We start from the raw sequence: 57,671 nt of genomic DNA, 5'->3' as shown, positions 1-57,671 counted from the left end.
TCCAGTGCGTAGGGCTATGTCCGATGCGGCCGCCAATTGCGGTGAAGGCCTGCCTGCCGCCAGAATTTAGTAGGCCTGTACCGTCATTTAAAGGGCGCTGAGATAGAAGAACGAGCTGGATTGCCACGGCGCTGCGCGCCTCGCAATGACCGAATCGAAGCGAACGAACGCCTTTGATGGCAGTGCGGCGCGCCCGTCAGTCCACCGCCGGCGCGCCGTCGCCGGCCGGCAGTTGCGCCTGCGGTTCGCTGGGGACGCTTTCCTGGTAGAAGATTTCCCTCGCCAGCTTGCCGCCGCGGCCGGGCATCTCCATGCTGACGATGCCTTCCGGTTGCGGCATGACGCTTTCCGGGACGTTCCTGAGGACGCGCGACATGTAGCCGATCCAGGTCGGTAGCGCCGCGCTGCCGCCGGTTTCGCCGCCGCCGAGATTCTTCGGCTGGTCGAAGCCGATCCACGAGCAGGCGGCGACGGTCTGCTGGTAGCCGCAGAACCAGGCATCGACGTGCTCGTTGGTGGTGCCGGTCTTGCCGGCGAGGTCGTGGCGCTTGAGCGTTGCCGAGGCCTTGGCGGCGGTGCCGTAGATGGTTACGTCGCGCAAGAGGCTGTCCATGACGTAGGCGTTGCGCGCGTCGATCGCCCGCGTCTCCTCGTTGCCGGCAGTGACCGGCTGCGCCCGCGCCAGCACGCGGCCCTTCTCGTCGCGGATTTCGCTGACGATGAAGGGGGTGACGCGATAGCCGCCGTTGGCGAAGACCGAGTAGGCGGCGACCATCTGCCACGGCGTCACCGACCCGGCGCCGAGCGCCATCGTCAGGTAGGGCGGGTGCTTGTCGGCGTCGAAGCCGAAGCGGGTGAGATAGTCCTGCGCGTAATGGACGCCGATCGCGTCGAGCAGGCGGATCGAGACCATGTTCTTCGACTTGGCCAGCCCGGTGCGCATCGTCATCGCGCCTTCGTACTTGCCGTCGTAGTTCTTCGGCTCCCAGAGCTGGCTGCCGGTGACCGACGCCGGGAAGGTGATCGGCAGATCCTCGATCACCGACGCCGGAGTGAAGCCTTTTTCCAGCGACGCCGAGTAGATGAAGGGCTTGAAGCTCGACCCCGGTTGCCGCCACGCCTGCGTGACGTGGTTGAACTTGCTGCGGTTGAAGTCGAAGCCACCGACCAGCGCGCGGATGGCGCCGCTCTGCGGGTCGGCGGCGAGGAAGGCCGATTCGACCTCGGGCATCTGCGCGATCTGCCAGGCGCCGCGGTCGTCCTTCTGCACGCGGATCAGCGCGCCGCGCCTGATCCGCTTGTTCGCCGGCGCCTTGTCGTCGAGCATGCGTGCGGCGAACTTGAGTCCTTCGCCGGACAGCGTGACGATCTCGCCGCCGCGACGGTAGGCACGCACTTCCTTGCTGCCGGCGGCGAGGACGATCGCCGGATGCAGGTCGCCGACGTCGCTCACGTCGGTGAGCAGTTCTTCGAGCGCCTCGTCGTGATCGCCCTTGATCGCTGAGAGGTCGAGGTAGGCCTCGGCGCCGCGATAGCCGTGGCGACGGTCGTAGTCGAAGACGCCGCGGCGGACGGCGGCGTAGGCGGCTTCCTGGTCGGCCTTGAGCAGGGTGGTGTAGACGCGCAGGCCGCGCGTGTAGACGTCATCCGGGAAGCGCTCGGCGGCCATCTGTCGCGCCATCTCGGCGACGTATTCGGCATGCACCGCGAATTCGCTGGCGTCGCGCTTGAGCAGCAGCGTTTGTTCGAGCGCCGCCTCGTGCTGTGCCTTGTCGATGTAGCCGAGTTCGAGCATGCGGCGCAGGACGTACTGCTGCCGCAGGCGCGCGCGCTTCGGATTGACCACCGGGTTGTAGGCCGACGGTGCCTTCGGCAGGCCGGCGAGCATCGCCGCCTCGGCCGTCGTCAGGTTGGCGAGCGGCTTTCCGAAATAGATCTGGGCCGCCGAGGCGAAGCCGTAGGCGCGCTGCCCGAGGTAGATCTGGTTGATGTAAAGCTCGAGGATCTGGTCCTTGGACAGGTTGGCCTCGATCTTGAAGGCGAGCATGATCTCGTAGATCTTGCGCGTGTAGGTCTTTTCGGCCGACAGGAAGAAGTTGCGCGCGACCTGCTGCGTGATCGTCGATGCGCCCTGGCGCTTGCCGCCGCCGATGACGTTGGTGATCGCGGCGCGCACCATGCCGAGCGTGTCGACGCCGCCGTGCTGGTAGAAACGGTCGTCCTCCGCAGCGAGGATGGCGTGCTTCATCACCTCGGGAACGTCGGCGATGCGCACGACGGCGCGGCGCTCTTCGCCGAACTCGCCGATCAGCGCGCCGTCGGCGGTGTAGATGCGCAGCGGCACCTTCGGCTGGTAGTCGGTGAGCACCTCGAGCGAGGGCAGCTTGGGGTAGGCCAGCGAGAGGAAGATCGCCCCGACGGCGAGACCGATGGCGGCGAGACCGACGACGAAGACGAAGGGGTAGAGGATCCAGCGGAGAGCGGGCGACAAGGGAGTTCCAGTGTGGGCAAAGCTGAACCCCGCATTATATGCGTCGCCCGCGGTCCCGGCATGGCGCTTGCGATAGAATGCCGGCGTGAATACCCGCTGCCCCACTCCCCACCCTTCCCCCTCGTCGCCGAACATCTTTCTCGTCGGCCTGATGGGCGCCGGCAAGACCACCGTCGGCCGCTCGCTGGCGCGCCGGCTCGGCTACCGTTTCGTCGATTCCGACCACGAAATCGAGGCGCGCACCGGCGTCTCGATCCCGACCATCTTCGAGATCGAAGGCGAGGCGGGCTTCCGCCGGCGTGAAGCGCTGGTGATTGCCGAGCTCGCTGCCGAGCATGGCCAAGTGATCGCCACCGGCGGTGGCGCCGTGCTGCTGCCGGAGAACCGCGAGGTCCTGCGTGCTTCCGGTTTCGTCGCCTATCTGCGCGTGCCGCCCGCCATCCTCTACGAGCGCACGCGCCACGACCGCAACCGGCCCCTGTTGCAGGTGGCCGATCCGCTGGCACGGCTGGAGGCGCTGCACGCGCAGCGCGACCCGCTCTATCGCGAAGTCGCCGACATCATCGTCGACGGCGGACGCGGCAACGCGCAATCGATCACCTGCTTACTGGCCAAGGAGGCCACCCAGCGATGCAAACTCTGAACGTCGAACTCGGCGATCGCTCGTACCCGATCGTCGTCGGTACAGGCGCCATCGCGCGCGCCGACCTGATCGCGGCGGCGCTACCGCAGCCGCGCGCGGTGATCGTCAGCAACGAGACGGTGGCCCCGCTGCACCTTCAGTCCCTGAAGGCGCCGCTCGCCGCCGCCGGCGTCGACACGCTCGAGGTGATCCTGCCCGACGGCGAGGAATACAAGGACTGGCCGACCCTGAACCGCATCTTCGACGCGCTGCTCGCCCATCGCTGCGAGCGCTCGACGACGCTGATCGCGCTCGGCGGCGGAGTCATCGGCGACATGACCGGCTTTGCCGCCGCCTGCTACCAGCGTGGCGTCCCCTTCATCCAGGTGCCGACGACGCTGCTGGCGCAGGTCGATTCCTCGGTGGGCGGCAAGACCGCGATCAACCACCCGCTCGGCAAGAACATGATCGGCGCCTTCTACCAGCCACAACTGGTGCTCGCCGACACCGACACCCTGGCGACCTTGCCCGACCGCGAGTTCCGCTCGGGGCTCGCCGAGGTGATCAAGTACGGACTGATCCGCGACGCCGAATTCCTCGGCTGGATCGAGCAAAACGTCGACGCGCTGCTCGCCCGCGATCCCGAGGCGCTTGCCCACGCGATCCTGCGTTCCTGCCGCAACAAGGCCGAAGTCGTCGCCGCCGACGAGCGCGAGAGCGGCGAGCGCGCGCTGCTCAACCTCGGCCACACCTTCGGCCACGCGATCGAGACCGGCTGCGGCTACGGCGTCTGGCTGCACGGCGAGGCGGTCGCCGCCGGAACCCTGATGGCCGCAGAACTGTCCCACCGTCTGGGTTGGATCGACGCGGCGACGCTGCAGCGCATCGAAGCGCTGTTCGCCCGCTGCGCCCTGCCGGTGCATGGCCCCGCACTCGGCGTCGAGCGCTACCTGGAACTGATGGCGCACGACAAGAAGGTCCAGGACGGCAAGTTGCGCCTGGTGCTGCTCAAGGCCGCCGGCCGCGCAGTCCTGAGTTCCGCGGTGCCGGCCGGCGACATCGGCGCGGCGATCGAAGCGCGCTGCCGCGCCGACTGAATCAAGGGGACGGTATGCTTGATTCGAAATAATCAAGCATACCGCTCCCTTCATGCAGAGGAGGAACGGGCGATGAGCGAAACGACGATTCCACGCGCGGCGACCGGCGCCAGCGGCCTGGCGCCGTGGGCGGCCAGACCGGAGACGACGCGTGGTCGCCGTCACCCGGAAGCACCGCCCGGCGCCGAGCGCAGCGAATTCCAGCGCGACCGCGACCGCATCGTCCATTCGACCGCTTTCCGTCGCCTCGAATACAAGACGCAGGTCTTCGTCAATCACGAAGGCGACCTCTTCCGCACCCGGCTCACGCACAGCATCGAGGTCGCGCAGATCGCGCGTGGCATCGCGCGCGCGCTCGGCGCCAACGAGGATCTGGCCGAGGCCATCGCGCTGGCGCACGACCTCGGGCACACACCCTTCGGCCACGCTGGCCAGGACGCGCTCGACGAATGCATGCGCGAGTACGGCGGTTTCGAGCACAACCTGCAGAGCCTGCGCACCGTCGACGTCCTTGAGGAGCGCTACGCCGCCTTCGATGGTCTCAACCTGTGTTTCGAGACGCGCGAAGGCATCCTCAAGCACTGCGCGCCGGTCGATGCCGAGAAGCTCGGCGAGGTCGGCAGGCGCTTCATCGTCGGCGCCCAACCGACGCTCGAGGCGCAGATCTGCAACCTTGCCGACGAGATCGCCTACAACAATCACGACGTCGACGACGGCCTGCGCTCCGGGCTGATCGGCATCGAACAGCTCGAACAGGTCGGCCTCTTCGCCACCCACGTCGCCGAGGTGCGCCGCCTTTATCCGGCGCTCGCCGGACGCCGCCTGGTGCACGAGACGGTGCGGCGGATGATCAACACCTTGGTCCGCGACCTGATCGCGACCACTGCCGGGAACCTCGCCCGCGTCGCCCCGCAGAGCGCCGACGAGGTGCGCAGTGCGCCGCCGCTGGTCGCGTTTTCCGCGGCGATCCACGCGCAGCAGCGCGAGATGAAGCATTTCCTGCGCGAAGCGCTGTACCGCCACTACCAGGTCCTGCGCATGACGACCAAGGCGCAGCGCATCATCGGCGAGCTGTTCGCCGCCTTCATCGCCGACCCGCAGCTGTTGCCGCCGCGCTACCGCTCGCCCCCCGACGGTGACCGCCCGCGTGCCGTCGCCGACTACATCGCCGGAATGACCGACCGCTACGCGATCAAGGAGCACCGCCGTCTCTTCGCCGTCGGCGAAAGCTGATTCCTTTACGTTCCGGGCACGCTACGTGCTTGTTCCCTCGCGTGGGGGGCGCTCGGATGCCTGCGCACGGGTTTTTTGCGTCGATTTTGCACCGAATTGGGGCGCCTGTTCTTCGGGCGCACCGATTTGGGGCTCTTGTCAGCGAAAACCCTGCTCAAGGCGTTTGTTGTATGGCCCCGGTGGTTACGGTATATTCATCCGCCATTTATTCTTTCCAAGTCGGTGTTTTCCCGGCTTTTTTGACGTCTGGCGCGCCCATCGGCGGAATGGGGCAAGCGCGCCGCGGCTAGTCTTTTGAGGATTCCAGCGTGAAGGATTCGGTTGCAGCCGGGGCAGAACCCGGCGGGGCTTTGCCCGAGCAGCAGGGGCTGTACGACCCGGCCAATGAGCACGACGCCTGCGGTGTCGGCTTTGTTGCCCACATCAAGGGCGCCAGGAGCCACTCGATCGTCGAACAGGGTCTGCTCATCCTGAAGAATCTCGACCACCGCGGCGCCGTCGGCGCCGACCCCCTGATGGGTGACGGTGCCGGCATCCTGATCCAGATCCCCGACGCGCTCTTCCGCGAGGAGATGGCGGCACAGGGCGTGACGCTGCCGCCGCCGGGCGAGTACGGCATCGGCACCGTCTTCCTGCCGCGCGAATCGGCTTCGCGGCTGGCCTGCCAGGAGGAGATCGAGCGTGCAGTGCGCGCCGAAGGCCAGGTTCTCCTCGGCTGGCGCGATGTTCCGGTCAATCGCGAGATGCCGATGTCGCCGACGGTGAAGGCCAAGGAACCCGTGATCCGCCAGGTCTTCGTCGGCCGCGGTCCCGACGTCTTCGTCACCGATGCGCTCGAGCGCAAGCTCTACGTCATCCGCCGCCGCGCCGGCAACGCGATCAAGTCGCTCAAGCTGAAGCACGGCCAGGAGTTCTACGTTCCGTCGTTCTCGGCGCGCACGGTCAACTACAAGGGCCTCCTGCTCGCTGACCAGGTCGGCGAGTACTACCTCGACCTGCAGGATCCGCGCTGCATCTCGGCACTGGCGCTGGTGCACCAGCGCTTCTCGACCAACACCTTCCCGACCTGGGATCTCGCGCACCCGTTCCGCATGATCGCGCATAACGGCGAGATCAACACCGTGCGCGGCAACGTGAACTGGTTCAAGGCGCGCGAACAGTCGATCTCCTCGCCGATCCTGGGCGAGGACCTGAAGAAGATCTTCCCGCTGCACTATCCCGGCCAGTCCGACTCGGCGTCGTTCGACAACGCGCTCGAACTGCTGGTCATGGGCGGCTACTCGCTGGCGCATGCGATGATGATGCTGATCCCGGAAGCCTGGGAAAAGCACACGCTGATGGACGAGAACCGCCGCGCCTTCTACGAATACCACGCGGCGATGATGGAGCCGTGGGACGGCCCCGCCGCGGTTGCCTTCACCGACGGTCGCCAGATCGGCGCGACGCTCGACCGTAACGGCCTGCGTCCGGCGCGCTATCTCGTCACCAAGGATGACCTCGTCGTCATGGCTTCCGAATCGGGCGTGCTGCCGATTCCCGAAGCCAACATCGTCAAGAAGTGGCGCCTGCAGCCGGGCAAGATGTTCCTGATCGACATGGAGCAGGGCCGCATCATCGACGACAAGGAACTGAAGGACTCGCTGGCCAACGCCAAGCCCTACCGCGAGTGGATCGAGAAGATCCGCATCAAGCTCGACCAGGTGCCGGTGGTCAGCGAACTGCGCGAGGTGTCGAACGTGCCGCTGCTCGACCGCCAGCAGGCCTTCGGCTACACGCAGGAAGACATCAAGTTCATCCTCGAGCCGATGGCCGTCAGCGGCGAGGAAGCCACCGGCTCGATGGGTAACGACTCGGCGCTGCCGGTGCTGTCGCCGCGGCCGAAGGTGCTCTACAACTACTTCAAGCAGCTGTTCGCGCAGGTGACCAACCCGCCGATCGATCCGATCCGCGAGGAGATGGTCATGTCGGTGCTCTCCTTCATCGGTCCGAAGCCGAACCTGCTCGGTGTCAGCGACATCAACCCGCCGATCCGCCTCGAAGTGCAGCAGCCGGTCCTCTCCGCCGAGGACATGGAGAAGATCCGCCGCATCCAGAAGTACACGGCGGGCAAGTTCCGTTCGCACGAACTCGACATCTGCTATCCGGTCGCCTGGGGCAACGAAGGCGTCGAAGCACGGCTGGCCTCGCTCGCCGCCGAAGCCGAGGACGCGGTGCGTTCGGGCGCCAACATCCTGATCGTCTCCGACCGCAAGTTCGACGCGCAGCATGTCGCGATTCCGGCGCTGCTGGCCACCTCGGCGGTGCACCAGCATCTGGTCAGGAAGGGCCTGCGCACCAGCACCGGACTGGTCGTCGAAACCGGTTCGGCGCGCGAGACGCACCACTTCGCGCTGCTCGGCGGCTACGGCGCCGAGGCGGTGCACCCCTACCTCGTGCTGGAAACCCTGCGCGACCTGGCCGGGGACGACGCCGCCAAGGCCGACAAGTACTTCAAGAACTTCATCAAGGCGATCGGCAAGGGCCTGTGCAAGATCATGTCGAAGATGGGGATCTCGACCTACATGTCCTACACCGGCGCGCAGATCTTCGAGGCGATCGGTCTGCAGAAAGCCCTGGTCGACAAGTACTTCACCGGAACGCCGTCGAACGTCGAGGGCATCGGCCTGTTCGAGGTCGCCGAGGAAGCCGTCCGCCTGCACCGCCTGGCCTTCGGCAACGACCCGCTGCTCGCCAACATGCTCGACGCCGGTGGCGAGTACGCCTTCCGCGTCCGCGGCGAGGAACACCTGTGGACGCCCGATGCGATCGCCAAGCTGCAGCACTCGACGCGCTCGGGCAAGTACGAGAACTACAAGGAGTTCGCGAAGATCATCAACGACCAGAGCAAGCGCAACCTGACGCTGCGCGGCCTGTTCGAGCTGAAGCCTGCCGGCGCGCCGATCCCGCTCGATGAAGTCGAGCCGGCCAGCGAGATCGTCAAGCGCTTCGCCACCGGCGCCATGTCGCTCGGCTCGATCTCGACCGAGGCGCACGCGACGCTGGCGATCGCGATGAACCGCATCGGCGGCAAGTCGAACACCGGTGAAGGCGGCGAGGACGCGCGCCGCTTCGCGCAGCTCAAGGGCGGCGAGAAGCTGTCCGAGGTGATCGGCGCCGGACGCATCGAACGCGACTACGAGCTGCAGGCGGGCGACAGCCTGCGCTCGGCGATCAAGCAGGTCGCTTCCGGTCGTTTCGGTGTCACCGCCGAATACCTGGTCAATGCCGACCAGATCCAGATCAAGATGGCGCAGGGCGCGAAGCCCGGCGAGGGCGGCCAGCTGCCGGGGCACAAGGTCTCCGAGTACATCGGCTTCCTGCGCCACTCGGTGCCGGGCGTCGGCCTCATCTCGCCGCCGCCGCACCACGACATCTACTCGATCGAGGACCTGGCGCAGCTGATCCATGACCTGAAGAACGCCAACGAGCGCGCGTCGGTCTCGGTCAAGCTGGTCTCCGAAGTCGGCGTCGGCACCGTCGCCGCCGGCGTCTCCAAGGCCAAGGCCGACCACCTGGTCATCGCCGGCTACGACGGCGGCACCGGCGCCAGCCCGATCTCGTCGATCAAGCACTGCGGCACGCCGTGGGAACTCGGCCTCTCCGAGACGCAGCAGACGCTGGTCCTGAACCGCCTGCGCGGCCGCATCCGCGTGCAGGTCGACGGCCAGCTGCGCACCGGCCGTGACGTCGTCATCGGCGCGCTGCTCGGCGCCGACGAGTTCGGTTTCGCGACCGCACCGCTGGTCGTCGAAGGCTGCATCATGATGCGCAAGTGCCACCTCAACACCTGTCCTGTCGGCGTCGCGACGCAGGATCCGGTGCTGCGCCAGCGCTTCACCGGCCAGCCCGAGCACGTCGTCAACTACTTCTTCTTCGTCGCCGAGGAAGCGCGGGAGCTGATGGCAGAGCTGGGCATCCGCAAGTTCGACGAGCTGATCGGCCGCGCCGACCTGCTCGACATGCGTGCCGGCATCGAGCACTGGAAGGCGCGCGGGCTCGACTTCACGAAGGTCTTCCACCAGCCGGCGGTTCCCGCCGAAGTCGGCCGCCTGCACTGCGAGGTCCAGGATCACGGGCTTGCGCGCGCGCTCGACCACCGCCTGATCGAGCTGGCGGCGCCGGCGCTCGAACGCGGTGAGAAGGTCAGCATCGATCTGCCGATCCGCAACGTGAACCGTACCGTCGGCACCATGCTCTCGGGTGAGGTCGCGCGCCGCTACGGCCACGCCGGGCTGCCCGCCGACACCATCCACGTGCGTCTCTCCGGGACCGCCGGCCAGAGCTTCGGCGCCTTCCTCGCGCGCGGGGTCACCCTCGACCTGATCGGCGAAGGCAACGACTACGTCGGCAAGGGCCTCTCCGGCGGCCGCATCGTCGTTCGTCCGGATCTCAGCTTCACCGGCGCCACTGCCGACAACATCATCGTCGGCAACACCGTCATGTACGGCGCGACCGAGGGCGAGGCCTTCTTCGCCGGCGTCGCCGGCGAGCGCTTCTGCGTGCGCAACTCGGGCGGCACCGCCGTCGTCGAGGGCGTCGGCGACCACGGTTGCGAGTACATGACCGGCGGTACCGTCGTCGTCCTCGGCCAGACCGGACGCAACTTCGCTGCCGGCATGTCGGGCGGCGTCGCCTACGTCTATGACGCGATCGGCGACTTCGACCGTCGCTGCAACACGGCGATGGTCACGCTGGAGCCGGTGCTGCCGGCCGCCGAGCAGTCGGCGGGCGAGCCGCGCCACCGCGGCGAGGCCGACGAGAGCCTGTTGCGCCGCCTGATCGAGGCGCACGCGGCGAATACCGGCAGCGCCCGTGCCAAGGAGATCCTGGCGAACTGGGAAGAAGCGCGTTCCCGCTTCGTCAAGGTCATGCCCAACGAATACCGCCGCGCGCTCCGCGAAGCCGCTGCACAACAGAAGGAGGCCGCATAATGGGCAAGCCGACTGGGTTTCTCGAGTTTCAACGCCTGAGCGAAAGCGCCGAGCCGGTCGCATCCCGGCTCAAGCACTATCGCGAGTTCACGAGCCACCTGTCCGACGCCGACGCGCAGACGCAGGGGGCCCGCTGCATGGACTGCGGCATCCCGTTCTGCAACAACGGCTGCCCGGTGAACAACATCATTCCCGACTGGAACGACCTGGTTTACCGCGGCAACGTCGAGGACGCCTTGCAGGTGCTGCACTCGACCAACAACTTCCCCGACTTCACCGGCCGCATCTGTCCGGCGCCGTGCGAGGCGGCGTGCACGCTCGGCATCAACGCCGATCCGGTCGGCATCAAGTCGATCGAGCACTACATCGTCGACAAGGGCTGGGAGAACGGCTGGATCGTCCCGCAGCCGGCGGCCGTGAAGACCGGCCGTCGTGTCGCCGTCGTCGGCTCGGGCCCGGCCGGACTGGCCGCGGCGCAGCAGCTGGCGCGCGCCGGGCACGACGTGGTCGTGTTCGAGAAGAACAGCCGCGTCGGCGGCCTGTTGCGCTACGGCATCCCCGACTTCAAGTTCGACAAGGCCAACATCGACCGCCGCGTCGCGCAGATGGAAGCCGAGGGCGTCGAGTTCCGCGTCAATGCCCAAGTCGGCGGTGAAGGCGAGAACGCGATCGCTGTCGCCGATCTGGTCGCCGGCTTCGATGCGGTGATCCTCGCCGGCGGTTCCGAGAAGCCGCGCGACCTGCCGGTTCCCGGCCGCGAGCTGGCCGGCGTGCACTTCGCGATGGAGTTCCTGACCCAGCAGAACAAGGTCAATGCCGGCGACGCGGTGCCGGGGCAGATCGTCGCCACCGGCAAGCACGTCGTCGTCATCGGCGGCGGCGACACCGGCTCGGATTGCGTCGGCACCAGCAACCGCCAAGGCGCAAAGTCGGTCGTCCAGCTCGAAGTGCTGCCGCAACCGCCGGTACAGGAAGACAAGGCGCTGAGCTGGCCGTACTGGCCGATCAAGCTGCGCACCTCGACCTCGCACGAGGAAGGTTGCCAGCGCGAGTTCGCCGTCGCCACGCAGGAAATCCTGGGCGAGGGCGGCAAGGTGCGCGCGCTGCGTCTGGCGCGGATCGAGATGCTCAATGGCGTGCCGACGCCGATCGCCGGTAGCGAGTTCGAGATTCCTGCCGACCTCGTGCTGCTGGCGATGGGCTTCGTCTCGCCGGTCAAGGCCGGTCTGCTCGAACAGCTCGGCGTCGAACTCGACGCGCGCGGCGCGGTGCGTGCCTCGACCGAAGGGAAGGGCGCCTACGCGACCAGCGTCGCCAAGGTCTTCGCCGCCGGCGACATGCGCCGCGGCCAGTCGCTCGTCGTCTGGGCGATCCGCGAGGGTCGCCAGTGCGCGCGTGAAGTCGATGCCTTCCTGATGGGCGAGAGCCAGTTGCCGCGCTGACCGCTGCCGGGCCGTCGCCGACGGCGGCCCGCGGGCATGACATGGAAGCGGGGTGCTCCGGCCGGAGCACCCCGCTTCTTCCTTTGCGGTACCTCCTCATGGCATAGTGTCGGCCTTTGCGCTCCCTCGCGTCATTGCCGGGGGCGTTCTTCTCCCGTTTCCTCCCGATCCCCACGCCATGAACATCGTCATCCTCGCTGCCGGGCAGGGCAAGCGCATGCACTCCGCCTTGCCCAAGGTGCTGCAGCCGCTCGCCGGCAAGCCCCTGCTCGCCCACGTCATCGACAGCGCGCGCAGCCTGCAGCCGCAGCGCCTGTGCATCGTCTACGGCCACGGTGGCGACACCGTGCGTTCGGCGCTCGCCGCGCCCGACCTCGCCTGGGCGCTGCAGGAACCGCAGCTCGGCACCGGTCACGCCGTGCAGCAGGCGCTGCCGCATCTGGCCGAAGCCGGGCTGACGCTGGTGCTCTACGGTGACGTGCCGCTGATCCGGCAGGCCACCCTGCGCGGACTGCTGCACGCGGCTCGCGACGGGATGGCGCTGCTCACCGCCGAAGTCAGCGACCCGACCGGCTACGGCCGCATCGTGCGCGACGCGGACGGCCGCGTCCTGCGCATCGTCGAGCAGAAGGACGCGAGCAGCGAGGAGCGTGCGATCCGCGAGATCAACACCGGCATCATGGTCTTGCCGACGGCGCGCCTGGGCGACTGGCTGGCGCGCCTGTCCAACGACAACGCGCAGGGCGAGTACTACCTGACCGACCTCGTCGCGCTCGCCGTCGCCGACGGCCTTGCCGTGCATACCGCGTCGGTCGCCGACGCCTGGGAGACCGCCGGCGTGAACAGCAAGCTGCAGCTCGCCGAGCTCGAGCGCGTCGCGCAGGGCCGCATCGCCCAGGGCCTGCTGGAGCAGGGTGTGCGCCTCGCCGACCCGGCGCGGATCGACGTGCGCGGCGAACTCCAGTGCGGGCGCGACGTGTTCATCGACGTCAATTGCGTGTTCGAAGGCCGGGTTTCGATCGCCGAGGCGGCCGAGATCGGTCCCAACTGCGTGATCAGGAACGCGCGCATCGGCGCCGGGACGCGCATCGCGGCCTTCTCGCACATCGAGGACGCGGTGGTCGGCCCCGATGCGGTGGTCGGACCGTACGCGCGCCTGCGCCCGGGAACCGAGCTCGGCGCCGGCGTCCATGTCGGCAACTTCGTCGAGGTCAAGAACAGCAAGATCGCCGCCGACTCGAAGGCGAACCACCTCGCCTACATCGGCGACGCGGTCGTCGGCAGCCGCGTGAATATCGGCGCCGGCACCATCACCTGCAACTACGACGGTGCCAACAAGCACCTGACCACGATCGAGGACGACGTCTTCATCGGCTCCGACACGCAGCTCGTGGCGCCGGTGACCGTCGGCCGCGGCGCCACGCTCGGTGCCGGAACGACGCTGACGCGCGACGCGCCGCCCGAGTCGCTGACCGTCTCGCGCGCGAAGCAGACCTCGATCGGCGGCTGGAAGCGGCCACAGAAGGTCGCGAAGAAATAGTCAATTGAACCCCAACAAGGCAGTTGGCCACGAAATGCACGAAAAAGGCGAAATCATTCATGGGGTTTTACGCTGAATGGAAACAAGCCGATGGGTTAGACACTGAACGACCACAGCCCTATGTTTTGTTTCGTGGCTTTCGTGTTTTTCGTGGATGAAAAAAGATTTCAAGCTTGAAAGCGAGTTGAATCATGTGTGGCATCGTCGCCGCGGTCGCTGACCGCAACATCGTTTCCGTCCTGCTCGAAGGCCTGCGCAAGCTCGAATACCGCGGCTACGACTCGGCCGGCCTGGCGCTGGTCAATGCACAGGGTCTGCAGCGCCTGCGCTCGGTCGGCCGCGTTGCCGAACTCGCCGCGCAGGTTGAGGCCAGCGCGGCTGCCGGCAACACCGGCATCGCGCACACGCGCTGGGCAACGCACGGCGCACCCTGCGAGCGCAACGCGCACCCGCATGTCTCCGGCGGGCTCGCCGTCGTGCATAACGGCATCATCGAGAACCACGAAGCCCTGCGCGGCGAGCTGCGCGCCGCCGGCTACACGTTCACCTCGGACACCGACACCGAAGTGGTTGCCCACCTGATCGCGCACGAGCTGAAGACCGGCGCCGACTTCTTCGTCGCCGTGCGTGCGGCGATGGCGCGCGTCCAGGGCGCCTACGCACTCGCCGTGCTGCGCGAGTCCGAGCCGGGGCGGATCATCGTCGCGCGCGAAGGCTCGCCGCTGCTGATCGGCCTCTCGGAAGGCGCCAATGGCGCGATCGACGGCTACTTCGCCGGCTCCGACGCCTCGGCCCTGCTGCAGGTGACGCGGCGCATGGTCAGCCTGGAGAACGGCGACTGCGCCGAGATCACGGCCTCCGGCTACCGCATCACGCGCGTCGACGGGACGCCGGTCGAGCGACCGGTGTTCGTCTCGCAGCTCTCGGCCGACGCGATCGAGCTCGGCCAATACCGCCACTACATGCAGAAGGAGATCTTCGAGCAGCCGGTGGCGCTGTCGGCGACGCTGGAGATGCTCGACGGCGCGCGCAGCTTCCAGCCCGGCCTGTTCGGCGCGGACGCTGCGGCCATCTTCGCCGACGTGCGCCAGGTGCTGATCCTCGCCTGCGGCACCAGCTACCACGCCGGCCTGGTCGCCCGCTACTGGCTCGAAGCGATCGCCGGCGTCCCCTGCACGGTCGAGATCGCCAGCGAATACCGCTACCGCGAATCGGTCGCCGACCCGCAGACGCTGGTCGTCACCATCTCGCAGTCGGGTGAGACCGCCGACACGCTCGCCGCGCTGCAGCACGCGCGCAGCCTGGGGATGAAGCACTCGCTGGCGATCTGCAACGCGCCCGAGTCGTCGCTGGTGCGCGAGACCGCACTGCGCTTCATCACCCGTGCCGGCCCCGAGATCGGCGTCGCCTCGACCAAGGCCTTCACCACCCAGCTCGCCGCGCTCTACCTGTTGACGCTGGTCCTCGCCAGCCGCCGCGGTCGCCTCGATGCCGAGCGCGAGGCCGCCGAACTGCAGGCCTTGCGCCATCTTCCCGCCGCCGTGCAGCGCATCCTCGCGCTCGAACCGGCGATCCGCGCCTGGGCCGAGCGCTTCTCCGATAAGCAGCACGCTCTCTTCCTCGGTCGCGGCCGGCACTACCCGATCGCGCTCGAAGGTGCGCTGAAGCTCAAGGAAATCTCCTACATCCACGCCGAGGGCTACCCTGCCGGCGAGCTCAAGCATGGCCCGCTGGCGCTGGTCGACCGGCACATGCCGGTGGTCGCCGTCGCGCCGAACGACGCGCTACTCGAAAAGCTGAAGTCCAACCTGCAGGAAGTGCGCGCCCGTGGCGGCGAACTCTACGTCTTCGCCGACGCCGACAGCGAGATCAGCGAGTCCGAGGGCGTGCACATCCTGCGCCTGCCCGAGCACTACGGCGAGCTGTCACCGCTGCTGCACGTAGTCCCGCTGCAACTGCTCTCCTACCACGTCGCGCTGGTGCGCGGCACCGACGTGGACAAGCCGCGCAACCTCGCGAAGTCGGTGACGGTGGAGTGAGCACGGGGAGGGGATGTCGATCGTCCTGGATCGACTATCCCCAGGGATCGATCACCATGACCGGGGCGGCCACGAAGTCCTTCTGGTTGCGCGTGACCAGCGCCAGCCCATGTTCGACCGCAGTTGCGGCGATGATCGAGTCGAAGGCGGCCATCGGCTTGCCTGCAGCTTCAGCACGCGCGCACATCTCGGCCCAGTAGGCAGCCGTTTCTCCGGTAAAGGGAAGCACCCTGTCGCCGAAGCTGCGCGCAAGATTCTCGACCCAGGTCGACAGTTCGTTCTTGCGCCGGGAGGATGGCAACTTCGCAACACCGCGCCGCAGTTCGGCGAGCGTCATCGCGGCGACGAACAAATCGCCGTCCTCCCGCGCTGCGACCCAGGCCAGCACCTCGCTACTTGGCGCAACTTTCACCAACTCCGACAGGACGCAGGTATCGAGCAGGTACTTCACAGCTCGAGCTCCCGGATCGGTTCCACCGATCGCTTCAGGTCCAGCGCCTCCCCACGCGGCGCACTCAGCAGCACATCCCGCAGCGACAATCCCGACTGCATGCGGCGAAACTCGGGCGCGGCGATGATCACCACCGCCTCGTGACCGCGGCGTGTCACCAACTGCGGACCTTCGGCGAGGGTGCAATCGACCAACTCGCTGAACCGGCTCTTCGCCTCCTGTAATTGCCAAGTATGCATGGAGCCTCCTTCATAAACTGGTCAGTCTGGTCAGTATGCTGTGCGTTTGGGGAAGAGTCAATCGTTCTGGCGGCAGGAGGATCATCTGATTTGCTCCTTGCCGGGCGGCAAGCTGCTGCTGCGCCCGGATCAGTCCACGTTCAACACTCAGGTTCAGCGCGGCGTCACGTTACGCCGCAGCACCACCGGCTTGCCACCAAAGCGGAGCTTCGACATCCAGTGCGCCAGTGCCGAGTCCAGGTGGTCGGCATGGCCAGGGAACCAGGCGACCAGGTGGGCCACCAGATCGCGACACAACTCGGTGTTACCCGCGGCCAGCTCTTCGCGCACCTCGGTCACCGACTTCAGCACGGCTGCGTGTTCGTCGATGTGGCAGCCACGTGGCGGAAAGTCGCTTTCTTCCATCCACTGATTTTCCTGCGCGAAGTGCTGCTGGAGGTGGCGCGCCAGCTCGTCCATCAAGGCGGGCAAGGCGGCATCTTCGGCCGCCTGCAAGCGTCCCACGATGGCCACAAACTCTTCGTGGATCTCATCCATGGGCGCATAGCCCAGCAAGAAGGCATCGCTCCAGGTCATGGCTTTGTCGTGATCGGGGGAGTCAGTGGGCGTCATGCTTGGTAGTGTCCTGAGAAGTGTGCAAAAGCCCGGGCGGGCGTGAACATGGCTGATGCTAAGAGCTTGATCGTGCAAGTCGACCTTGATCCCCGGGGAGGGCGCGACCACGAGGAATGGTAATACGGCGCAGTTGTCGGTGAAAGAACTGCTGTCGGGCTGTCGTGACCTGATGAAGACACAGATGAAAGCGGCGTTGGCAGAGGACATCGAGGCCGAGATGGCGGAATTTCCCGGTGCCGCAGCGAGACGCGTGGCGCTTGCCTTGCTGATCGATATCCCGTCCCCGAAATGAAAATGCCCGGCCAGGCCGGGCATTTTCCTGGCAGCTTGCCGGCAGGCAAGCAACTGCGGGGCGGGATCAGCCCATGTTCAGGCCGCCGTTGACCGAGAAGTCGGCGCCGGTCGAGTAGCCGCCTTCCTTCGACGCGATCCAGGAGACGATCGAGGCGATTTCTTCCGGTTCGCCGAGGCGCTTGACCGGGACCGTGGCGACGATCTTGTCGAGCACTTCGGGGCGGATGGCGCGCACCATCTCGGTGCCGATGTAGCCGGGGCTGACCGTGTTGACCGTGACGCCACGGCTTGCCAGTTCCTGCGCCAGCGCCATGGTGAAGCCGTGCACGCCGGCCTTGGCGGTCGAGTAGTTGACCTGGCCGAACTGGCCCTTCTGCCCGTTGACCGACGAGATGTTGATGATGCGGCCCCAGCCGGCGTCGATCATGTCCTCGATCACCTGCTTGGTGACGTTGAACATCGAGTCGAGGTTGGTCGACAGCACCGCATCCCAGTCGGCCTTGCTCATCTTGCGGAACTGGCCGTCGCGCGTGATGCCGGCGTTATTGACCAGCACGGCGACCGGACCGTGTTCGGCCTTGACCTTGGCAAAGGCCTCGACCGTCGACTCCCAGTCGGAGACGTTGCCGACGCTGGCGTGGAACTCGTAGCCGAGCTCCTTCTGTTCGGCGAGCCACTTGTCGTAGTCGCGCGTCGGTCCGCAGCCCGCGATGACCTTGAAGCCGTCCTTGTACAGGCGCTGGCAGATCGCCGTGCCGATGCCGCCCATGCCGCCCGTGACGTATGCAATCTTCTTGCTCATGAAGCCTCCTCTGGAAAATGCCCTGAATCTTCTTTGTCGTAGGATGATACGCCTTCCGGGCGTGCCGGGATACGCCGAGCACGAGCCGGAGCAGACGATGAAAACGGGGTGCTGCCACCTTGCCGCGACGGTGCCGCGGAAGCACTTCGCTTCCGGCAGCCGGTCGCTTGGAAACTACACTGGTCCCGCGCGCGCAGCCGCAGATGCCGGAGTGGCGCTCGGCACGGCCGACGCGGCTACTGCCGGCGCCGTAGGCGGGGCGCTAGGAAATTCCGACCAGGCGCAGCAGGTTCGCGAAGGATTGCAGGCTCGCCTGCGGGTCGTAGCGCGCGAACAGCCGCTCCTGTCTGGCCACCGATGCTGGCGGCAGCGCATTGAGGATGGCCTCCCGTTCCTGCAGGATGTCTGCGTGCATCCGCTCGCTGACGAAGGCGAAGTGGATGGGCTTGAACAGGCCTTCACCATCGGCAACGTGAAAGCGAGGGTAGGCAGGTAGCAGATTGTCGTTGCGGTGGCTTCTCATGACGAGCGGTCGGTGCGGAAAGCGTAAAACACGATTATAGCGCCGTTTAATGACAAGTGTGTTGCAAGCGGCGCCGTTCGCGACGGCGCTTGCTGCAGGACTGTCGCGCTCCCCAGCCCCGTTGACGACTGCTTGCGCCGATGGTTCCATGGCGTCGCGCCGAGTTGTGCATGCGCGGGCGCGCGTTCGCCTGCGCGCATCAGAACAAGTCGATGGAGCCGGTGATCAACTCGCGCCAGAGCGTTGCCACGGCCGCGAGATGGTGCCGGGCGACTTCGCCGACCTGTGCTTCGATCTCCGGCATCGCCGCACCCTGCGCCAGGCGCAGTTTGAGGTCGACGACGGCCGGCTCGTCGATCCGGCGGCCGATCTGTCCGACCAGGTAGCAGTAGGCTTCCTCGACGCCTGCGACGCTGCCGATGACGTCGGCGGCAATCCGTCCGGCGAGCAGGTTGTAGAGCTTGCCGACGTGGTTCACCGGGTTCTTGCCCGCGGCGGCTTCCATGCTCATCGGTCGGTAGAAGGTGATCAACCCGTTGACGCGGTTGCCGCGCCCGACTTCCCCGTCGTCGCCGGACTCGGCCGAGGTGCCGGTGACGGTGAGGTAGAGGCTGTCGGCGCTCTCGCCGTCGGCGGCATTGACCGCGACCTCGACGGCGTGCACGCCGAGTTGCCGCGCCACCGTGCGTGCGACTTCCGCGACCTCGGCCTTGGCCGCCAGATAGGCCGGCAGGTCGGGCAGATGGCAGTCGACCATCGCGCAGGCGACGGTCAGGGAGATCCTCTCGCCGCGGCGGACCCCCATCACCTTGACGTCCTCGCCGATGGCCGGACAGACGCGCTTGAGCGCGGTCGAATTGAGGCTGCGCTCGACCTGCAGCACGAGCCTTTCCAGCGTGTCGAGCGGCGCATAGCCGACGCCGCAGGAGGTGTCGTTGGCCAGCGGCAAAGCCCGCTGGCGCAGGAACAGCTCGGTCAGCTCGCTCGAACCGGGGCGGATGTGGCAGTGCAGGCGGACGTGGCGGTCGACGTCGAGGTGGCGCAGCTTCTCCTTGAGCCAGCGCCGGCTGCTCTCGATCGCGAGTTCCTGCAGCGGAACGCGGGCGCCCATGATCTCTCCGGTCGCCCGCCCGCTGAGGAAGATGTCGATCGGCTGCAGCACCTCGCCGCCGCCGAATCCGGCGCGCGCGCTGCCGCCGCAGAGCAGCCCCTTGTCGACGTTGTGGTGCAGGATCGTTCCGAAATGCTCGAGGTAATGGCGCGACAGGGCGCGGCTCAGTTCCTCGGCCAGCGCATCGCAGATCGTGTCGGGATGGCCGATGCCCTTGCGTTCGACGACTTCCACCGGCTGCACGCCGACGGCGGGAAATTCGAGCGGAGAAATGTGCAGTTCCATTTCAGGCGGCCCCTTGCGCAAGGCATCGTTCGCGATGGTCTTCTCATTATCATCCGAAAAGCCGCTGATGATGCGAAATGCGTATTCAATCCTTGCCTGCGGCGTACCTCGGGGACGACATCGCCCTTTCCGGCCGGGGCCCGCCGCTGCCTCGGCTACAATGAAATTGGCATGGTGTCTGCCGCGTCGGCGGTCGATGTGGCGATGCCTGCTGCTCCGGTCGCCATGGCAGCCGACCGGGATCGCGCTGGCTGCTGCCAGTCTGTCAGGAGGGAGTCGAAAATGTCGCAAGTCACGGCTTACCACGTTCTGTTCTACGGCGGACCGGATGGCTACCAGACCAACCGTGCGCAGATATCGCTCTACGACGCGGCCGGCAAGGTCGTCGCCTACGTCCGCTTCAACGACCCGGGAATGGCTTTCGAGCCGGATGCCGAGTCCGGCGGGATCATCAGGATGCACCTGCCGTCGGCGATGTTCGAGAACGTCATCGACATCCTGCGCAACGAGAAGCCGATCAACGTCTACTTTGCCCAGGGGCGCGGCTTCCTCGGTACCGGTGCCATCGAGCCGGTCGGCGAGGGGGAATAGAAGCTCAGGCGCCCGCAGGGCGCGCAGCGCGTCCCGGAGCGGATTCCGCCGCCGGGTGCGTTCGCTGCGCCCGCATCCTCGATCGGCCGGCATCGCCGTGGCGCTGCCTCCCCGCTAGAATACGCGCCAGCTGCCGCCGGCGGCCTGCTGCTGCCGGCGCGCTTTTTTCGGATTGCAACTTCTTGCGGAGATCAGACCATGGCGATGGACGTCGTCGATTACGAAATTTTCGGTACGGACATGCAGTACGTCGAAGTCGAGCTCGACCCCGGTGAGGCGGCGGTCGGCGAGGCCGGCGTGATGATGTACATGCAGGACGGGATCCAGATGGATACCGTCTTCGGCGACGGCGCGCAGCAGTCGGGCGGCTTCTTCGGCAAGCTGCTCGGCGCCGGCAAGCGCCTGATCACCGGCGAAGGGCTGTTCACCACCGTGTTCCACAACGAGGGGACCGGCAAGCGCCGCGTCGCCTTCGCCGCGCCGTATCCGGGCCGCATCATCGCCGTCGATCTGTCGACCATCGGCGGCACGCTGATCTGCCAGAAGGATTCCTTCCTCTGCGCCGCCAAGGGGGTCTCGCTCGGCATCGCCTTCCAGAAGAAGCTCGGCGCCGGTTTCTTCGGCGGCGAAGGCTTCATCATGCAGAAGCTCGACGGCGACGGCATGGCCTTCGTCCACGCCGGCGGCACGCTGATGGAGAAGACCTTGGTTCCCGGAGAACAGTTGCGCGTCGATACGGGCTGTGTCGTCGCTTTCCAGCCGACCGTCGATTTCGACATCCAGTACGTCGGCAAGATCAAGTCGGCGCTCTTCGGCGGTGAAGGCTTGTTCTTCGCGACGCTGACCGGTCCCGGCAAGGTCTGGCTGCAGTCGCTGCCGCTGTCGCGCCTTGCCAACCGCATCGTGATGTCGGCGCCGGCCGCCGGCGGCCGTTCGGCCGACCAGGGCTCGCTGCTCGGCGCCGGCGTCCTCGGCGGCATCCTCGGCGGCGGCGACGACGACTGATGCCGGAAACGGCAAGCTTCGCCGGGCGCGTCTTCGGCCCAGGCCTGCCGGGAGGCGGGGCGGCGGCCGCAGCACGCTGGCAGGATGCTGCGCTCGTCGTCGTCGTCGCCGACGGACGCGAGATCGTCGCCGCCCGCGTGAGGATCGAGGCCTCCGGCTTCAATGCCGAGCGCGTCCGCCTCGCCTGGTCCGCCGGGCCCGAGGCGGCCGGCGATTACGCGTTCTTCGTCGAGTCGGCCGAGGCGCGCGCACGCTGTGTGGCGAGCGCGCCGGAGGAGCACGCTGCGGCGCTGCGCGCTGCGCTCGGCGCGCAGGCGAAAACCGAGCGGCGCTTCCGTCTCGGCTGGGGCGTGATCGGCGCGGTCCTGCTCCTTCCCTTCCTCGTGCTTGCGGGCTTCGCGCTCAACGCCGACGCCTTGGCGCGCTGGGTCGTCGCCAGGATCCCGGTCGCGCAGGAGGCGGCGCTCGGCGACCTGACGCTGGCGCAGACGCGCACGCAGATGACGCTGATCGAGCGCGGCCCCGCGGTCGACGCGGTGCGCAGCATCGGCGAAAAGCTGACCGTCGGTTCGCCGCACCGCTACCGCTGGTTCGTCGCCGATCGTCCCGACCTCAACGCCTTCGCCGCCCCTGGAGGGGTCGTCGTCGTCTTCAGTGGCCTGATCCGTGCGGCGAAGACCCCCGAGGAACTTGCCGGCGTCCTCGCGCACGAGGTCGCGCACGCCGAGTTGCGGCACAGCCTGCAGGCGATGGCCAAGAGCCTCGGCCTGCGCGCGCTGGTGTCGCTGGCGCTCGGCGATTTCGCCGGCGACAGGATGGCTGGAGCGCTGGCGCAGCTCGGCGAGCTCAAGTACTCGCGCGACGCCGAGCGCGAGGCGGATGCCGAAGGGCTGCGTCGTCTGCTCGCCGCCGGCATCGACCCGCACGGCATGGTGAGCATGTTCGCGACGCTCGCGCGCGGTGCGCCGGCGGACGATGGGGGCGGCGAAGGAACGGCGGAGGAGCGCCGCGTGTCGCCGCCGACGCTGTTGTCGACGCATCCGCCGACCGAGGAACGCCTGGCCAGCCTGCGCCAGATGCTGGCCGGCGAAAACAGGCAGTTCGCGCCCCTGTCGATCGACTGGGCGGCGGTAAAGGCGTCGCTGCCCGCGCGTTGACGTGAAACTGCGAAGGGATGATGCCGCTGCCCCGATCAGCAGCCCGTCATCGCGAGCCCGCAGGGCGTGGCGATCCAGTGCCTAGGGCTGGTATCGGGTCGCCCGTGGATAGCTGCCAAGGGCGAGGAGACAGAAGAACGTGCTGGATTGCCACGGCGCTACGCGCCTCGCAATGACGGGATAGCGGCTCGTCATCCGAGCCGGCAAGGCGTGGCGATCCAGACGGCGCGTCATCGCGAGCCCGCAGGGCGTGGCGATCCAGTGCCTGGGGCTGGTATCGGGTCGTCCGTGGATAGCTGCCAAGGGCGAGGAGACAGAAGAACGAACTGGATTGCCACGGCGCTGGGCGCCTCGCAATGACGGCAGCGGATGGGCGCGTTTCATGCTCCAGGGCGGCGCAACTCGCCATGCCCCTTAGCCCGACGCCGGTGCGCCGCGCGCGCGCCGGCGGTAGTGCGTCGGCGCTTCGCCGGTCCAGCCGACGAAGGCGCGGTAGAACGCCGAGGCGTCGGCAAAGCCGAGGTCGGCGGCGATCACGGTGAGCGGCTGGCGTGTCTTCGCCAGGCGGCTGATTGCCAGGTCGCGGCGCAGCGCGTCCTTGATCGCCTGGAAACTCGAGCCCTCGTCCTCGAGCCGCCGGTGCAGCGTCCGCGGCGACAGGTGCAGCGCACGCGCGACACCGGCCAGCGTCGGCGATTGCGGCAGCGTCGTGCGCAGGCAGTCGCGCACGCGCGCGACCATCTCTCGGTCGCGCCGGTAGAGCGTCGTCAGCCGCCCCGGCGCGCCGACCAGGAACTCGGCGAGCGCCGCCTCGTCGCGGCGCACCGGCAGTTCGAGCAGGTTGGCGGCGAAGCTCGCCACCAGCGTGTCGTCTCCGTCGTCGTCCGGCGCGAGGAAGCGCGAGTCTTCCGTGTAGATCAGCGCGTAGTCGGCGGCGTGCGCCGGCGCCGGGTACGGGAAACTGACCGAGTCGAGTGCGACAGCGCGCCCGACCAGCCAGCAGGCGAGGCCGTGCAGCAGGCGCAGCAGCCATTCGAAAGCGAACACCCTGCCGACCGGCAGCGGCGCGACTTCACGCAGGACGAGCCGGCATTGTTCTCCCTCGCAGTCGACGCTGACGGCGATGTCGGGCAGCAGCACGCGCAGGAAGCGCGCGCAGCGCTCGAGCGCGACTGCCAGCGTCGGCGCGCTGCTCACCGCGCGGCACAGCAACTCGAAGCTGCCGACGCGCAGCGGTACCGAGAAGAGGCCGAAGCCCTCGTCGTCGAGTTCGGCGTTGATCTGGTTGTAGAGCGCCGCGTAGCGTTCGACCGGGATGCGCATCCCGTCGTCGGCGAGGACCTCGCCAGCGATCCCGGCACGGGCGAGGAGCTCCTGCACGTCGCCTCGGCGGGCAACGACGCCGGCGAGGATGCCGCGTACGAAGCCGGCGGCGACGCTGGCGCGCGTGTGCCCCAGCGCGCGTGCTGCAGCGGGGGCGAATCGGCTGTCCGGCTTTGTCACGATGCTTGCTCAGACCTTGTTTTAATTGCGCTTGCAGTTTGGCACAAATTACATGATTTGCGGCATGCCGGGCAATGGTGCGCCTGTCATCATCTCCCTATGATGAAAGATTCAGTCACGCCAACTTCCGACCGGATCGCCGACCATGACCGACCTCTCCATCGCCCCGAAGCTCGCCCCGTACAAGCCGCAGAACAAGGTCCGCTTCGTCACTGCCGCGTCGCTGTTCGACGGCCACGACGCGTCGATCAACATCATGCGCCGCATCCTGCAATCGACCGGCTGCGAAGTGATCCACCTCGGCCACAACCGCTCGGTGCAGGAAGTCGTGAACGCGGCCTTGCAGGAAGACGTTCAGGGGATCGCGCTGACCTCGTACCAGGGCGGGCACGTCGAGTTCTTCAAGTACATGCTCGACCTCTTGCGCGCCAACGGCGGCGAGAACATCAAGGTCTTCGGCGGCGGCGGCGGCGTCATCGTCCCGCACGAGATCGCCGAGTTGCACGCCTACGGCGTTACGCGCATCTACTCGCCCGAGGACGGCCAGCGCATGGGGCTGCAGGGGATGATCAACGACCTCGTCGCGCAGTGCGACGTCGACCTGACCCAGGCCGCACCCGCCTCCGCCGACGCGATCCTCGCCGCGCTTGCCGCCGGCGACCGCCGTGCGCTCGCCAGGATCATCACCGCGCTGGAAAACGGTGCCTACTCCGAAGAAATCAAGAACAGCCTGATCGCCGCCGCCAAGTCGGTCACCGTCCCCGTGCTCGGCATCACCGGCACCGGCGGCGCCGGCAAGTCCTCGCTCACCGACGAACTGGTGCGCCGTTTCCGCCTCGACCAAGGCGACACGGTCAAGATCGCGATCGTCTCGATCGACCCCTCGCGCAAGCGCACCGGCGGCGCGCTGCTCGGCGACCGCATCCGCATGAACGCGATCGAGCACCCGAACATCTACATGCGCTCCCTGGCGACGCGCGACACCGGCAGCGAAATCTCGGCGGCATTGCCCGAGGTGATCGCCGCGTGCAAGTTGGCCGGCTTCGACCTCGTCGTCGTCGAGACCTCGGGCATCGGCCAGGGCAACGCGGCGATCGTCCCATTCGTCGACCGCTCGCTGTACGTGATGACCCCCGAGTTCGGCGCCGCTTCGCAACTCGAAAAGATCGACATGCTCGACTTCGCCGACTTCGTCGCGATCAACAAGTTCGACCGCAAGGGCGCCGAGGACGCGCTGCGCGACGTGAGGAAGCAGTACCAGCGCAACCGCGAGCTGTTCATGCAGCCGGCGGACGAGATGCCGGTGTTCGGCACGCAGGCGGCGCGCTTCAACGACGACGGCGTCACCGCGCTCTATCAGGCGCTGGTTCCCGAACTCTCCGCGATCGGTCTCAAACTCCAGCCGGGCAAGCTGCCGCGTGTCGCCGTCAGGCAGTCGTCGGCGCAGCGCGCGATCGTCCCGGCGCAGCGCGTGCGCTACCTCGCCGAAATCGCCGACACCGTGCGCGGCTATCACGCGCACACCGAGGAGCAGGTCAAGATCGCGCGTGAACGGCAGGCGCTGCGCCTGTCGCAGGGGATCTTCGCGGGCTGCAACAAGCCTGCGGGCGACTTCGACGAACTGATCGCCTGGAAGGACTCCGAGCAGGATCCGAAAGCGAAGAAGCTGCTCGACATGTGGCCGGACACCGTCGCCGCCTACTCGGGCGACGAATACGTGGTCAGGATCCGCGACAAGGAAATCCGTACCAAGCTCGTCTCCGAATCGCTCTCCGGAACGAAGATCAGGAAGGTGATTCTGCCGAAGTTCGGCGACGACGGCGAGATCCTGCGCTTCCTGATGCGCGAGAACGTCCCCGGCTCCTTCCCCTTCACCGCCGGCGTCTTCGCCTTCAAGCGCGAGGGCGAGGACCCGACCCGCATGTTTGCCGGCGAAGGCGACGCCTTCCGCACCAACCGCCGCTTCAAGAAGGTCTCCGAAGGCATGCCCGCGCACCGCCTGTCGACCGCCTTCGACTCGGTGACGCTGTACGGCTGCGACCCCGACGAGCGCCCGGACATCTACGGCAAGATCGGCAACTCCGGCGTCTCGATCGCGACGCTCGACGACATGAAGGTGCTCTACGACGGCTTCGACCTGGTCTGCCCGACCACCTCGGTGTCGATGACCATCAACGGACCGGCGCCGATCATCCTCGCCTGCTTCTTCAACACCGCGATCGACCAGCAGATCGCCAAGTTCGGGCGTGACAACGGCCGCCAGCCGACCGAGGACGAGATCGACAAGATCCGCGAATGGACGCTGAAGAACGTGCGCGGCACCGTCCAGGCCGACATCCTCAAGGAGGACCAGGGCCAGAACACCTGCATCTTCTCGACCGAGTTCGCGCTGAAGATGATGGGCGACATCCAGGAATATTTCGTGCACAACCAGGTGCAGAATTTCTACTCGGTGTCGATCTCCGGCTATCACATCGCCGAGGCCGGCGCCAACCCGATCAGCCAGCTCGCCTTCACGCTGGCCAACGGCTTCACCTACGTCGAGTCCTACCTCGCGCGCGGCATGCACATCGACGACTTCGCGCCGAACCTGTCCTTCTTCTTCTCGAACGGCATGGACCCCGAATACTCGGTGATCGGCCGCGTCGCGCGCCGCATCTGGGCGGTGGCGATGAAGAAGAAGTACGGCGCCAACGAGCGCAGCCAGAAGCTGAAGTACCACATCCAGACCTCCGGCCGCTCGCTGCACGCGCAGGAGATGGACTTCAACGACATCCGTACCACGCTGCAGGCCTTGATCGCCATCTACGACAACTGCAATAGCCTGCACACCAACGCCTACGACGAGGCGATCACGACGCCGACCGAGGAGTCGGTGCGGCGGGCGATGGCGATCCAGCTGATCATCAACCGCGAGTGGGGCGTCGCCAGGAACGAGAACCCGAACCAGGGCGCCTTCGTCATCGACGAACTCACCGATCTCGTCGAGGAGGCCGTGCTCAAGGAGTTCGAGGCCATCGCCGCGCGCGGCGGCGTCCTCGGCGCGATGGAGACCGGCTACCAGCGCGGCAAGATCCAGGAGGAGTCGCTCTACTACGAGCACAAGAAGCACGACGGCTCGTACCCGATCATCGGCGTGAACACCTTCCTCAACCCGAAGGGCAGCGTGCAGCAGGAGATCGAACTCGCGCGCTCGACCGAGGAAGAAAAGCAGTCGCAGATCCAGCGCCTGCGCGACTTCCAGCAGCGCAACGCGGATCAGGCGCCGGCGATGCTGGAGCAGCTCAGGCAGACCGTGATCGAGAACGGCAACGTCTTCGCCGTGCTCATGGACGCGGTGCGCGTCTGCTCGCTCGGCCAGATCACCGGCGCGCTCTACGAGGTTGGCGGGCAGTACCGGCGCAGCATGTAAGCCGGCTGTGGGAGCGGCAGCCGCGAACGCGCGCGCCGCTCCCGCGGAAAAATCTCGCGCTTTGCGCTATCTTCCGGCCTGCGCAATCAGGAGGACGGAAGATGAGCAGGGAAAGCACGTGCAGGGAAGAGCGGGCGGTCTACGGTCGCGAACGCAGCGGCTGGGAAAGGCTGGACCCGGCCAGCGTGTCCGGGCGAGGGCTGCGCGTCGCGCTGTGTTTCGCGCTGCTCGGCGAACGCCTGTCGAACTATTACGAGTACGGCCAGTGGCTGACCGAAGCGCAGGGCGCCAGCCTCTGCGCCGAGTGGCTGGCGCGCTCGCGGCGCAGCCTGCCCCTGGCCGAGCGTCGGCAACTGTCGACGGTGAGCGACGAACTGGCGCGGCAGATCGCCGCTTCGCTGTCGCGCGAGGCGGGGCTGCAGACCGCGCACGAGTTGAGGGAAGCGCTCGACCCGAGCCATCATTCCGAGATCGGCCAGATCTTCATGGTCGAGTGCGAGCGCCGGCTCGAAGAACTTCCCGGATTCGCGAGCCTCGGCCGCTAGCCCGTGTCCGAGCGCTACCGCCTCGGCTTCTGGCTCGCCATCGGCGCCGCCGTCGGCTTCTCGGCGAAGGCGGTGTTCGTCAAGCTCGCCTATCTGGTGCCGACGCCCGCGGCAGCGCCGGTCGACGCGGTGACCCTGCTCGCCTTGCGCATGCTCTTCTCCGCGCCGGCCTTCGGCTTTGCGGCGCTGCGCACGCAGGGGGCAAACCCCTTGTCGCCGCGACAGTGGCTGGCGCTGGTCGGGGTCGGGCTGCTTGGTTTCTACGGGTCGAGCCTGCTCGACTTCTGGGGACTGCTGTACATCTCGGCCGGTCTCGAACGCCTGATCCTGTTCACCTATCCCAGCCTGACCCTGCTGCTCGGCGTCGCCTTCTTCGGCAAGCGCCTTGGCCGGCGCGAAGTGCTGGCGCTGCTGCTCACCTACCTCGGCATCGCCGCAGCCTTTGCCCACGACCTGAGTCTCGCCGCAGACAGTGAGGCGGTATGGATCGGCGCCGGCCTGGTCTTCGCGTCGAGCTTCTGTTTTGCGCTCTACATGCTTGCCAGCAGCAGCTTGATCGGCCACCTCGGCAGCATCCGCTTCACCGCGCTGGCCATGGGGGTGGCGACCGTCGGCGTCGTCCTGCACTACCTGATCGCGCGTCCCTGGCCGGAACTGCTGCAACAGCCTTGGCCGATCTACGCGCTGGCGGCGGCGATGGCTTTATTCTCTACGGTCATCCCGGTGTTCATGCAATCGGCGGCGATCCAGCACATCGGCCCCGGTCGCACGGCGATGATCGCCACGCTGGGGCCGGTGGCGACGCTATGGCTGAGTTGGTGGCTGCTCGACGAGCCCGTCTCGCTGTGGGCACTGCTCGGGGCGACGCTGGTCATCGCCGGGGTGGCGCTGATCGGGCGGAAGTGAGCTGCCGTGCTCCGCCCGAACGGAGGAGGGCGGCCCAAGTCAATGACTGCTGCTGTTGTACCTGCCCGGTGCGATGATGTCGTCGGGATCGAACACCGCCTTGAGGCGGCGCACGCTGCGCCAGTACTCGTCGTCGCCGACGATGTCCTGCATCATGTCGGCACGGGCGCGATAGGGTTCGAGTCCGTGGCGGCGGATGCAGGCGAGCATGTCGTCGGCGCAACGATGCGCGCGTTCGACCTCCCCGGGCTGCGCGCGGTCGAAGAGCAGGTTGATGACGGCGACCATCGAGGTCGTGGTCTCGATGTTCAGGGTCATGTAGAGCGGGTGCCCGTGGCGCGCGGCGGCCGCCTCGAGATCCCTGACGACGGCAACCACCGCCTTGCCGTCGAGCGGCAGCGCCGGGTTGACGAAGAGCAGGCCGCAGTTCGACTCGTCGAGCGCCTTCGCCGGCAGGTCGGCACGTCCGAACTTCCAGAGCAGGTTGTCGATCGCGACGTCGGTCGGAATCCCGAGCGCCAGCGCATGCAGCGGCTTGATCGAGAGGATCGCGGCGGCGTTGGCGCGGGCGAAGGGGATGAAGCGCAGGGCGTGGGTGAGCGCGTAACCGACCGCGAGCAGGGTATTGGTGATCACCATGAGCCTGGCGTAGCGGCCGATCCTCTGCCGGATCTCGCGCAGCGCGGCGCGCACCTGCCCCGCGTTGCCGGTCACCGAAGCGAGGCTGGTCCATTCGTCGGGGGCGATGATCCTGATCGCCGTCTCGGCTTCCGCGAGCGCGCGCTCGGGCGTGTAGCCGCATTCCTTTTCCAGGTAGCTGCTCACGCCGTAGGCCAGCGTCGACTGCGTGCGTGCCTTGTTGCCGATGTGGGTGACCGAGGTGAGCAGGCCGTCGCGCTTGAGCCGCGCCAGTTCGTCGATGAATTCGGCGAGGTGGGCGACGTCGCGCAGCGCCAGCGAAACGGCAACTTCCTTCGGGCGACGCGGAATCAGGCGGAAGCACGCGCTGGTGACGATGCCGAAATTGCCCTGGAAGAACAGGCCGTCGAGGATCGGGCCGAGGCCGTAGGGGTGGCAGTGCGCGAGCGGCGATTCCTCGCCGAGCCGGCGGAAGCCGGTGCGCAGGATCTCTCCCGTCCCGGTGACGATCTCGAGCCCGAACACGTCGTCCTTGCGCGGCCCGAAGTAGCCGACGCCGCGGTCGAGCGCGTTGCCGAGCAGGCTGGTGTCGGCGCCGGCGCCGGTGACGTTGAAGGTCAGCTGCGGGCACTTCTCGGCGAGGAAGGCGGCCAGCTGCGCCTGGGTGACCCCGGGTTCGATGACGGCGACCGGGTTGTCGAGCGAAATCTCGTCGGCGTTACGGATGCGATCCATCCGCGAGAGGTCAACCAGGACGTTGGCGTCGGTGACCGGCGAGCGCGAGCCGTAACCCCAGTTGAGGCCGGTCGATACCGGATAGAGCGCCCGTCGCTCGGCACGGTAGCGCCTGACCAGCTCGACCACCTCGGCGACCGAGGCGGGCTGCTCCCGGCCCGAGATCGGGCGGGCAATTCCCGTGACGTTGCTGTTGTCCAAGGCTTCCATGGCAAGGGTTCCGCAAGGCCGGTATCGAAGCGTACATCATACTGTCGATGCCGGCCTCGGGCTCGGACGCCAATGTGTCACGTACTCCTGCGGCGGCGCAGCGTGCCCATGCCCAGCAGACCGAGCGCCACGAGCGCCAGGGAGGCGGGTTCCGGGAGCGACATGCGCCACTGGCCATTGGCGGACAATATCAAGTCCTCCGCGGAAACCGGCGCAGTGTAGTTCGTCCCGTACGCCACATTGATCATGTCCAGGACACCCTGCTGCGATCCCGCTTCAACCTGGGAAAGATCGGTCGTTGAGAAGCCAAATGTCGATTCTGCGCCCAGTGCGCCGCCCGGGGTTGTGCTGTTAACAGCGGTCCGCCAGTAGCCCGGATCGAGATAGGTTGCTTTCCCGACCAGCGTCGATTTTCCGTTTGGAACAGCGTTGCCGTCGACGCTGCCACCGTTGCCGATGATGTCGAAACTGGCGATCTGCTTGGTCCAGAGACCATAGTCTGAATAAACTTCGATCTTTCCGCCGGTGAAGGTGATATTGCCACCCGCCCCTGCTAGCGCCCCGTTGCCGGGACCATAGAACTTGACGCCTATGTTTAGAAGGGTTGGCTTGCCTATGCCATTGGCGCCCACAACTTCGGCGGTGCCTTGCTGGTAGAAGGTGAAGGTCGTGGGGCTGCTGAACGTGTTATCGACATACAGCGTGCCCATGATATCAAGCCATTCCCTGACGTACACCGGCGCGGTCCCGCCGGCGCCATCCGGGTCGAGAAAATACGAAACGTACGCATTTGCGCTTCCGCTCACCAAGGCAGAGGCGATGGCAAGAGCGAGCACGGATTTCTTGATGGTTTTCATGATTGCATCTCCGCAACGGTGGGACTTATGACAGAGGGGGCTACCCTGTGGTTGGCGAGATGAAAAACGCATATTCCGTGCCAGTCGTTCAAGTGCCTGATATTCATGGTCTTGCAGAATGGTGGTGGTCTGTCGGTGGGCGGCGTGTAAAGTTTTCCGACAGCGGCTCCGCTCATTGATCGTCCTGCTCGAAGCTCGCCTCTCCGGGCGAGTGGCTGTGCGGCTGACGCCGGCGAGCGCACACGCGCGGGAGGCTGCGGACTCAGAAGCTGTAACGCACTTCGGAATAAACCCGGTCCTGCCGGTCGTAGCGCCCGAACATCCCGAGCGGGGGGCCGGTGAAGATGTCGGCGCCGAATACCCAGCGCCAGTTGCGCTCGAAGTTCCAGGAGAGGCGTGGCCGGAACAGCCAGTCGGTGCGGTTGAAGCTCGAGATGAGCAGCGCCTGGGCTTCCCAGTTGCCGGAGAACTTGCCCTTGAGCAGGACGCTGTAGCCGTTTTCCTGTGCGTCGGGGATCAGCCAGGGGTTATGGTCGAAGAAGCGGCGCTGGAAGACCTGCACGTTGAGGCTTTTTTCGGCGGGCAGCGTGAACTCGAGGCCAGCCGCCCAGTCGAGCGTGTCCTGCCGGGCGACGCCGTCGGCGTCGCTGAGGTCGAGCACCGTGAACTTGCGTCCGCGCGTATGGACGGCCTCGCCTTTGAGTACGATGTCGCCGAAATCCTTGGCCAGCGTGCCGCCGACTTGCTCGATGCGGTCGTGCCTGGCCTGAAAGATGAACGGCGAATCCGGCGCGACGATCGGTTCGCGATAAAAAGTCGGGCTGATGTCGGTGCTGCGGTAGTAGAAACCCGAAATGTCCCAGCCGTTCTTCAGCAGCGACAGGCGCAGCCCCCAGTTCATGTTGTCGGCGTTGCGCTCCGGGCGCAGTTCCTGCCGGTACTGCGCCACGGCGCCCGGAGGCAGCGTTTGCCAGGGGTAGAACTCGGCGCCCGGCTTGCCGATGTTGTCGTAGCTGGCGACAGGAATCCACAGCGCCTCGGCGTGGAAGTCCCCCGAGAAATACTCGGCGCGCGCGGCCCATTGCGGGATGCGCATCTGGTCGAATTCGGGCAGGATGAATTCGCGCTGGTCGCGCGCCGAGACGACGTCGGCGAAGAACAGCCCGACCATCTCGCCCCAGACGACGTGCTGGCGTCCGACCCGGAAATCGAGGCCGCCGGCGCTGAAGTCGAGGTAGTTCTCGCGCAGTTCGAGGTTCGTGCGCTGGTTGCGGGCGACCTCGCTCGCGTAGTGGTCGTCGATGCTGTAGACCGCGTCGTAGTCCACGCGGGCGCCTATTTTCCATCTGAGGCCCTCGCCGAACGAGCCCTGGCTGCCGAGCTCGGCGCGTGTGCGCAGCTTCGACCAGTGCACCGGCGAGGCGGTCGTGCGCGCCGCCTCGAACTGCAGGAAGCCCTTGACGCCCGGGCCGCTGGCTGCGCCCGGCATGGGCAGATCTTCGCCGAAGAGCGAGTCAGCATCCTCGGCGGCCTGGGCAGCGAGCGTGAGGCAGAGCCCGCAGCCGAGGGCCAGGAGGCGATGAAAGCAGGCCATGGATCGCTCGCCGGCGTCGCTCAGTCTTCGCGCTGGCCCGTTGCGGGCGCGGGCTCGGCGGGCCGCTGCGCCGGCGTCAGTTGCCAGTTGCCTTCCTCGTCGCGCACGCCAAAGGCCTTGATGGTCCCGTCCTCGCACTGGATCAGGCGGTTGGCGTGGTCGATGACGGCCTGGTCGTGGGTGGAGAAGATGAAGGTGGTGCCGAGTTGCCGGTTGATCTGCTGCATCAGCTTCAGGATTTCGAGTCCGGTTTTCCGGTCGAGGTTGGCGGTCGGTTCGTCGGCGAGGACGATCGCCGGATGGACCGCCAGCGCGCGGGCGATGGCGACGCGCTGGCGCTGGCCACCACTCAGCTGGTTGGGACGGTTGTTGGCGTAGCGGGCGAGGCCGACCAGGTCGAGGAAGTGATCGACGCGGCGCTTGCGTTCCTCCGGCGAGACGTCCTTGCGGCGCAGCAGCGGATACTCGACGTTTTCGGCGGCCGAGAGCACCGGCAGCAGGTTGAAGGTCTGGAAGATGAAGCCGATCGCGTGTGCGCGCAGGTCTGCCAGTTCGTTCGCTGACTTTGCCGAGACGTTCTCCTCGTTGATGAAGACGGAGCCCCGGCTCGGGCGGTCGATGCAGCCCATCAGGTTGAGCATGGTCGTCTTGCCGCTTCCGGACGGCCCCGAGATGGCGAGAAAGACACCCGCTTCGATTGACATCGTAATATCATCGAGTGCGCGAACGGTCTGCTCGCCCAGCATATAATCCCGATAGACGTGCTCCATGCGGACGACGCTGTTCATGGTTGGCTCGATCCGTGGCTGAAAAGATTGAATACCTGCGAGGAGGTTGCCATGTCACGCACTTACGCCAAGAAGCTGCAGCGCTGGGCCACCGTACTGGGGGCCGCCATCGCCTTCTCCTCACAGTCTTTCATGGCCTGCGCGCAGGACGCTGCCATGGCGCAGGCCGACGAGGCCTATGCGCGCAGTATAGTGGAAAAGGCCGACCAGGTTCGCTTCCCGGCCGAGGCTTTCCAGGTTGACATCGTCATCAATACTGCGCAGCCCGAGCGGGCGCTCGAAACGCGCAAGTACCGGGTCCTGTCCAAGGGCAACGAGAACACCATCGTCATGATCACCGAGCCGGCCTCCGAGCGCGGCCAGATCATCCTGATGAAGGGGCGCGACCTTTGGGTGTTCATGCCCGAGGTGTCGCAGCCGGTGCGCATCTCGCTGGCGCAGCGCCTGACCGGGCAGGTGGCCAACGGTGACCTGGCGCGGGCCAACTTCGCCGGCGACTACAATCCGAAGCTGCTGCGCAGCGAGACCATCGATGGCGAGAGTTACCTCGTGCTCGAGCTTGCCGCGGTCGATCGCAGCGTGACCTACCAGAAGGTCGTCTACTGGGTGAATCAGAAGAACTCCTGGCCGCTGAAGGCCGAGTTTTACTCGCTGTCCAACCGCCTGCTGAAGACCTGCCGCTACGAGAACTTCCGCACGCTCGCCGGCAAGGTGCGCCCGACCCGCCTGGTGATGGAGGACGCTCTGCGCAGCGGCGAGAAGTCGGTGCTCGAGTACAGCGAGATGAAGTTGCGTGCCCTCGACGACAAGATGTTCACCAAGGATTACCTGAAGAAGCTGCAGTGAGCCTCGCGGCGGTCGTGTGTGCCGCAGGCGAGGGGCGATCCGCCGCCAGTATTCGATGACAAAAGCCTGAAAGGCGCGCCGCTCGGGCTATGCTGAAGGAAGGGCGGCCCCGCCCGCAGCCGCCGCAGCCAGCAGCGCAGCACGGAGCAGCAATGAACACCTTCGTCACCGATCTCAGGCTGTCGATCCGCAACCTCTCCCGCAATCTCAACCGGAGTCTGGTTGCCGGCCTCACCGTGCTCGGCGGCGTCGTCGCCTACCTGCTGGCCGGCGGCTTCATCAACTTCATCTTCTTCGACTTGCGCGAGGCCACGATCCACTCGCAGCTCGGCCACGTGCAGATCGTCCGCCCCGGCTATTTCGAGAAGGGGATTGCCGATCCTTATTCCTTCCTGCTGCCGGGCGCCTCGGAGGAACTGAAGGCGATCGAGGCGCTGCCTGAGGTGAGCAGCGTCACCCCGCGCCTGGCGTTCAGCGGGCTGCTCAGCCACGGCGAAGTCACCATTCCGTTCATCGGAGAAGGCGTCGATCCCGAGCGCGAGCGGCCGATCAGCAAGCGGTTGGAGATGATCGCCGGTCGCGACCTGGCCCGGGCGGACGCGCGTGAAGCCATCCTCGGTGCCGGCCTGGCGCGCAGCGTCGGGGTAGTCCCCGGCGACAGCATCGTGCTGCTGGCGACCGCTGCCAACGGTGGCGCCAGCGCCGTCGAACTCGAGGTGGTCGGCATCTTCCGGACCGTCACCAAGGAGTTCGACGACAACGCCCTGCGCATCAGCATCGCGCAGGCGCGCAAGCTGATGCGTGTCGAAGGTGCCACCTCCTGGGTTGCCTCGCTGCAGGACACTGAGCAGACGGGGCCGGTCGTCGAGCGCTTGCGCGCACGGCTGCCGGTGGCCGATTTTCAGGTGCTGTCCTGGTCCGACCTGGCCGACTTCTACAACAAGACGGTCGCACTGTTCTCCAAGCAGGTCGGGGTGATGAAGCTCATCATCGGCCTGATCATCGTGCTGACCATCTCCAACACCCAGACCATGAGCGTTCTCGAGCGCACCACCGAGATCGGCACCAGCATGGCGATCGGCGCCCGGCGCAGCGAGGTGATGCGTCTGTTCCTGACCGAGGGCGCGCTGCTCGGACTGACCGGTGGCGCCGCCGGCGTCGCCATCGGCACCCTGCTCGCCGCGCTCATCTCCGCGATCGGCGTGCCGATGCCGCCGCCGCCGGGAATGGCTTACGGTTACGACGGCAGGATCCTGGTCAGCAGCGCGCTCGCCACCGATGCTCTGGTGCTGGCGCTGGTGACGACGCTGCTGGCAAGCGTGATGCCGGCCTGGAGGGCAAGCCGAATGAACATCGTCGATGCACTTCGCTGCAACCAGTGACATGGCCAGCACCTTCCTTTCCCTCGCCCTGCGCAACGTCTTCCGCCAGCGCGCGCGCTCGCTGGCGACGCTGTCGGCGATTGCCATCGGCGTTGCCGGCCTGATCCTTGCCGGCGGCTTCGTCCAGGACATCTTCATCCAGCTCGGCGAAGCGGTCATCCAGGCGGAGACCGGGCATATCCAGGTGACGCGCCAGGGCTACCGCGAAGGCAAGGCGCGTGCCCCCGAGCAGTACCTGATCGACGCGCCCGAGCAGCTCAAGGCCAGCCTCTCGGCGGCAGCGCCCGGAATCGATCACGCGATGGCCCGGCTGGCCTTCCGCGGTGTCCTCAACAACGGTCGTCGCGACCTCGGCATTATCGGCGAAGGGATCGAGGCCGACGCCGAGGCCGGCATCGGCACTTACCTGCGTTACGTCGAAGGGCGCGCGCTGAAGGACAGCGACGAGGACGGCATCGTCGTCGGCCAGGGAGTTGCCCACTCGCTCGGCTTGAAGGTCGGCGACCGCGTGACGCTGGTGATGACGCTGGCCGAAGGTGCGGTGAATACCCTCGACTTCGAACTCGTCGGCGTCTTCGAGAGCTTCTCGAAGGACTTCGACGCACGCGCCGTGCGCATTCCGCTCACCGCTGCCAGAATCCTGATGGATACGGCTTCGGCGCACGTGATCGTCGTCATGCTCGAGCATACCGGGGACACCGCCGCCGTTGCCGCCAGCCTGAAACGGCAGCTTGCCGGCGCCGGTTTCGAGATCAGCACCTGGAACGAGCTGTCCGATTTCTACGACAAGACGGTCAAGCTCTACGAGCGGCAGTTCGGCGTGCTGCGTCTGATCATCCTGTGCATGGTCATCCTGAGCGTGGTCAACAGCATCAACATGACCCTCTTCGAACGTACGCGCGAGTTCGCCACCATGCGCGCGCTCGGCGACCGATCGAGCACGATCTTCCGGCTGATCATGAGCGAGAGCCTGTGCCTGGGCGTCATCGGCGCCCTCGTCGGCATGGCCTGCGGTGTCCTGGCCGCGCTCCTCATCTCGGCCATCGGCATCCCGATGCCGCCGCCGCCGAACGCCAACCTGGGGTACACGGCCCTGATCCGCATCGTTCCGCTCGAAATCGTCATCGCCGGCGCCATCGGCTTCATTGCCACCGTGCTCGCCACCGTCGTCCCGGCGCAGCGGGCCGGCCGGCTCGACATCGTGGACGCCCTGCGCCACGGCGTGTGAAGCGGCGCTGCCGCGGGCGCTCAGTGCGCTGCCTGTAGCATGGACTGCGGGACGTCAGCGCCGCCGAGCAGGCCGACGACGCCCTCGACCGACCAGGCGATCAACAGCGTTCCAGGAATCATGCCGAGCAGCGTCCCGATCAGGAAATCGCCAAGGCGCAGGTGAGAGGCGCCGGCCACCATGTTGACCACGGCAAACGGGGCGATCGGCAGCATCCTGATGACGATCATCGCCACGATGCCGCGCCGGGCCAGGCGCTCGCTGAGGGCGTTCACACGCTCGCCGGCGAGGACGCGCAGCGCCCCGTGGCCGAGGGCCTTGCCGAGGGCAAAGCTGGTCGCCGCCCCGAGCGAAGCGCCGATCAGCACGTAGGCGCTGCCCGCCCAGGGGCCGAAGACGATCGCCGCGACGACGATGATCACGCCCAGCGGGACGGCGACGACGCTGGCGACGACGATCGCGCCGAGCGCGGCCAAGGGCCCCATGCCGGCACCGAGCCGGCGCAGTTCATGCACCAGACGATCGACCTCGAGCCACTCGCCCAAGGAAGTCCAGCGCCAGGCGATGACGCTGCCGATCAGGGCGAGCACGAGGAGCACGAAGGCGGCTGCCTTGATGCGCAGCGCGCGGGTCTGCGGTGGCCTATCCGGCGGGCGCCGCATCGGTGCGCTCCCTGGATGTGCGTAAGGCAGCTGCCAGATGCTGGACCTTCGCTTCCTCGAAGATCGAACCGTGCATGCCCTGGATCTGGAGTTCGATGAACTGCTCCGCGAACAGACGCCGCCACGGCCTGAACAGGAAGCGTTCCAGGCGCAGCAGACCGGACGACTTGATCAGGGTCACCGGACCGGCGAACGCTCCGACGCGATAGTCGGCCAGCGCCGCGATCTGCGCGCGCAGTCCGCGATCGCCGAACAGGGCGCCGAGATGCCTGCCGTTCAGGCTCAGGTCGTAGGCGTTCAGGCGGCGCGTCAGCCAGCCGAGCACGCGCCAGAGGACGGCGCTGCGGAAGAGGGGGCCCGGATAGATGGTGTCGACCAGGCACAGCCCCCGCACGCGAAAACCCTTACCCTGCAGTTGCCTGGCGGTTTCCAGCGCGGCGAGTCCGCCGATCGAGAAGCCGGCGAGGATTCCCGGTTGTGCGCGCCTGGTGATCTGTTCGGCATAGATCGCGGCGAGTCCGGCAAAGCCGACGAAGGGCTGCTCGGTCGGCGGCTGCAGCATGAACAGGTCGTAGTCGTCACCGAGCGCGGCGGCGAGATGCCGGAAGCGGATCAGGTCGCCGTGGCCCGAGGCAGCAAAATAGAGCGGCACGCTGCCCGGGTGTCGCCCCAGATGCAGCATGATGCGGCCGCTGTCGGTCTCCGCCGACTCCTCCCCGAGCGCCAGGGCAAGCTGCTCGACGGTGGGGTTCTCGGTCAACACGAACAGCGGCACCGGCCGTCCGGCCAGCTTCTCGACGCCGGTTAGGATGTCGAGCGCAGCCAGGGAGTCGCCGCCGACGTCGAAGAAGTTGTCGGTGACACCGAGCTCGGTACGCTTCAATGCCTTCTGCCACAGGAGCAGAAGGGACTGTTCGAGCGGAGTGGCCGGCGCCCGGGAGGCCTCCGTGATGGCGGCGATCCTTGTTTCGGGCAGCAGGTCGTAGGCGATCTTGCCGCTGACGCGCAAGGGCAATTCGGGGAGGACGCTGATCTGCGCCGGCAGCATGTAGTCGGGCAGGTGGGCGAGCAGGTGGGCGCGGACTTGCTTGGCCGAGAGCGCGGGGGAGCCGGCGACCCAGGCGTGGATGACGGTCCGGCCGTCGCTGTCGACCAGCTTGACTGCTGCCTGAGCGACTCCGTCGAGCCGCTGCATCACCGCCTCGATTTCCTCGAGTTCGATGCGGTAGCCGCGCAGCTTGACCTGGCGGTCGATGCGTCCGAGGAAGTGCAGGTTTCCGTCGGTGGCCAGCCAGCCGAGGTCGCCGGTGCGGTACATGCGCTGTCCGGGGAAGAAGGGGTCTTCGTGGAAAGCCTCGCGATCCAGTTCCGCACGGTTCAGGTAGCCGCGGGCGATCCCGCTGCCGGCGATATAGACTTCACCGGCGACGCCGAAGGGCAGCAGCTCCCGCTGCGCGCCGAGGACATAGACGCGCGTAGCGTCGATCGCCCGCCCGACCGGAAGCCGGCCTGCGGCAGGCTCGCGCGCACAGTCCCAAGCGGTCGCGAAGATCGTCGCTTCGGTCGGGCCATAGACGTTGAACAGGCGCGCGCCGGTTTCGTCGACGAAGCGCCGGGCCAGGTCGGCGTGCAGGACCTCGCCGCCACAGCAGGCCACGCGAAGTTTCAGCGCCGGGCGATCCGTGATCGAATCGAGCAGGCCGTGCAGCGTCGACGGCACCAGGGCCATGAAGGTGACCCCGTGCCGCACCACGAACGCCCCCAGGCGCTTCGGCGAAATCCGCCCTGGGGGCGGCAGGGCGACGCTGGCGCCACGGATCAGGGGGACGAAGAGTTCGATCAGCGACGGGTCGAAGGTCGCCTGCGTGCATTGGCCGCTGCGATCGGCCGGGCCGATCTCCCAGGTGCGGGCGATCCAGTCGAGCCGCTGCGCCAGAGCTGCATGCTCGATCATCACCCCCTTCGGACGACCCGTCGATCCCGAGGTGAACAGGACGTAGGCCAGGTCGGCAGGCTGCGCACGACTCGCATGCGCGTCCGCCGAGCACTCCGGCTGCGGCGGAATCGCCAGCACGCGGGTGGAGAGCGCGGCAAAGTGCGTTTGCAGCGCGGTCTGCACCAGCAGCACCAGCGCGCCGCTGTCATCGAGGATGGCCTGCAGCCGGTTCGCCGGCAGGTGCGGGTCGAGCGGCAGGAAGGCGCCCCCGGCCTTGCTCACGGCGAGGAAGGCCGCCAGCATCTCCGGCGAGCGTTCCATCGCCACCGCGACGATCCGGTCGGCAGCGGTGCCGAGCTCCTGCAAGGTACGCGCCAGATGATTGGCCCAGCGCTCCAGCGTCAGGTAGTCCAGGCTGCCGCCGTCCCAGACCACGGCGGGTGCGGCCGGAGACAGCGCGACCTGCCGTTCGAACTGGCGAATGTAGGGGGCGACCGGCCCGGCATGCGCCTCCTGGCGCCCGGTCATCGCCCGGAACTCGGTCGGCGAGAGCAGCGGCAGCGCCGCAACCGGGTGCTCCGGGTTCCCGGCCATGAACTGCAAGAGGTGCTCGATGCGCTGGCCCAGGTAGTCCACTTCCGGTGCCGAAAAGTAGCGCTGGCTCGCTTCCAGCGTCAGTTCGATGTCGGCATCCGCCTGGAATTCGCAGATCGTGATCCCGAGCGGATAACGCGCGCGCCCGGAAAATATCTGGCGGCTATCGACGAGGCGGGCCTCGCCGAAGCTGAGGTCGTAGTCTTGCCGCTCGTAGGAGAAGAGGATGTCGAAGAGGCTGTCCCGATGCTGGCGGATCGCCCCCAGTTGCTTGGTCAGTTCGCTGAGCGGGTAGCGCTGGTGGGGAAGCGCGTCGGCCAGCGACGCAGTCACGGCGGCCACCAGCTCGCGCACCGTCATCCCCGGCAGAACCCTGACGACCAGCGGAAAGACCATGACGAACATGCCGAAGGTCGGCAGATAGCGCCTCTGCGCACGGTTCAGGGTCGGCAGCGCGATCACCACCTCCTGCCGCCCGTAGGCCCTGGCGAACCAGGCGGCGAGCACCGCGATGAAATAGGGGAAGAGGCGGACGCCGGCCTGTTTCAGCGACTGCGCCAGCAGGTCGTAGCGCGCGCGTGGCAGGCGCCGCGTGCCCAGGTGCGCCATCTGGACGGCGGCCATCGGCTCGCCCGGGTGGCGTGGCTCGAACAGCGGCTGCGGCAACTCCGGCAGCTGTTGCTGCCAGAACAGTCCATCCGCGGCGAACTCGGGCGAGTCCCGGTAGGCGAGCGACTCGGCGACGAAGCGTCGGTAGCCGGGGTCGTTGTGCGGCGGTATCGGCTCGCCTCTGGCCAGCGCATTGTAGATCCTGCTCCAGCGCTGCATGAGCTGCGAGGTGCCCCAGCCGTCCATGACCAGGTGGTGGAACTGGATGGTCAGGCCGTGCAGGCTGTCGTCGTGGCGGAGCAGGGCACAGCGCCAGGGCGGGGTTCCGTCGAAGGCAAACGGGGTGTCGATCCACTTCTGCCACCAGTCGCGCATCGCCGTGCGCGGATTTGCCTCGTCGGACAGGTCGACCTGCTCGAGCGGCGCCGCGTGGCTGGCGAGCAGTTCCTGTCCCCCGGACCAGCGCGGCACCAGGCGCAGGGACTCGTTTTCATCGGTCAGTACCTGCAGGGCCGCGCGCAGGAGCCCGACATCGAAACGCCCCACGAGATAGGCGCCACCGCCGATGTTGAGGTGCGTGCTGTCCGGCCAGGCGCGCTGGTCGAGCCAGACCTCGAGTTGGCTGAGCGAAAGCGGCAGCTGTTCGGCAGCGGGCGTCAGGTCTTTTTCCATCGCGGGATCTCCTCGAGCGCATGGCGATAACCGATGTCGGCGATCTCGGTCGCCCGGCCATAGGCGGTGAGCGGGTACCCCGACACCGGTGGCAGCATGCAGAAATCGGCGCCGGCCATGGTCCGCCCACGCATGCTGATGCTTCCGACATGACCTGCGCGGTAGAGGATCGAGAAGATCGAAGGGCGAAAGCCCGGCTTCCTGGTCAGGTGTCCCTTCAGGGTGTTCAACACCGACAGGTGCTTCAGCTGCGGGTCAACGCTCATCCTTTCGCAGACATCGACGTCGACCGCGATGATCGTTCCGTTGCCGCGGCGCCGCTCGTGCGGGGTTCCGAGCCGGGTGCGCATTGCCGCGACCGGGACGTTGTCGAGGATCGCACCATCGACGAGCAGGTCGCCATGGTGCAGTACCGGCGGCAATAGACCCGCCGGCGAGTTGCTCGCCAGCACCGCGCGCCAGAGCGGTCCGCTGTCCTGAACGGTCGTGCACGCGGCGCTGAGATTGCAGGCGGAGGCAAAGAACGGGCACCACAGTTGTTCGATGTCGAGGTCGCCGAACATCCGGCGCAGGTCGCGTTCAAGGCGCCTGCCCGAGAGCAGCGAGATGAGCGGCAGTGTCGGCCGCTCGCCGCCACGGGTGAAGCGCAGCGTGCGTTCGAGAATCTCGTCGAGCGGAACGCCACATGCGTATTGCGCGCCGATCAGCGCGCCCATGCTGTTGCCGCCGACGAGGTCCACCGGGATCGAGAGCTCTTCGAGCGCGCGCAGCACGCCCAGATGCGAGAAGCCGCGTGCGCCGCCGCCGCCCAGCACCACGCCGACCGCGCGGCTGGTCAGGAATCTCGCCAGGCGCGCGTAGTCCTGCCCCCGCCCGGCACGAAGTGGATAGACGCGTTCGACTTCGTGTGTTCCCTGCCACAGGGGCAGGTCGGCGGGTCGTTCGGCCTCGGCCCGATGCATCAGGGCCAGATGCTTGCGCTTCATGACGAAGCCGGCTTCGCGCGCGAGTGCCGCCTCGATCGGTGCCAGGCCGACGGGTTCGTCGGCACTGGCCGCGAACACCAGCTGGTCGGACTGTCGGAACGCACGCAGGGTGCGCGCCGATGGCGTGTCGTCGGTTTCGAAGACGAGATAGTCGAAGCGGCTTTCCAGTGCGTCGAAGTGCGCCGCATCGAGTTCCTCGTGCCGCAGCAGCGCCGTCCGCCCATGCGGACGCAGCGCATCGGCGAGACCGCTGGCGATTTCGGCAGACAGCCTGCGGTCGCGAAGCGGAACCACGACGAAGGTATAGGCACGATGAGCTTCCTGCAGTCGGTCGACGTGACGCAACTGCCGATAAACGGCATTGACGAAAACCCTGTTCAAGGCAACTGGGTGACGCTGTAAAAGTGAATCGAAGCTGCGATAGGTGAGCAGGGCGACGCAGGAATCGCGCAGCGCGGTGACGTCGGCGAACAGTGCCTGGCGCAGGATCATGCTCGCTTCGCCGGTGGTTTCGCCCGGAGAGATTTCGTTGTAGAGGCGAACCGATCCGTCCGTATCGCGGCGCGACACGCGCAGCCGACCGCTGACCACGATCAGCATGCTGTCGGCGACGTCGCCCTCGCGCAGCAGCTGTTCGCCACCGTGCACCGACTTGACTTCCAGTTCCTGCGCCAGATCGAGCAGCACCTCTTCGTCGAGCTTGCCGAGCACGAGACTGGAGCGCAGTACCTCGATCAGGCCTTCGGGCAAATCCGCCATGTTTCGCCTCTGGGCTTGCAAAATTCGCCCGCGCGGAGAAGGCAAGAGACGCGAACGCTCCCCGGTGCAGGCCAGGTCCGCATCATGCCGCGGCACACCTCATGCACGCCGCATCCGATAACGGGTTACCAAGCATGACTCAGGATTGATGACAATGCAATGGGTGCGGATGCCGCTGCGACAAAACTGCGGCGCCCTGCAAGGATTTCACTGTCCGTAATTGCGCAGCCCTTCCAGGTCGAGCACGGTGACGCTGCCGTATTCGACGCGCACCAGTCCGGCCTCGGCGAGTGCGCGCAGCGCACGATTGACGCGCTGGCGCGAGACGCCGGCGAGGAAGCCGAGCTCCTCCTGCGAGATCTGCAACTGCCTGCCGATTCCCGGATGGAGTACCGGGTTGAACATCGACAGCAGGCCGCGTGCGAGGCGTGCCTCGATGTCGAGCAGTCGCTCGTGCTCCATCATGCCGATGAACTGGCCTAGCCGCTCGTTGAGATGCCTGAGCAGGAAGTGGTTGAAGGCGAGGTTGTTGTCGAGCAGCGACTGGAACGCCGCACGGCTCATGAAGGCGATGCGCGAATCGCGCAGCGCGATCACGTCGTAGCGCCGTCGCTCCTTCTTGAGCAGAGAGCCCTCGCCGAGCCAGCCGCCGCTGGCGACGCCGGTGAAGGTGGTGGTCTTGCCGCAGAGGCCGTTGCAGGTGATCTTGACCAGCCCGTCGATGACGCCGATCCAGTGCTCGACCGGCTCGCCCTTCATGCAGACGTAGGCGCGCGCCGGGACCTTGCGCACGACGATGCTGGCCTTGATCCGCTCGCGCTCGGCATCGGGGAGCTCGCGCGCCCAAGGTGAGGCGCTCAACATGTCGTCAAGCGAACGCATTTCTTCCAGATCCCGTCAAATGTCAATTGCGCGACAATTGTAGCGCCGCCGCGCGCTTAGACTTCGCGGCAGCAGCATAAAAAGCCGGCAAAAAGCCGGCGTACAAGACTTCGGCGCAGGGCTTCGGGGCCCGGCGAAAATCGGAGGAGACGACATGCCCGAAACGGCAGCCTGGCAGGCGCAGGATACCTTTCCGCGCCTGCTTCTCGAGCACGCCCGCGTGCGTGGCGGCAAGGCCGCGATGCGCGAGAAGCATCTCGGCATCTGGCAGACCTGGAGCTGGGGCGAAGTCGCCGAACGCGCCGGCGCACTTGCCTGCGGGCTGGCCGAACTCGGCCTGCGCCGTGGCGACAACGTCGCCATCATCGGCGACAACCGTCCGAACCTGTACATGGCGATGCTCGCCGTGCAGTGCCTCGGCGGCGTCCCGGTGCCGCTCTACCAGGACGCCGTCGCCGACGAGATGAAGTTCGTGCTCCAGGACGCCAGCATCCGCTTCGCGCTGGTCGAGGATCAGGAGCAGGTCGACAAGCTGCTCGAGATCAGGGAGCAGCTGCCGGCGCTCGAACACATCGCCTACGACGACCCGCGCGGCATGCGCCACTATGCGCAGCCCTTCCTCCACGACATCGAGGCGCTGCTCGCCGTCGGCCGCGTGCGCCAGCAGGACCACCCCGATTTCCTCGGCGAGGAGATCGACAAGGGGGGCAGCGACGACGTGTCGGTGATGCTGTATACCTCGGGGACGACCGGCAAGCCGAAGGGCGTCTGCCTCACGCACCGCGCCTTCATCAGCGCGGCACAGGGTGGCGTCGAATTCGACCGCCTCGGCCCCGACGACGAGGTGCTCTCCTACCTGCCGATGGCCTGGGTCGGCGATCACCTCTTCTCGCTGGCGCAGGCGACGGTCGCCGGTTTCGCGATCAACTGCCCGGAGTCGGGCGAGACGGTGATGAACGACCTGCGCGAGATCGGCCCGACCTACTACTTCGCGCCGCCGCGCGTGTTCGAGAACCTGCTGACGCAGGTGACGATCCGCATGGAGGACGCGAGCCCGTTGAAGCGCCGGCTGTTCGACTACTTCATGGCCGTCGCGCGGCGCTGCGGCGCCGACATCCTCGACGGCAAGCCGGTCGGCGCCGGCGACCGCCTGCGCTACGCGCTCGGCAATGTCCTCGTCTATGGGCCGCTGAAGAACGTGCTCGGCATGAGCCGCATCCGCGTCGCGTACACGGCGGGCGCGGCGATCGGCCCCGACCTGTTCCGCTTCTACCGCTCGATCGGGATCAACCTGAAGCAGCTCTACGGCCAGACCGAGACCTGTGCCTACGTCTGCCTGCAGCCCGACGGCGAGATCAAGTTCGACTCGGTCGGCAAGCCGGCGCCCGGCGTCGAGGTGAAGATCGCCGACAACGGCGAGATCCTGGTGCGCGGCCCGAACCTGCTCAAGGAGTACTACAAGCGCCCCGACGCGACCGCCGAGGCGCTCGACGGCGAAGGCTACTTCCTCACCGGCGACGCGGGCTTCTTCGACGAGGACGGGCACCTCAAGATCATCGACCGCGCCAAGGACGTCGGCAAGCTCGGCAATGGCGCGATGTTCGCGCCCAACTACATCGAGAACAAGCTCAAGTTCTTCCCCTACGTCAAGGAAGCGGTCGCCTTCGGCCACCAGCGCGAACACGTGTGCGCGTTCATCAACATCGACATCGGCGCCGTCGGCAACTGGGCCGAGCGGCGCGGCATCGCCTACTCGGGCTACGCCGACCTCGCCGGCAAGGCGGAGGTCGGCGAGCTGATCCGCCAGTGCGTCGAGCAGGTCAATCAACAGCTCGTCGCCGAGGGCATGCTCGCCGATTCGCAGGTGCATCGCTTCCTCGTCCTGCACAAGGAACTCGACCCCGACGACGACGAGCTGACGCGCACGCGCAAGGTGCGCCGCAACTTCGTTGCCGACAAGTACCGCGTGCTGATCGACGCACTCTATTCGGGGCTCGATTCGCAGTACATCGAGACGCTGGTGCGCTTCGAGGACGGTCGCACCGGCAAGGTCGCCGCCGACCTCAGGATCCACGACGCGAAGACCTTCGCGGCCGAACGCCTGGCCGCCTGAGCGCGCCGCAACGTTTGCACAGGGACTGCCATGAGTGGAAGAAAAATCGGCGAAGTCATCCTCGACCTGCAGAACATCTCGCTGCGCTTCGGCGGCGTCAAGGCGCTCACCGATATCTCCTTCGACGTCCGCGAGCACGAGATCCGCGCCATCATCGGCCCGAACGGCGCCGGCAAGAGCTCGATGCTGAACGTGATCAACGGCGTCTATCACCCGCAGGAGGGAAAGATCTTCTGGCGCGGCCAGGAGCGCCGGAAGATGGAGCCGCATGAGGCGGCGCAGCAGAACATCGCGCGCACCTTCCAGAACATCGCGCTGTTCAAGGGCATGAGCGTGCTCGACAACATCATGACCGGCCGCATCACCAAGATGCGCGCCAACTTCATCGAGCACGCGCTGTGGTTCGGCCGCGCGCGACGCGAGGAACTGGAGCACCGGCGCCGCGTCGAGGAGGTGATCGACTTCCTCGAAATCCAGCACATCCGCAAGACACCGGTCGGGCGCCTGCCCTACGGTCTGCAGAAGCGCGTCGAACTCGGTCGCGCGCTCGCCGCCGAGCCGGCCATGCTGCTGCTCGACGAGCCGATGGCCGGCATGAACGTCGAGGAGAAGCAGGACATGTGCCGCTTCATCCTCGACGTGAACGACCAGTTCGGCACCACCATCGTGCTCATCGAGCACGACATGGGCGTGGTCATGGACATCTCCGACCGCGTCGTCGTCCTCGACTACGGCAAGAAGATCGGCGACGGCGTCCCCGACGAGGTCAAGAACAACGAGGACGTGATCCGCGCCTATCTCGGCGCCGGTCACTGACTTGCGGCAAGGCGCAGGGAGGAACCATGAACTTTTTCTTCGAGGTACTGATCGGCGGACTGCTCAGCGGCGTCATGTACGCGCTGGTCGCGCTCGGTTTCGTGATGATCTACAAGGCTTCCGGCGTCTTCAACTTCGCGCAGGGGGCGATGGTCTATCTGGCCGCGCTGGCCGTGGTCGGCTGCATGGAGATGGGGGCGCCGCTGTGGCTCGCGGTCATCCTGGCCTTCGCGATCATGACCCTGTTCGGCATCGCCACCGAGAAGTTCGTGTTGAGGAAGCTCGTCAACCAGCCGCCGATCGCGCTGTTCATGGCGACCATCGGGCTCGCCTTCTTCATCGAAGGGCTGGCGCCGCTGCTCTTCGGCAGCCAGCCGCGCGCGCTCGACCTCGGCATCGTCGACGAGCCGATCGCCTGGGTGCTCGACAACTGGAACATGGTGATCTCGAAGTTCGACCTGGTCGCCGCCGCCGTCGCCTCGCTGCTGGTGGCGACGCTGGCGCTGTTCTTCCAATACACGCGCGTCGGCCGTGCGCTGCGCGCGGTTGCCGACGACCACCAGGCGGCGCTGTCGATCGGCATCCCGCTGCAGCACATCTGGGCGATCGTCTGGGGCGTCGCCGGCTTCGTCGCGCTGGTCGCCGGGATGATGTGGGGTGCGCGCAACGGCGTCCAGTTCGCGCTCACCTTCACCGCGCTGAAAGCCCTGCCGGTGCTGATCCTCGGCGGCTTCACCTCGGTCCCCGGCGCGATCGTCGGCGGCCTGATCATCGGCGCTTCCGAGAAGCTCGCCGAGATCTACATCCCGCCGGTCCTGCAGGACCTGTTCGGCGGCAGCTTCGGCGGCATCGAGGGCTGGTTCCCCTACGTGCTCGCCTTGCTCTTCCTGCTGGTACGGCCCGAGGGGCTGTTCGGCGAGAAGCACATCGACCGCGTCTGAGAGTCTGAGAGAGGGCAGAAGACATGCTTTACCGTGAAGCCGGCCAGTTCAAGACCAGTTACACCGCCGACCAGCAGCTCTTCCCGATCCGCCAGGATCGCATCGGCGTGCTCGTCCTGCTCGCCATCGCCTTCCTCGGCGTTCCCCTGTTCGCCAGCGACTACTGGTTCTCGGCGATCCTGATCCCGTTCCTGATCTTCTCGCTCGCCGCGCTCGGGCTGAACATCCTGACCGGCTACGCCGGCCAGCTCTCGCTCGGCTCGGCGGCGTTCATGGCGGTCGGCGCCTACGCCGCCTACAACTTCCAGCTGCGCATCGAAGGCATCCCGATCCTCGTCTCCTTCGCCTGCGGCGGGCTCTGCGCGGCGCTGGTCGGCGTCCTCTTCGGCCTTCCCTCCCTGCGCATCAAGGGCTTCTACCTCGCGGTGGCGACGCTGGCGGCACAGTTCTTCATCGTCTGGTGCCTGACCAAGTTCCCGTGGCTGTCGAACAACTCGTCGTCGGGGGTGATCTCGACCCAGCAGCTGATCATCCTCGGCCATGAACTGAAGACGCCGCTCGAGAAATACCTGCTGGTGCTCGCCATCGTCGTCGTCCTCGCGCTCGCCGCCAAGAACCTGGTGCGCTCGGCGACCGGACGCGCCTGGATGGCGGTGCGCGACATGGACGTCGCCGCCTCGGTGATCGGCATCAAGCTGCTGCCGACCAAGCTGCTCGCCTTCGCCATCAGCTCGTTCTACTGCGGCGTCGCCGGTGCGCTCTATGCGTTCTGCTACCTCGGATCGGTCGAGCCCGACGGTTTCTCGCTCGACATGTCGTTCAAGATCCTGTTCATGATCATCATCGGCGGCGTCGGTTCGATCATGGGCAGCTTCCTCGGTGCCGCCTTCATCCTGCTGCTGCCGATCTTCCTCGACGTCGCGCTGCCCTTCCTCGCCGGACTGTTCGGGCTGCCGTTCTCGAGCGCCACCGTCTCGCACATCCAGATCCTGCTCTTCGGCGCGCTGATCATGTTCTTCCTGATCGTCGAGCCGCACGGTCTCGCCCGCCTGTGGCAGATCGGCAAGGAGAAGCTGCGCCTGTGGCCGTTCCCGCACTGAGCCGCCGCACCACTCGTGTCATCCCCGCTGAAAGGAGACCCACCATGAGCCGCAAACCCGCATTCGCCGTCGCTGCGCTGTCGCTTTCCCTGCTCGCCCAGGGCGTGCTCGCCGCGGAAGAGCAGTTCTTCCCGATCCCCTCCTACCGCGTCGGTCCCTACGGCGCCAACGGCCAGTCCTTCTACGGAGGCTTCATCGACTACCTGAACTACGTGAACCTCAAGGAGAAGGGCGTCAATGGCGTGCAGCTGACCTGGGAGGAGTGCGAGACCGAGTACAACAACGCCAAGGGGGTCGAGTGCTACGAGCGGCTGAAGGGCAAGGCGGCGAAGTCGTCGGGGCCGATCCACACGATGTCCACCGGCATCTCCTACGCGCTGATCGACAAGACGGCGCAGGACAAGCTGCCGCTGGCGATGATGGGCTACGGCCGCACCGACGCGGTCGACGGTTCGGTCTTCCCCTACGCCTTTCCGCTGGTGACGACCTACCAGATGCAGGCCTCGGCAGTCGTCAGATTCGTCAAGGACAAGCTCGGCGGCAACCTTGCCGGCAAGAAGATCGTGTACCTGTACCACGACTCGGCCTACGGCAAGGAGGCGATCGTCGCCATGGAGGCCGAGGCCGCGCTCAACAAGTTCGCGCTGGTGCAGATTCCGGTCGCGCACCCCGGCAACGAGCAGGGGGCGCAGTGGCTGAGGATCCGCCAGGAGAAGCCCGACTTCGTCGTCTTCTGGGGCTGGGGCGTGATGAACCAGACCGCCCTGAAGGCCGCGCAGAAGGTCGGCTACCCGCGTGACAAGATGGTCGGCTCGTGGTGGACCGGTTCCGAGGAAGACGTGATCCCGGCCGGCGACGCCGCCAGGGGCTACATGGCGGCGACCTGGAACGTCGCCGGCAAGCAGGTGCCGGTGATCGCCGACATCGAGAAGGTGGTCTATGGTGCCGGCAAGGGCAACCTGCAGGACAGGTCGAAGATCGGCTCGGTGCTCTACAACCGCGGCGTCTCGGCGGCGGTGCTCTCGGTCGAGGCGCTGCGCCGCGGCCAGGAGAAGTTCGGCAAGGGGCGCGCGCTCACCGGCGAGCAGACGCGCTGGGCGCTCGAGAACCTGGACATCAGCGAGGCGCGCCTGAAGCAGATCGGCGCCACCGACCTGCTGCCCGAGATCAGGACCTCCTGCGCCAACCACGAGGGCTCGGGCAAGGTGAAGATCCAGCAGTGGGACGGCGCCAAATGGGGGCCGGTGTCGGGCTGGATCGAGGGCAACAAGGCCCTGATCCACCCGCTGTTCCAGGCCTCGGCGAAGCAGTACGCGAAGGAGAAGGGAATCACTCCGCGCGACTGCAGCAAGGAGAAGTAGTCGCCATGAGCGAAGCCACCGCCCTCGCGTCCTCCCCTCATCTGTGCGTCAACAACGTCGAGGTCATCTACGACCACGTGATCCTGGTGTTGAAGGGCGTCTCGCTGAACGTCCCCAAGGGCCGCATCGTCGCCCTGCTCGGTGCCAACGGCGCCGGCAAGTCGACGACCTTGAAGGCCATCTCCAACCTCTTGCACGCCGAACGCGGCGACGTGACCAAGGGCTCGGTCGAGTACAAGGGGGAGCGCGTCGACCAGCTCTCGCCCAACGAACTGGTCCGCCGCGGCGTCATCCAGGTGATGGAAGGTCGCCACTGCTTCGGCCACCTGACGATCGAGGAGAACCTGCTCACCGGCGCCTACACGCGCTCGATCTCGCGCGCCGAGCTGAAGGAGGACCTGGAGAGGGTCTATCATTACTTCCCGCGCCTGAAGACGCGGCGCAGCTCGCAGGCCGGCTACACCTCCGGTGGCGAGCAGCAGATGTGCGCGATCGGCCGCGCGCTGATGGCCAGGCCGGAGACTATCCTGCTCGACGAGCCGTCGATGGGGCTGGCGCCGCAGATCGTCGAGGAGGTGTTCGAGATCGTCAGGGATCTCAACAGCCGCGAGCAGATCAGCTTCCTGCTCGCCGAGCAGAACACGATGGTCGCGCTGCGCTACGCCGACTTCGGCTACATCCTCGAGAACGGCCGCGTCGTCATGGAAGGCGAGGCGGCCGAGCTGGCAGCGAACGAGGACGTCAAGGAGTTCTACCTCGGCCTCTCCGGTGCCGGGCGCAAGAGCTTCCGCGAGGTCAAACACTATCGCCGGCGCAAGCGCTGGCTGTCGTGAAATCAGGATGGTGAGCCCGACGATGAGCCCTTTCGACTCCCGCGAAACCCGCGCGCCGGCCGCGCGCGAAGCCGAGCTGATGGCGCGCCTGCCGCGCCTGGTCGCGCACGCGCGGCGCCATTCGCCGTACTTTGCACGACTCCTCGCCGGCATCGACCCGGCGGCGATCGCCTCGCGCGCGGCGCTGGCCGCGCTGCCGCTGACGCGGAAGTGCGAGCTGATCGAGCGCCAGCATGCCGAACCGCCCTTCGGCGGGCTCAACGCGACCCCGCTGCCGGCGCTGGCACGCGTGTTCGCCTCGCCGGGGCCGATCTACGATCCCGAGGGCCGCGGCGACGACTGGTGGCGCTTCGCGCGCGCCCTGCACGCCGCCGGTTTCGTTGCCGGCGAGCTCGTGCACAACACCTTCTCCTACCACTTCACCCCGGCCGGATCGATGCTCGAAGGCGCTGCGCAGAAGCTCGGGTGCCCCGTCTTCCCCGCCGGGGTCGGGCAGACCGAGCAGCAATTGCGCGCGATCGCCGACCTGAAGCCGGCAGCCTACGTCGGCACGCCTTCGTTCCTGCGCATCCTGCTGGAGAAGGCCGACGAACAGGGCTGCGACGCGAGTTCGCTGAAGAAGGCGCTGGTCTCGGGGGAGGCCTTGCCCGGATCGCTGCGCCAGTGGTTCCGCGCGCGCGGCATCGTTGTCCGCCAGGCCTACGCCACCGCCGACCTCGGCCTGATCGCCTACGAGTCGGAAGCCGAGGAGGGGCTGATCGCCGACGAGGACGTGCTTCTCGAAATCGTCCGCCCCGGCACCGGCGACCCGGTCGCCGCAGGCGAGGTCGGCGAGGTCGTCGTCACCCGCTTCAACGACGACTATCCGTTGATCCGCTTCGCCACCGGCGACCTGTCGGCGGTGCTGCCGGGGACGAGTCCCTGCGGCCGCACCAACCTGCGCATCCGCGGCTGGCTCGGGCGTGCCGACCAGACTGCCAAGGTCAGGGGAATGTTCGTGCATCCGGCGCAGGTCGCCGAGGTGGTACGAAGACACCCCGGGATCCTGCGTGCACGCCTCGTCGTCGACAACGACGAGGGCGCCGATCGCATGTGCCTGCACTGCGAAACCGGCGCTGCCGACGACGCCGCAGCGGTCGCCGCCAGCCTGCGCGAGGTGACCAAGCTGCGTGGCGAGGTGCTCGTCTGTGTGCCCGGGACGCTGGCCAACGACGGCAAGGTGATCGAGGATCGACGCCGCTACGACTGAGGCGCGCCGCTGCCGTAGAATCGGCATCCCTGCGTCCCCGGCGTTCCATCCATGTTTTTCCTGTCACTCACGGCGCGCCCGCTTGCTGCCGCCGGACTGCTGCTCGTTGGCTGCGCCGTACTGATCTCGCCAGCCGCGGCGCAGCCCTTGCCGACGGGGGGCGCGCAGGAGGTCCGGCGCGCGCCGCAGCCCGGTGACTGCCTGCGCTTTCGCGAGGGTGGGAGCGGGCGGCTGTTCAAGTCACCGACCTGGTGGTTGCGCGGCACCGTCGTCGAGGTGCGCAGCGAGCCGCGCCGACTCGAGCTCTGCCCGCGCTTCGACAAGCCACGGCAGGCGTTTTCGGTCGAGGACTGGACGCTGCTGGCCTCCGCGCTGCCCTGCGCCGGCAGCGCCGCTGCACTCGGGCGCGAGGTCGAGGTCACGCGCGTGAGTCTGCGCGTCGACGCTTGGGAAACGCCATGGACGCGCCCACATGGCGAGAGCGGCTGGCTCTTCCGCGGGCAGTTCCTCGACCAGCCGCTGCGTGTCGGTGCGCTGCTCGACCTGGACGCGGGCTGGCTGGAATCCTGTGCCGAGTGAACGCCGCCGAGAGCCGGTCTAGGCGGCGCCGCCTTTGCGTGACTTCGCCGGGCTCGGGTTGGATTCGCCTTCGCCGCGCTGGGCGTTCAGCTTCTCCTGCATCTGCTGCATCATGTTCCACGGCCACATTGCCGCCTGCGCGAAGGCTTCGCCGGCGGCCGCCTCGCCACCCGCCGGACGGGCGTTGCCGGTGGCGCTGGCCGTCGCGCTGCCGACCGGATTTTTCCACATCTCGGTTGCTTCCGGGGTTCCCAGATTGCTCATCGTGCGCACCGCCTTCAGCGTGGTGACCTGCATCTCAAGCCCCTGGATGGTCATCTGCAGCATCGACAGGTTCATCTTCAGCCATCCCTCGACGGCCTTGAGGTCGGTGATCCGCTTTTCCAGTTCTTCGGCATCGAAGGTGGGGGTGACCATTCCGGGCAGCGAGAAGCCCATCGCTGACCAGAAGTTGCGTACGAATTCCATCGTGTCTTTTGACGTGTCTGCTGACATGAGGCCTCCTCGGCGGTTATTCGGCTCATCTTAGCACCCTCCGGCGCTGCACGCAGCGCTGGAGGGTGCTAGAGTACCGAGGCCAAAGTCATTTTCATTCAGACAAACATGCTCAAGATACTCGTCGTCGAAGATCACGCCCTGGTTCGCGAGGGGCTGGCACGCAGGTTGCTGCAACTCGATGCCGCCGTGCAGGTGCTGGAGGCCGCCGACTGGGATCAGGCCGAGACGCATCTCGCGGAAGAACCGGACCTCGATCTGGTCCTGCTCGACCTCGGCCTGCCCGGCGTCGACGGCCTCACCTGTCTCGGCATCATCCGTAACCGCCATCCGGCCGTTCCCGTGGTCATCGTTTCGGCCTACGACGATGCCCTCACGGTCAGCCGCGTGCTCAAGGCCGGCGCTTCCGGCTTCGTTCCCAAGGCGTACTCGGGCGAACGTCTGCTCGCTGCCTTGCGCGAGGTGCTGGACGGCGGCATCTTTGCGCCGGACAAGCTGATGTCGGTGAAGTTTGCTCCCGACCTGCCCGAAGCGCCCGCCCCGAGGCAGGAGGCGGCTAGCGTGGACCCGTCCGACTTCGGTCTCACCAGGCGCCAGGTCGATGTGCTCGCCTTGATGGTGCGTGGCACCTCGAATCGCGACATCGGCGTTCGTCTCGGGCTCACCGAAGGTACGGTGAAGGTCCATACTACGGCGATCTTCAAGGCCCTCGGTGTTTCCAGCCGCTCGCAGGCGGTGGTCGCGGTCAATCGCTTCGGGATCCGCCTGCCGGGCTGACGGCTTCTCCGCGTGCACCGCCGGCAGCCAGCCTCGCCTCCCCGGCGCGTGGCTGGCGGCCGTCAGTGTCTCGCTGCCGCCACCCGTGCCAGCAGCGCCCGCAGTTTTGCCGGACGCAACGGCACGGCGAGACGGAAGGCGCCTGCGGGCAGCTTGCCGTCGCCGCCGAGGACGATCCGCGCTGCCGTTGCCGGGGCGCCCTGCAGCGGCGTGCTCTGCGTCACGAACACGGTCGGCGCGGCGGCGAGGCCCACCGTATCGCCGGCGATCGCCAGCGCCTCGGCCGGGCCTACCCAGTCGCAGCGGTAGCCCCAGCCGGTGGCCAGGCTCGCCGCAGCGAGCAGTTCCGGTGTCGGCGGCAGGATCAGCAGTAGCCGCAGTCCGAGGGTGGGGGAAGCGTCCGGCGCCGCCGGCGCTGCGTCGGCGCAGGGCGGCGCCAGCGGCAGGGTGACGGCGAAGACCGAGCCGTCGCCCACTTGCGAGCGCAGTTCGAGCGTCGCCCCGAGCAGGCGCGCCATGCGCCGGGCGATGGCCAGGCCGAGTCCGAGCCCTTCGCCGTCGACGCGGGCGCGGTTGCCGACCTGGAAGAACTCCTCGAAAACCGCCTCCTGGTGCTCGGGGGCGATGCCGATGCCGCTGTCGCGGATCTCGATGCGCCAGTGCGTCCCGCGCCGGCGGGCGGCAACGAGGACGCTGCCTTCGCGCGTGTAGCGGATCGCGTTGCCGACGAGGTTGGCGAGCAGTTGTTCGAGCAGCGCCGGGTCGCTGCGCACGCACGCCGAGGTCGGCCGACAACGCAAGCGCAGGCCTGCCTCGGCGGCATTGCGCGCGAAACTGTCGTGCAGGCGCGCAAAGACCGCGGCCAGAGGGAAGTCGCTCGTTTCGACCCTGACGCCGCCGATGTCGAGGCGCGAAATGTCGAGCAAGGTGTCGAGCAGACCGCTCAGCGTCTCGATCGATTCGCCGATACGCCGGGAGAGCGTGCGCAGCTCGTCGATCTCGGCGCTCGCCACGGCGCGCTGCAGGTCCGACGAAAACAGCGACAAGGCGTGCAGCGGCTGGCGCAGGTCGTGGCTGGCAGCGAGCAGGAAGCGGGACTTGGCGAGGTTGGCGCGCTCGGCCTCTTCCTTGCGTTCCTGCAACTCGCTGGTCGCGGCGTGAACCCGCTCTTCGAGCAGGGTTCGGCTCGACAGCAGTGCCGTGGCCATCGCGTTCAATCCCTCCTCGAGTCGCTGCAAGTCGCTGCCGCTGTCGGCGGGAACCCGCACGTCGAGTTCGCCCTGCCGGATGCGCTCGAGTGCGTCGCGCAGACGCAGGATGGGGCGCGTCACCGACTGGCTGAGGACGATCGCCAGTCCACCGCCGATGGCGAGGATGAAGAATGACGAGACGAGTGCGAAGTGAAGCGCCTCGCGCTTGCGTTGCTCGGCCTCCGCGCGGGTGATGTCGAGGCGGATCCAGCCGGTCGTCCCCTGGCGCAGGCTGGCGGGCAGCGAAGCGCCGCTGCCGACGAACAAGTCGTCGTCGGGATCGTAGCGGGGCGAGAAGATCGGCGCTGCGAAAACGACGCGCTGTGCGTCCTCGTAGAGCAGCGCTGGATGCTCGACCAGAGGTATCGGCTGCAGCCGCGTCGGTGCCGGGCCGCCCCAGGCCAGCACCTCGCCCTCGCCGTCGAAAAAGGCAGCGGCGACGATGTTGGGCTCGGCCAGCGCGCTCTGTGCGATCTTGCGCAGGGCGTCGCGGTCATGCGCGTAGGTGCTGAACTCGCCGACTGCCGCGAGCTGGCGCGACAGGCCGATGCCGTAGTCGCGCAGATCCTGCTCGTAGTCGGCGCTGGTACGGTAAGCGATGTAGCCGGCGAGCGCGACCGCGACGGTGATCGCCGGCAGCAGCGCCACGAGCAGGACGCGATTGCGGATTCCCCAGTGCTTCACGCCGTCGCCCCCGGGCCGATGTTCGTGCCCGGCCGCAGCTCGGCGCACGCCAGGAACTGCCGGCGGCGGCGCTCCACGGGCTGCGTCAGGGGCTTGCCGGGCATCATCGCCGGTCCAGCAGCAGCCGATAGCCGAGCAACAGCGCGCAGATCAACCCGACGATCCAGGCGGGGGAGATCGGCAGCTGTGCACCCGCCCAGGCGAGCGGGACGAAGCCGGCGTGGAACAGCCGCCAGCGCCACGGCGCCCGCGTCAGGGTCGCCAGCAGCAGCGCGCCGCCGCCGATGGCGAAGGCGGTCCCGGGCCACGGCAGGTCTTCGCCGCGCGTGCCGAACCAGGGCCATGCCAGCGACAGGACGAGGAGGGCGGCCGCCGCCTGCAGTGCAAGTTGACGGGCGAGGGCAGGGCTTGGGTGTATTTCGGAGGGCATCTTGGACGGCTGCTTTCAGGACGGCGTCAATTGTAGCGCGGCGCCACGGTCGCGCACGGAATGCGGATTGCCTGCGCGCGTTGGACCCGGCCCGGGACTGCCGACAATTTTTTTGCGTACCCGGCGATATTTTTTCAAATAGGGGCTAGCGCGCGGAACTCTTTCTGCTATACTGCGCGCCTTCCAGACGACGAATTGACACCGAAACGCAAGTGGGTGACAATCTCGGATTCAGGAATGGAGGGATTCCCGAGCGGTCAAAGGGATCAGACTGTAAATCTGACGGCTCTGCCTTCGAAGGTTCGAATCCTTCTCCCTCCACCAAGCATTTCCGCTGCGTTCAGCGGCGGTCGATCGTGTTGCGGGTTGCGGTTTTGCGGGTGTAGCTCAATGGTAGAGCTGAAGCCTTCCAAGCTTAAGACGAGGGTTCGATTCCCTTCACCCGCTCCACGCTGCGGCTGAAAATCGCGTCAGGCGTCAATCGCGAGATTGCCCATGTAGCTCAGTGGTAGAGCACTCCCTTGGTAAGGGAGAGGCCGGCAGTTCAATCCTGCCCATGGGCACCACGACTTGTGGCGCTGAAGATTTTTTACTTCTAACGTTTTGAGGTGTCGAAATGGCTAAGGGAAAATTCGAACGCAAGAAGCCGCACGTGAACGTCGGTACGATCGGTCACGTTGACCACGGCAAGACGACGCTGACGGCGGCGATCACCACCATCCTGTCGAAGAAGTTTGGCGGCGAAGCCAAGGCCTACGACCAGATCGACGCGGCGCCGGAAGAAAAGGCGC

The 57,671-nt window shown here is 67.0% G+C and carries 46 protein-coding genes and 3 tRNA genes; 30 read left to right on the top strand and 19 right to left on the bottom strand.

Annotation, left to right across the window (positions count from 1 at the left end):
• Positions 1-196 precede the first annotated feature (196 nt).
• Entirely contained in the window at positions 197-2,491 is a 2,295-nt protein-coding gene (locus CCR84_RS13755; RefSeq protein WP_242508728.1) for a penicillin-binding protein 1A, read from the bottom strand.
• 85 nt (positions 2,492-2,576) lie between these two features.
• On the opposite strand from CCR84_RS13755, the gene CCR84_RS13750 reads away from it, so the two are divergent.
• The 7 genes from CCR84_RS13750 (at position 2,577) to glmS (ending at position 15,434) form a co-directional block, all read left to right on the top strand.
• Entirely contained in the window at positions 2,577-3,134 is a 558-nt protein-coding gene (locus CCR84_RS13750) for a shikimate kinase (RefSeq protein WP_338052619.1), read from the top strand.
• Positions 3,122-4,210, top strand: a complete 1,089-nt coding sequence (aroB, locus tag CCR84_RS13745; protein ID WP_201213377.1) for a 3-dehydroquinate synthase — start codon at positions 3,122-3,124, stop codon at positions 4,208-4,210. Before CCR84_RS13750 ends, aroB begins: the two co-directional genes overlap by 13 nt.
• Before the next feature lie 72 nt (positions 4,211-4,282).
• Positions 4,283-5,443 (top strand): deoxyguanosinetriphosphate triphosphohydrolase, encoded by a 1,161-nt coding sequence (locus CCR84_RS13740; RefSeq protein ID WP_201213375.1) that lies wholly within the window; start codon positions 4,283-4,285, stop codon positions 5,441-5,443.
• 308 nt (positions 5,444-5,751) lie between these two features.
• Entirely contained in the window at positions 5,752-10,413 is a 4,662-nt protein-coding gene (gltB, locus tag CCR84_RS13735; protein WP_338052618.1) for a glutamate synthase large subunit, read from the top strand.
• Positions 10,413-11,855: a glutamate synthase subunit beta gene (locus CCR84_RS13730; protein ID WP_201213373.1), complete on the top strand. Its 1,443-nt coding sequence runs from the start codon at positions 10,413-10,415 to the stop codon at positions 11,853-11,855. The genes gltB and CCR84_RS13730 overlap by 1 nt, the downstream gene beginning before the upstream one ends.
• A gap of 178 nt (positions 11,856-12,033) precedes the next feature.
• The gene (gene glmU, locus CCR84_RS13725; RefSeq protein WP_201213371.1) at positions 12,034-13,395 is read left to right on the top strand and encodes a bifunctional UDP-N-acetylglucosamine diphosphorylase/glucosamine-1-phosphate N-acetyltransferase GlmU; all 1,362 of its coding nucleotides are present in this window, start codon (positions 12,034-12,036) and stop codon (positions 13,393-13,395) included.
• Positions 13,396-13,586: 191 nt separating this feature from the next.
• Positions 13,587-15,434, top strand: coding sequence for a glutamine--fructose-6-phosphate transaminase (isomerizing) (gene glmS / locus CCR84_RS13720; protein WP_201213369.1), 1,848 nt, complete (start codon positions 13,587-13,589; stop codon positions 15,432-15,434).
• Positions 15,435-15,468: 34 nt separating this feature from the next.
• On the opposite strand, the gene CCR84_RS13715 is transcribed toward glmS, so the two are convergent.
• From CCR84_RS13715 to CCR84_RS13705, 3 genes are all read right to left on the bottom strand, one after another.
• Entirely contained in the window at positions 15,469-15,885 is a 417-nt protein-coding gene (locus tag CCR84_RS13715; protein WP_201213367.1) for a PIN domain-containing protein, read from the bottom strand.
• Entirely contained in the window at positions 15,882-16,124 is a 243-nt protein-coding gene (locus CCR84_RS13710; protein WP_201213365.1) for a type II toxin-antitoxin system Phd/YefM family antitoxin, read from the bottom strand. Before CCR84_RS13710 ends, CCR84_RS13715 begins: the two co-directional genes overlap by 4 nt.
• A gap of 153 nt (positions 16,125-16,277) precedes the next feature.
• Positions 16,278-16,736 (bottom strand): bacteriohemerythrin, encoded by a 459-nt coding sequence (locus CCR84_RS13705; RefSeq protein ID WP_242508727.1) that lies wholly within the window; start codon positions 16,734-16,736, stop codon positions 16,278-16,280.
• Between the two features lie 139 nt (positions 16,737-16,875).
• On the opposite strand from CCR84_RS13705, the gene CCR84_RS13700 reads away from it, so the two are divergent.
• Positions 16,876-17,031, top strand: coding sequence for a hypothetical protein (locus CCR84_RS13700; protein WP_201213363.1), 156 nt, complete (start codon positions 16,876-16,878; stop codon positions 17,029-17,031).
• A 66-nt stretch (positions 17,032-17,097) separates the two neighbouring features.
• On the opposite strand, the gene phbB is transcribed toward CCR84_RS13700, so the two are convergent.
• From phbB to CCR84_RS13685, 3 genes are all read right to left on the bottom strand, one after another.
• Positions 17,098-17,835, bottom strand: coding sequence for an acetoacetyl-CoA reductase (phbB, locus tag CCR84_RS13695; protein ID WP_201213361.1), 738 nt, complete (start codon positions 17,833-17,835; stop codon positions 17,098-17,100).
• Positions 17,836-18,097: 262 nt separating this feature from the next.
• Positions 18,098-18,508, bottom strand: coding sequence for a hypothetical protein (locus tag CCR84_RS16565; RefSeq protein WP_242508726.1), 411 nt, complete (start codon positions 18,506-18,508; stop codon positions 18,098-18,100).
• Positions 18,509-18,557: 49 nt separating this feature from the next.
• Positions 18,558-19,754, bottom strand: a complete 1,197-nt coding sequence (locus tag CCR84_RS13685) for a methionine adenosyltransferase (protein WP_201213360.1) — start codon at positions 19,752-19,754, stop codon at positions 18,558-18,560.
• A gap of 282 nt (positions 19,755-20,036) precedes the next feature.
• Here CCR84_RS13685 and CCR84_RS13680 point away from each other — a divergent pair, with 282 nt between their 5' ends.
• The 3 genes from CCR84_RS13680 to CCR84_RS13670 all read left to right on the top strand — a co-directional run bounded on the left by CCR84_RS13680 (position 20,037) and on the right by CCR84_RS13670 (position 22,507).
• Positions 20,037-20,345 (top strand): hypothetical protein, encoded by a 309-nt coding sequence (locus CCR84_RS13680; RefSeq protein ID WP_201213358.1) that lies wholly within the window; start codon positions 20,037-20,039, stop codon positions 20,343-20,345.
• Between the two features lie 198 nt (positions 20,346-20,543).
• Positions 20,544-21,350 (top strand): TIGR00266 family protein, encoded by an 807-nt coding sequence (locus CCR84_RS13675; RefSeq protein WP_201213356.1) that lies wholly within the window; start codon positions 20,544-20,546, stop codon positions 21,348-21,350.
• Positions 21,350-22,507, top strand: a complete 1,158-nt coding sequence (locus CCR84_RS13670; RefSeq protein WP_201213354.1) for a M48 family metallopeptidase — start codon at positions 21,350-21,352, stop codon at positions 22,505-22,507. The genes CCR84_RS13675 and CCR84_RS13670 overlap by 1 nt, the downstream gene beginning before the upstream one ends.
• 414 nt (positions 22,508-22,921) lie before the next feature.
• Here CCR84_RS13670 and CCR84_RS13665 read toward each other — a convergent pair whose 3' ends face one another.
• Positions 22,922-24,010 carry an AraC family transcriptional regulator gene (locus CCR84_RS13665; RefSeq protein ID WP_338052617.1) on the bottom strand — a complete coding sequence of 363 codons (1,089 nt, stop codon included), beginning with the start codon at positions 24,008-24,010 and terminating at the stop codon, positions 22,922-22,924.
• Between the two features lie 145 nt (positions 24,011-24,155).
• Between CCR84_RS13665 and icmF the strand changes: the two genes are divergently transcribed.
• The 3 genes from icmF to CCR84_RS16810 all read left to right on the top strand — a co-directional run bounded on the left by icmF (position 24,156) and on the right by CCR84_RS16810 (position 28,873).
• A complete protein-coding gene (gene icmF / locus CCR84_RS13660; protein WP_201213352.1) occupies positions 24,156-27,422 on the top strand; it encodes a fused isobutyryl-CoA mutase/GTPase IcmF in 3,267 nt (1,088 codons plus the stop codon).
• A 101-nt stretch (positions 27,423-27,523) separates the two neighbouring features.
• A complete protein-coding gene (locus CCR84_RS13655) occupies positions 27,524-27,967 on the top strand; it encodes a hypothetical protein (RefSeq protein ID WP_242508725.1) in 444 nt (147 codons plus the stop codon).
• A gap of 3 nt (positions 27,968-27,970) precedes the next feature.
• Entirely contained in the window at positions 27,971-28,873 is a 903-nt protein-coding gene (locus CCR84_RS16810) for an EamA family transporter (RefSeq protein WP_201213350.1), read from the top strand.
• A 39-nt stretch (positions 28,874-28,912) separates the two neighbouring features.
• Here the strand turns inward: CCR84_RS16810 and CCR84_RS13645 are convergent, their stop codons facing one another.
• From CCR84_RS13645 to CCR84_RS13630, 4 genes are all read right to left on the bottom strand, one after another.
• Complete coding sequence (locus CCR84_RS13645; protein WP_201213348.1) at positions 28,913-30,457, bottom strand: FAD-binding oxidoreductase; 1,545 nt, start codon at positions 30,455-30,457, stop codon at positions 28,913-28,915.
• 77 nt (positions 30,458-30,534) lie between these two features.
• A complete protein-coding gene (locus CCR84_RS13640; protein WP_201213346.1) occupies positions 30,535-31,314 on the bottom strand; it encodes a PEP-CTERM sorting domain-containing protein in 780 nt (259 codons plus the stop codon).
• A 262-nt stretch (positions 31,315-31,576) separates the two neighbouring features.
• Positions 31,577-32,908, bottom strand: a complete 1,332-nt coding sequence (locus tag CCR84_RS13635; RefSeq protein ID WP_201213345.1) for a DUF1302 family protein — start codon at positions 32,906-32,908, stop codon at positions 31,577-31,579.
• A gap of 20 nt (positions 32,909-32,928) precedes the next feature.
• Positions 32,929-33,654 carry an ABC transporter ATP-binding protein gene (locus tag CCR84_RS13630; RefSeq protein ID WP_274610834.1) on the bottom strand — a complete coding sequence of 242 codons (726 nt, stop codon included), beginning with the start codon at positions 33,652-33,654 and terminating at the stop codon, positions 32,929-32,931.
• Between the two features lie 93 nt (positions 33,655-33,747).
• Between CCR84_RS13630 and CCR84_RS13625 the strand changes: the two genes are divergently transcribed.
• The 3 genes from CCR84_RS13625 (at position 33,748) to CCR84_RS13615 (ending at position 37,152) form a co-directional block, all read left to right on the top strand.
• Positions 33,748-34,542: an outer membrane lipoprotein-sorting protein gene (locus tag CCR84_RS13625; protein ID WP_201213340.1), complete on the top strand. Its 795-nt coding sequence runs from the start codon at positions 33,748-33,750 to the stop codon at positions 34,540-34,542.
• 152 nt (positions 34,543-34,694) lie between these two features.
• Positions 34,695-35,924: an ABC transporter permease gene (locus tag CCR84_RS13620; protein WP_201213338.1), complete on the top strand. Its 1,230-nt coding sequence runs from the start codon at positions 34,695-34,697 to the stop codon at positions 35,922-35,924.
• Positions 35,902-37,152 (top strand): ABC transporter permease, encoded by a 1,251-nt coding sequence (locus CCR84_RS13615; protein ID WP_242508723.1) that lies wholly within the window; start codon positions 35,902-35,904, stop codon positions 37,150-37,152. Before CCR84_RS13620 ends, CCR84_RS13615 begins: the two co-directional genes overlap by 23 nt.
• A 20-nt stretch (positions 37,153-37,172) precedes the next feature.
• On the opposite strand, the gene CCR84_RS13610 is transcribed toward CCR84_RS13615, so the two are convergent.
• The 4 genes from CCR84_RS13610 to CCR84_RS13595 form a co-directional block, all read right to left on the bottom strand.
• A complete protein-coding gene (locus CCR84_RS13610) occupies positions 37,173-37,814 on the bottom strand; it encodes a TVP38/TMEM64 family protein (protein ID WP_201213336.1) in 642 nt (213 codons plus the stop codon).
• On the bottom strand, positions 37,795-41,625 hold the full coding sequence (locus CCR84_RS13605) for a non-ribosomal peptide synthetase (protein WP_201213329.1): 3,831 nt from the start codon (positions 41,623-41,625) through the stop codon (positions 37,795-37,797). Before CCR84_RS13605 ends, CCR84_RS13610 begins: the two co-directional genes overlap by 20 nt.
• Positions 41,610-43,370 carry a patatin-like phospholipase family protein gene (locus CCR84_RS13600; protein WP_201213327.1) on the bottom strand — a complete coding sequence of 587 codons (1,761 nt, stop codon included), beginning with the start codon at positions 43,368-43,370 and terminating at the stop codon, positions 41,610-41,612. The genes CCR84_RS13605 and CCR84_RS13600 overlap by 16 nt, the downstream gene beginning before the upstream one ends.
• 207 nt (positions 43,371-43,577) lie before the next feature.
• Entirely contained in the window at positions 43,578-44,252 is a 675-nt protein-coding gene (locus tag CCR84_RS13595; protein WP_201213325.1) for a Crp/Fnr family transcriptional regulator, read from the bottom strand.
• Between the two features lie 154 nt (positions 44,253-44,406).
• Between CCR84_RS13595 and CCR84_RS13590 the strand changes: the two genes are divergently transcribed.
• From CCR84_RS13590 to CCR84_RS13555, 8 genes are read left to right on the top strand one after another with little or no spacing between them, the layout of a single operon-like run.
• Positions 44,407-46,365 carry an AMP-dependent synthetase/ligase gene (locus CCR84_RS13590; RefSeq protein ID WP_201213323.1) on the top strand — a complete coding sequence of 653 codons (1,959 nt, stop codon included), beginning with the start codon at positions 44,407-44,409 and terminating at the stop codon, positions 46,363-46,365.
• 30 nt (positions 46,366-46,395) lie between these two features.
• Positions 46,396-47,181, top strand: coding sequence for an ABC transporter ATP-binding protein (locus CCR84_RS13585; RefSeq protein WP_201213320.1), 786 nt, complete (start codon positions 46,396-46,398; stop codon positions 47,179-47,181).
• A gap of 26 nt (positions 47,182-47,207) precedes the next feature.
• Complete coding sequence (locus CCR84_RS13580; protein WP_201213318.1) at positions 47,208-48,122, top strand: branched-chain amino acid ABC transporter permease; 915 nt, start codon at positions 47,208-47,210, stop codon at positions 48,120-48,122.
• A 23-nt stretch (positions 48,123-48,145) separates the two neighbouring features.
• Positions 48,146-49,222, top strand: a complete 1,077-nt coding sequence (locus CCR84_RS13575; RefSeq protein ID WP_201213316.1) for a branched-chain amino acid ABC transporter permease — start codon at positions 48,146-48,148, stop codon at positions 49,220-49,222.
• Between the two features lie 44 nt (positions 49,223-49,266).
• On the top strand, positions 49,267-50,583 hold the full coding sequence (locus CCR84_RS13570) for an ABC transporter substrate-binding protein (RefSeq protein WP_201213315.1): 1,317 nt from the start codon (positions 49,267-49,269) through the stop codon (positions 50,581-50,583).
• Positions 50,584-50,588: 5 nt separating this feature from the next.
• Entirely contained in the window at positions 50,589-51,416 is an 828-nt protein-coding gene (locus CCR84_RS13565; RefSeq protein ID WP_201213313.1) for an ABC transporter ATP-binding protein, read from the top strand.
• A gap of 22 nt (positions 51,417-51,438) precedes the next feature.
• Positions 51,439-52,665 carry a phenylacetate--CoA ligase family protein gene (locus CCR84_RS13560; RefSeq protein WP_201213311.1) on the top strand — a complete coding sequence of 409 codons (1,227 nt, stop codon included), beginning with the start codon at positions 51,439-51,441 and terminating at the stop codon, positions 52,663-52,665.
• Between the two features lie 51 nt (positions 52,666-52,716).
• Complete coding sequence (locus CCR84_RS13555) at positions 52,717-53,244, top strand: hypothetical protein (RefSeq protein WP_201213309.1); 528 nt, start codon at positions 52,717-52,719, stop codon at positions 53,242-53,244.
• 18 nt (positions 53,245-53,262) lie between these two features.
• On the opposite strand, the gene CCR84_RS13550 is transcribed toward CCR84_RS13555, so the two are convergent.
• Entirely contained in the window at positions 53,263-53,739 is a 477-nt protein-coding gene (locus tag CCR84_RS13550; RefSeq protein WP_201213307.1) for a PhaM family polyhydroxyalkanoate granule multifunctional regulatory protein, read from the bottom strand.
• Between the two features lie 108 nt (positions 53,740-53,847).
• Here CCR84_RS13550 and CCR84_RS13545 point away from each other — a divergent pair, with 108 nt between their 5' ends.
• A complete protein-coding gene (locus tag CCR84_RS13545; RefSeq protein ID WP_201213305.1) occupies positions 53,848-54,516 on the top strand; it encodes a response regulator in 669 nt (222 codons plus the stop codon).
• 62 nt (positions 54,517-54,578) lie between these two features.
• On the opposite strand, the gene CCR84_RS13540 is transcribed toward CCR84_RS13545, so the two are convergent.
• Entirely contained in the window at positions 54,579-56,450 is a 1,872-nt protein-coding gene (locus CCR84_RS13540; protein WP_201213303.1) for an ATP-binding protein, read from the bottom strand.
• A gap of 103 nt (positions 56,451-56,553) precedes the next feature.
• Positions 56,554-56,880 (bottom strand): hypothetical protein, encoded by a 327-nt coding sequence (locus CCR84_RS13535; RefSeq protein ID WP_201213302.1) that lies wholly within the window; start codon positions 56,878-56,880, stop codon positions 56,554-56,556.
• Positions 56,881-57,119: 239 nt separating this feature from the next.
• Here CCR84_RS13535 and CCR84_RS13530 point away from each other — a divergent pair.
• The 4 genes from CCR84_RS13530 to CCR84_RS13515 all read left to right on the top strand — a co-directional run.
• A tRNA-Tyr gene (locus CCR84_RS13530) sits at positions 57,120-57,204 on the top strand.
• Between the two features lie 52 nt (positions 57,205-57,256).
• Positions 57,257-57,330 (top strand) — tRNA-Gly (locus tag CCR84_RS13525).
• A gap of 41 nt (positions 57,331-57,371) precedes the next feature.
• Positions 57,372-57,446: transfer RNA gene (locus CCR84_RS13520), tRNA-Thr, on the top strand.
• A 50-nt stretch (positions 57,447-57,496) separates the two neighbouring features.
• The coding region (locus CCR84_RS13515; RefSeq protein WP_242508735.1) for a GTP-binding protein at positions 57,497-57,671 on the top strand (175 nt) is incomplete at its 3' end.

Source organism: Rhodocyclus purpureus, assembly GCF_016653115.1.
Taxonomy (GTDB): Bacteria; Pseudomonadota; Gammaproteobacteria; order Burkholderiales; family Rhodocyclaceae; genus Rhodocyclus; species Rhodocyclus purpureus.
The sequence above is the reverse complement of the archived record's forward strand: the minus strand, read 5'-3'. Positions and strand labels throughout refer to the sequence as shown.

Coding starts and splice junctions, on each gene's coding strand:
- aroB (WP_201213377.1), top strand. CDS start 3,122: ATGCAAACTCTGAACGTCGAACTCGGCGATCGCTCGTACCCGATCGTC.
- CCR84_RS13740 (WP_201213375.1), top strand. CDS start 4,283: ATGAGCGAAACGACGATTCCACGCGCGGCGACCGGCGCCAGCGGCCTG.
- CCR84_RS13730 (WP_201213373.1), top strand. CDS start 10,413: ATGGGCAAGCCGACTGGGTTTCTCGAGTTTCAACGCCTGAGCGAAAGC.
- glmU (WP_201213371.1), top strand. CDS start 12,034: ATGAACATCGTCATCCTCGCTGCCGGGCAGGGCAAGCGCATGCACTCC.
- glmS (WP_201213369.1), top strand. CDS start 13,587: ATGTGTGGCATCGTCGCCGCGGTCGCTGACCGCAACATCGTTTCCGTC.
- CCR84_RS13710 (WP_201213365.1), bottom strand. CDS start 16,124: ATGCATACTTGGCAATTACAGGAGGCGAAGAGCCGGTTCAGCGAGTTG.
- CCR84_RS13705 (WP_242508727.1), bottom strand. CDS start 16,736: ATGACGCCCACTGACTCCCCCGATCACGACAAAGCCATGACCTGGAGC.
- phbB (WP_201213361.1), bottom strand. CDS start 17,835: ATGAGCAAGAAGATTGCATACGTCACGGGCGGCATGGGCGGCATCGGC.
- CCR84_RS16565 (WP_242508726.1), bottom strand. CDS start 18,508: ATGGAACCATCGGCGCAAGCAGTCGTCAACGGGGCTGGGGAGCGCGAC.
- CCR84_RS13685 (WP_201213360.1), bottom strand. CDS start 19,754: ATGGAACTGCACATTTCTCCGCTCGAATTTCCCGCCGTCGGCGTGCAG.
- CCR84_RS13680 (WP_201213358.1), top strand. CDS start 20,037: ATGTCGCAAGTCACGGCTTACCACGTTCTGTTCTACGGCGGACCGGAT.
- CCR84_RS13675 (WP_201213356.1), top strand. CDS start 20,544: ATGGCGATGGACGTCGTCGATTACGAAATTTTCGGTACGGACATGCAG.
- CCR84_RS13670 (WP_201213354.1), top strand. CDS start 21,350: ATGCCGGAAACGGCAAGCTTCGCCGGGCGCGTCTTCGGCCCAGGCCTG.
- icmF (WP_201213352.1), top strand. CDS start 24,156: ATGACCGACCTCTCCATCGCCCCGAAGCTCGCCCCGTACAAGCCGCAG.
- CCR84_RS13655 (WP_242508725.1), top strand. CDS start 27,524: ATGAGCAGGGAAAGCACGTGCAGGGAAGAGCGGGCGGTCTACGGTCGC.
- CCR84_RS13645 (WP_201213348.1), bottom strand. CDS start 30,457: ATGGAAGCCTTGGACAACAGCAACGTCACGGGAATTGCCCGCCCGATC.
- CCR84_RS13640 (WP_201213346.1), bottom strand. CDS start 31,314: ATGAAAACCATCAAGAAATCCGTGCTCGCTCTTGCCATCGCCTCTGCC.
- CCR84_RS13635 (WP_201213345.1), bottom strand. CDS start 32,908: ATGGCCTGCTTTCATCGCCTCCTGGCCCTCGGCTGCGGGCTCTGCCTC.
- CCR84_RS13630 (WP_274610834.1), bottom strand. CDS start 33,654: ATGCTGGGCGAGCAGACCGTTCGCGCACTCGATGATATTACGATGTCA.
- CCR84_RS13625 (WP_201213340.1), top strand. CDS start 33,748: ATGTCACGCACTTACGCCAAGAAGCTGCAGCGCTGGGCCACCGTACTG.
- CCR84_RS13620 (WP_201213338.1), top strand. CDS start 34,695: ATGAACACCTTCGTCACCGATCTCAGGCTGTCGATCCGCAACCTCTCC.
- CCR84_RS13615 (WP_242508723.1), top strand. CDS start 35,902: ATGCACTTCGCTGCAACCAGTGACATGGCCAGCACCTTCCTTTCCCTC.
- CCR84_RS13610 (WP_201213336.1), bottom strand. CDS start 37,814: ATGCGGCGCCCGCCGGATAGGCCACCGCAGACCCGCGCGCTGCGCATC.
- CCR84_RS13605 (WP_201213329.1), bottom strand. CDS start 41,625: ATGGAAAAAGACCTGACGCCCGCTGCCGAACAGCTGCCGCTTTCGCTC.
- CCR84_RS13600 (WP_201213327.1), bottom strand. CDS start 43,370: ATGGCGGATTTGCCCGAAGGCCTGATCGAGGTACTGCGCTCCAGTCTC.
- CCR84_RS13595 (WP_201213325.1), bottom strand. CDS start 44,252: ATGCGTTCGCTTGACGACATGTTGAGCGCCTCACCTTGGGCGCGCGAG.
- CCR84_RS13590 (WP_201213323.1), top strand. CDS start 44,407: ATGCCCGAAACGGCAGCCTGGCAGGCGCAGGATACCTTTCCGCGCCTG.
- CCR84_RS13585 (WP_201213320.1), top strand. CDS start 46,396: ATGAGTGGAAGAAAAATCGGCGAAGTCATCCTCGACCTGCAGAACATC.
- CCR84_RS13580 (WP_201213318.1), top strand. CDS start 47,208: ATGAACTTTTTCTTCGAGGTACTGATCGGCGGACTGCTCAGCGGCGTC.
- CCR84_RS13575 (WP_201213316.1), top strand. CDS start 48,146: ATGCTTTACCGTGAAGCCGGCCAGTTCAAGACCAGTTACACCGCCGAC.
- CCR84_RS13570 (WP_201213315.1), top strand. CDS start 49,267: ATGAGCCGCAAACCCGCATTCGCCGTCGCTGCGCTGTCGCTTTCCCTG.
- CCR84_RS13565 (WP_201213313.1), top strand. CDS start 50,589: ATGAGCGAAGCCACCGCCCTCGCGTCCTCCCCTCATCTGTGCGTCAAC.
- CCR84_RS13560 (WP_201213311.1), top strand. CDS start 51,439: ATGAGCCCTTTCGACTCCCGCGAAACCCGCGCGCCGGCCGCGCGCGAA.
- CCR84_RS13555 (WP_201213309.1), top strand. CDS start 52,717: ATGTTTTTCCTGTCACTCACGGCGCGCCCGCTTGCTGCCGCCGGACTG.
- CCR84_RS13550 (WP_201213307.1), bottom strand. CDS start 53,739: ATGTCAGCAGACACGTCAAAAGACACGATGGAATTCGTACGCAACTTC.
- CCR84_RS13545 (WP_201213305.1), top strand. CDS start 53,848: ATGCTCAAGATACTCGTCGTCGAAGATCACGCCCTGGTTCGCGAGGGG.
- CCR84_RS13535 (WP_201213302.1), bottom strand. CDS start 56,880: ATGCCCTCCGAAATACACCCAAGCCCTGCCCTCGCCCGTCAACTTGCA.